Origin of the sequence: Pseudonocardia sp. (assembly GCF_025465255.1) — a bacterium.
In the GTDB taxonomy this organism is placed as follows: domain Bacteria; phylum Actinomycetota; class Actinomycetes; order Mycobacteriales; family Pseudonocardiaceae; genus Pseudonocardia.
Genome location: NZ_JAODNI010000206.1, coordinates 56,065 through 110,030, shown reverse-complemented (window position 1 = coordinate 110,030; position 53,966 = coordinate 56,065). Strand labels below are relative to the sequence as shown.

The 53,966-nt window shown below is 73.5% G+C and carries 46 protein-coding genes (1 of these 46 running past the window's edge); 24 read left to right on the top strand and 22 right to left on the bottom strand.

The window, feature by feature from the left end; genetic code table 11:
• Together JWP64_RS25540 and JWP64_RS25535 are read left to right on the top strand one after the other, a co-directional pair.
• Nucleotides 1-912 (top strand): nicotinate-nucleotide--dimethylbenzimidazole phosphoribosyltransferase (locus JWP64_RS25540; protein ID WP_297502164.1); only part of this gene is annotated, 912 nt, incomplete at its 5' end.
• 4 nt (nt 913-916) lie between these two features.
• Nucleotides 917-1,669 (top strand): adenosylcobinamide-GDP ribazoletransferase, encoded by a 753-nt coding sequence (locus tag JWP64_RS25535; protein ID WP_297502162.1) that lies wholly within the window; start codon nt 917-919, stop codon nt 1,667-1,669.
• Nucleotides 1,670-1,708: 39 nt separating this feature from the next.
• Here the strand turns inward: JWP64_RS25535 and JWP64_RS25530 are convergent, their stop codons facing one another.
• Both JWP64_RS25530 and JWP64_RS25525 read right to left on the bottom strand, forming a co-directional pair.
• Complete coding sequence (locus tag JWP64_RS25530) at nt 1,709-2,803, bottom strand: branched-chain amino acid aminotransferase (RefSeq protein WP_297502160.1); 1,095 nt, start codon at nt 2,801-2,803, stop codon at nt 1,709-1,711.
• A 55-nt stretch (nt 2,804-2,858) separates the two neighbouring features.
• Complete coding sequence (locus JWP64_RS25525) at nt 2,859-4,196, bottom strand: hypothetical protein (RefSeq protein ID WP_297502158.1); 1,338 nt, start codon at nt 4,194-4,196, stop codon at nt 2,859-2,861.
• Between the two features lie 163 nt (nt 4,197-4,359).
• On the opposite strand from JWP64_RS25525, the gene JWP64_RS25520 reads away from it, so the two are divergent.
• Nucleotides 4,360-5,838: a leucyl aminopeptidase gene (locus tag JWP64_RS25520; RefSeq protein WP_297502170.1), complete on the top strand. Its 1,479-nt coding sequence runs from the start codon at nt 4,360-4,362 to the stop codon at nt 5,836-5,838.
• A gap of 95 nt (nt 5,839-5,933) precedes the next feature.
• Nucleotides 5,934-6,770, top strand: coding sequence for an SDR family oxidoreductase (locus tag JWP64_RS25515; RefSeq protein WP_297502156.1), 837 nt, complete (start codon nt 5,934-5,936; stop codon nt 6,768-6,770).
• A 280-nt stretch (nt 6,771-7,050) separates the two neighbouring features.
• On the opposite strand, the gene JWP64_RS25510 is transcribed toward JWP64_RS25515, so the two are convergent.
• Complete coding sequence (locus JWP64_RS25510) at nt 7,051-7,392, bottom strand: oxidoreductase (protein ID WP_297502168.1); 342 nt, start codon at nt 7,390-7,392, stop codon at nt 7,051-7,053.
• Nucleotides 7,393-7,603: 211 nt separating this feature from the next.
• Between JWP64_RS25510 and lpdA the strand changes: the two genes are divergently transcribed.
• The 4 genes from lpdA (at nt 7,604) to lipB (ending at nt 12,843) form a co-directional block, all read left to right on the top strand.
• Entirely contained in the window at nt 7,604-8,986 is a 1,383-nt protein-coding gene (gene lpdA / locus JWP64_RS25505; protein ID WP_297502154.1) for a dihydrolipoyl dehydrogenase, read from the top strand.
• A gap of 50 nt (nt 8,987-9,036) precedes the next feature.
• Nucleotides 9,037-10,833: a 2-oxoglutarate dehydrogenase, E2 component, dihydrolipoamide succinyltransferase gene (sucB, locus tag JWP64_RS25500; RefSeq protein WP_297502152.1), complete on the top strand. Its 1,797-nt coding sequence runs from the start codon at nt 9,037-9,039 to the stop codon at nt 10,831-10,833.
• 164 nt (nt 10,834-10,997) lie between these two features.
• A complete protein-coding gene (locus tag JWP64_RS25495; protein ID WP_297502150.1) occupies nt 10,998-11,888 on the top strand; it encodes a TIGR01777 family oxidoreductase in 891 nt (296 codons plus the stop codon).
• 217 nt (nt 11,889-12,105) lie between these two features.
• Nucleotides 12,106-12,843, top strand: a complete 738-nt coding sequence (lipB, locus tag JWP64_RS25490; RefSeq protein ID WP_297502148.1) for a lipoyl(octanoyl) transferase LipB — start codon at nt 12,106-12,108, stop codon at nt 12,841-12,843.
• A gap of 414 nt (nt 12,844-13,257) precedes the next feature.
• On the opposite strand, the gene JWP64_RS25485 is transcribed toward lipB, so the two are convergent.
• The gene (locus tag JWP64_RS25485) at nt 13,258-14,190 is read right to left on the bottom strand and encodes an LLM class F420-dependent oxidoreductase (RefSeq protein ID WP_297502146.1); all 933 of its coding nucleotides are present in this window, start codon (nt 14,188-14,190) and stop codon (nt 13,258-13,260) included.
• Nucleotides 14,191-14,214: 24 nt separating this feature from the next.
• Between JWP64_RS25485 and JWP64_RS25480 the strand changes: the two genes are divergently transcribed.
• From JWP64_RS25480 to JWP64_RS25465, 4 genes are all read left to right on the top strand, one after another.
• Entirely contained in the window at nt 14,215-15,138 is a 924-nt protein-coding gene (locus JWP64_RS25480; protein ID WP_297502144.1) for an oxidoreductase, read from the top strand.
• A gap of 10 nt (nt 15,139-15,148) precedes the next feature.
• Nucleotides 15,149-16,153 carry a lipoyl synthase gene (gene lipA, locus JWP64_RS25475; protein WP_297502141.1) on the top strand — a complete coding sequence of 335 codons (1,005 nt, stop codon included), beginning with the start codon at nt 15,149-15,151 and terminating at the stop codon, nt 16,151-16,153.
• Between the two features lie 17 nt (nt 16,154-16,170).
• The gene (locus JWP64_RS25470; protein ID WP_297502138.1) at nt 16,171-16,899 is read left to right on the top strand and encodes a DUF4191 domain-containing protein; all 729 of its coding nucleotides are present in this window, start codon (nt 16,171-16,173) and stop codon (nt 16,897-16,899) included.
• Nucleotides 16,900-17,179: 280 nt separating this feature from the next.
• The gene (locus JWP64_RS25465) at nt 17,180-18,172 is read left to right on the top strand and encodes a hypothetical protein (RefSeq protein WP_297502135.1); all 993 of its coding nucleotides are present in this window, start codon (nt 17,180-17,182) and stop codon (nt 18,170-18,172) included.
• A gap of 56 nt (nt 18,173-18,228) precedes the next feature.
• Here the strand turns inward: JWP64_RS25465 and JWP64_RS25460 are convergent, their stop codons facing one another.
• A complete protein-coding gene (locus JWP64_RS25460; RefSeq protein WP_297502132.1) occupies nt 18,229-18,699 on the bottom strand; it encodes an RDD family protein in 471 nt (156 codons plus the stop codon).
• A 142-nt stretch (nt 18,700-18,841) separates the two neighbouring features.
• Between JWP64_RS25460 and glnA (JWP64_RS25455) the strand changes: the two genes are divergently transcribed.
• Together glnA (JWP64_RS25455) and JWP64_RS25450 are read left to right on the top strand one after the other, a co-directional pair.
• Nucleotides 18,842-20,266, top strand: coding sequence for a type I glutamate--ammonia ligase (gene glnA / locus JWP64_RS25455; RefSeq protein WP_297502129.1), 1,425 nt, complete (start codon nt 18,842-18,844; stop codon nt 20,264-20,266).
• A 169-nt stretch (nt 20,267-20,435) separates the two neighbouring features.
• Nucleotides 20,436-21,455 carry a 2-oxoglutarate and iron-dependent oxygenase domain-containing protein gene (locus JWP64_RS25450; protein WP_297502127.1) on the top strand — a complete coding sequence of 340 codons (1,020 nt, stop codon included), beginning with the start codon at nt 20,436-20,438 and terminating at the stop codon, nt 21,453-21,455.
• Here the strand turns inward: JWP64_RS25450 and JWP64_RS25445 are convergent.
• The 5 genes from JWP64_RS25445 to JWP64_RS25425 form a co-directional block, all read right to left on the bottom strand.
• Nucleotides 21,391-22,353: an EamA family transporter gene (locus JWP64_RS25445; protein ID WP_297502167.1), complete on the bottom strand. Its 963-nt coding sequence runs from the start codon at nt 22,351-22,353 to the stop codon at nt 21,391-21,393. The genes JWP64_RS25450 and JWP64_RS25445 overlap by 65 nt on opposite strands.
• 38 nt (nt 22,354-22,391) lie before the next feature.
• Complete coding sequence (locus JWP64_RS25440) at nt 22,392-22,829, bottom strand: heme-binding protein (protein WP_297502125.1); 438 nt, start codon at nt 22,827-22,829, stop codon at nt 22,392-22,394.
• Between the two features lie 92 nt (nt 22,830-22,921).
• The gene (locus JWP64_RS25435) at nt 22,922-26,812 is read right to left on the bottom strand and encodes an efflux RND transporter permease subunit (RefSeq protein WP_297502122.1); all 3,891 of its coding nucleotides are present in this window, start codon (nt 26,810-26,812) and stop codon (nt 22,922-22,924) included.
• A 148-nt stretch (nt 26,813-26,960) separates the two neighbouring features.
• Nucleotides 26,961-27,389, bottom strand: coding sequence for a nitroreductase/quinone reductase family protein (locus JWP64_RS25430; protein WP_297502119.1), 429 nt, complete (start codon nt 27,387-27,389; stop codon nt 26,961-26,963).
• Nucleotides 27,390-27,420: 31 nt separating this feature from the next.
• A complete protein-coding gene (locus tag JWP64_RS25425; RefSeq protein ID WP_297502116.1) occupies nt 27,421-28,227 on the bottom strand; it encodes a M50 family metallopeptidase in 807 nt (268 codons plus the stop codon).
• Between JWP64_RS25425 and JWP64_RS25420 the strand changes: the two genes are divergently transcribed.
• Nucleotides 28,226-28,621 carry a MerR family transcriptional regulator gene (locus JWP64_RS25420; protein WP_297502113.1) on the top strand — a complete coding sequence of 132 codons (396 nt, stop codon included), beginning with the start codon at nt 28,226-28,228 and terminating at the stop codon, nt 28,619-28,621. The genes JWP64_RS25425 and JWP64_RS25420 overlap by 2 nt on opposite strands.
• Nucleotides 28,618-29,118: a hypothetical protein gene (locus tag JWP64_RS25415; protein WP_297502110.1), complete on the top strand. Its 501-nt coding sequence runs from the start codon at nt 28,618-28,620 to the stop codon at nt 29,116-29,118. Before JWP64_RS25420 ends, JWP64_RS25415 begins: the two co-directional genes overlap by 4 nt.
• A gap of 39 nt (nt 29,119-29,157) precedes the next feature.
• Here the strand turns inward: JWP64_RS25415 and JWP64_RS25410 are convergent, their stop codons facing one another.
• A complete protein-coding gene (locus JWP64_RS25410; protein ID WP_297502107.1) occupies nt 29,158-29,445 on the bottom strand; it encodes a hypothetical protein in 288 nt (95 codons plus the stop codon).
• A gap of 115 nt (nt 29,446-29,560) precedes the next feature.
• Between JWP64_RS25410 and JWP64_RS25405 the strand changes: the two genes are divergently transcribed.
• Complete coding sequence (locus tag JWP64_RS25405; RefSeq protein WP_297502104.1) at nt 29,561-30,655, top strand: DUF5685 family protein; 1,095 nt, start codon at nt 29,561-29,563, stop codon at nt 30,653-30,655.
• A 72-nt stretch (nt 30,656-30,727) separates the two neighbouring features.
• On the opposite strand, the gene JWP64_RS25400 is transcribed toward JWP64_RS25405, so the two are convergent.
• Together JWP64_RS25400 and JWP64_RS25395 are read right to left on the bottom strand one after the other, a co-directional pair.
• Nucleotides 30,728-33,772 carry a bifunctional [glutamine synthetase] adenylyltransferase/[glutamine synthetase]-adenylyl-L-tyrosine phosphorylase gene (locus JWP64_RS25400; protein ID WP_297502101.1) on the bottom strand — a complete coding sequence of 1,015 codons (3,045 nt, stop codon included), beginning with the start codon at nt 33,770-33,772 and terminating at the stop codon, nt 30,728-30,730.
• Nucleotides 33,773-33,804: 32 nt separating this feature from the next.
• Nucleotides 33,805-34,182 carry a DUF6027 family protein gene (locus tag JWP64_RS25395; protein ID WP_297502098.1) on the bottom strand — a complete coding sequence of 126 codons (378 nt, stop codon included), beginning with the start codon at nt 34,180-34,182 and terminating at the stop codon, nt 33,805-33,807.
• A 138-nt stretch (nt 34,183-34,320) separates the two neighbouring features.
• On the opposite strand from JWP64_RS25395, the gene JWP64_RS25390 reads away from it, so the two are divergent.
• Nucleotides 34,321-34,923, top strand: a complete 603-nt coding sequence (locus JWP64_RS25390; RefSeq protein ID WP_297502095.1) for a hypothetical protein — start codon at nt 34,321-34,323, stop codon at nt 34,921-34,923.
• Nucleotides 34,924-34,974: 51 nt separating this feature from the next.
• On the opposite strand, the gene glnA (JWP64_RS25385) is transcribed toward JWP64_RS25390, so the two are convergent.
• Together glnA (JWP64_RS25385) and JWP64_RS25380 are read right to left on the bottom strand one after the other, a co-directional pair.
• Entirely contained in the window at nt 34,975-36,318 is a 1,344-nt protein-coding gene (gene glnA, locus JWP64_RS25385) for a type I glutamate--ammonia ligase (protein WP_297502092.1), read from the bottom strand.
• A 90-nt stretch (nt 36,319-36,408) separates the two neighbouring features.
• Entirely contained in the window at nt 36,409-38,010 is a 1,602-nt protein-coding gene (locus tag JWP64_RS25380; RefSeq protein WP_297502089.1) for an alpha/beta hydrolase, read from the bottom strand.
• Between the two features lie 213 nt (nt 38,011-38,223).
• Here JWP64_RS25380 and panB point away from each other — a divergent pair, with 213 nt between their 5' ends.
• Nucleotides 38,224-39,084, top strand: a complete 861-nt coding sequence (gene panB / locus JWP64_RS25375; RefSeq protein ID WP_297502086.1) for a 3-methyl-2-oxobutanoate hydroxymethyltransferase — start codon at nt 38,224-38,226, stop codon at nt 39,082-39,084.
• A gap of 154 nt (nt 39,085-39,238) precedes the next feature.
• Here the strand turns inward: panB and JWP64_RS25370 are convergent, their stop codons facing one another.
• Nucleotides 39,239-40,354: a glutamate-cysteine ligase family protein gene (locus tag JWP64_RS25370; protein WP_297502083.1), complete on the bottom strand. Its 1,116-nt coding sequence runs from the start codon at nt 40,352-40,354 to the stop codon at nt 39,239-39,241.
• A gap of 156 nt (nt 40,355-40,510) precedes the next feature.
• Between JWP64_RS25370 and JWP64_RS25365 the strand changes: the two genes are divergently transcribed.
• Nucleotides 40,511-41,074, top strand: coding sequence for a nitroreductase (locus JWP64_RS25365; protein WP_297502079.1), 564 nt, complete (start codon nt 40,511-40,513; stop codon nt 41,072-41,074).
• Here the strand turns inward: JWP64_RS25365 and JWP64_RS25360 are convergent.
• Nucleotides 41,058-42,473, bottom strand: coding sequence for an RNB domain-containing ribonuclease (locus JWP64_RS25360; RefSeq protein ID WP_297502076.1), 1,416 nt, complete (start codon nt 42,471-42,473; stop codon nt 41,058-41,060). The genes JWP64_RS25365 and JWP64_RS25360 overlap by 17 nt on opposite strands.
• Nucleotides 42,474-42,578: 105 nt before the next feature.
• Between JWP64_RS25360 and JWP64_RS25355 the strand changes: the two genes are divergently transcribed.
• The 3 genes from JWP64_RS25355 (at nt 42,579) to JWP64_RS25345 (ending at nt 44,650) form a co-directional block, all read left to right on the top strand.
• Nucleotides 42,579-43,655 (top strand): lipase, encoded by a 1,077-nt coding sequence (locus tag JWP64_RS25355; RefSeq protein ID WP_297502074.1) that lies wholly within the window; start codon nt 42,579-42,581, stop codon nt 43,653-43,655.
• A 97-nt stretch (nt 43,656-43,752) separates the two neighbouring features.
• Entirely contained in the window at nt 43,753-43,908 is a 156-nt protein-coding gene (locus JWP64_RS25350) for a hypothetical protein (protein WP_297502072.1), read from the top strand.
• A 13-nt stretch (nt 43,909-43,921) separates the two neighbouring features.
• Complete coding sequence (locus JWP64_RS25345; protein WP_297502069.1) at nt 43,922-44,650, top strand: hypothetical protein; 729 nt, start codon at nt 43,922-43,924, stop codon at nt 44,648-44,650.
• 14 nt (nt 44,651-44,664) lie between these two features.
• On the opposite strand, the gene JWP64_RS25340 is transcribed toward JWP64_RS25345, so the two are convergent.
• From JWP64_RS25340 to JWP64_RS25325, 4 genes are all read right to left on the bottom strand, one after another.
• Nucleotides 44,665-45,384 carry a maleylpyruvate isomerase family mycothiol-dependent enzyme gene (locus JWP64_RS25340; protein ID WP_297502066.1) on the bottom strand — a complete coding sequence of 240 codons (720 nt, stop codon included), beginning with the start codon at nt 45,382-45,384 and terminating at the stop codon, nt 44,665-44,667.
• On the bottom strand, nt 45,381-46,223 hold the full coding sequence (locus tag JWP64_RS25335; RefSeq protein ID WP_297502063.1) for a fumarylacetoacetate hydrolase family protein: 843 nt from the start codon (nt 46,221-46,223) through the stop codon (nt 45,381-45,383). The genes JWP64_RS25340 and JWP64_RS25335 overlap by 4 nt, the downstream gene beginning before the upstream one ends.
• Before the next feature lie 127 nt (nt 46,224-46,350).
• Nucleotides 46,351-47,505 carry a serine hydrolase domain-containing protein gene (locus JWP64_RS25330; RefSeq protein WP_297502060.1) on the bottom strand — a complete coding sequence of 385 codons (1,155 nt, stop codon included), beginning with the start codon at nt 47,503-47,505 and terminating at the stop codon, nt 46,351-46,353.
• A gap of 175 nt (nt 47,506-47,680) precedes the next feature.
• Nucleotides 47,681-50,050 (bottom strand): xanthine dehydrogenase family protein molybdopterin-binding subunit, encoded by a 2,370-nt coding sequence (locus JWP64_RS25325; RefSeq protein WP_297502057.1) that lies wholly within the window; start codon nt 50,048-50,050, stop codon nt 47,681-47,683.
• A 262-nt stretch (nt 50,051-50,312) separates the two neighbouring features.
• On the opposite strand from JWP64_RS25325, the gene JWP64_RS25320 reads away from it, so the two are divergent.
• On the top strand, nt 50,313-51,971 hold the full coding sequence (locus tag JWP64_RS25320) for a fumarate hydratase (protein ID WP_297502054.1): 1,659 nt from the start codon (nt 50,313-50,315) through the stop codon (nt 51,969-51,971).
• 45 nt (nt 51,972-52,016) lie between these two features.
• On the opposite strand, the gene JWP64_RS25315 is transcribed toward JWP64_RS25320, so the two are convergent.
• A protein-coding gene (locus JWP64_RS25315; protein ID WP_297502051.1) for a bifunctional GNAT family N-acetyltransferase/acetate--CoA ligase family protein crosses the window boundary here: on the bottom strand, nt 52,017-53,966 show its 3' portion. Its footprint extends 774 nt past the window's final position; only the last 1,950 of its 2,724 coding nucleotides appear in the window; its start codon lies beyond the right edge, outside the window; its stop codon occupies nt 52,017-52,019.

Below are 53,966 nucleotides of genomic sequence, written 5' to 3'. Positions count from 1 at the left end.
GCGTGCCCGCCGCGGCCGCCCGCGCGGGCCCGGGCCGTCGTCGTCGCGGCGGACCACGGGATCGCCGCCGCCGGGGTGTCCGCGTACGCGCCGGACGTCACGGTCAAGCAGGTCGCCGCGACCCTCGAGCAGGGCACGCCGGTCTCGGTGACGGCGACCGTCGCCGGGGTGTCCGTCCGGGTCGTCGACGCGGGGCTGGACGCCGAGCTCCTCCCCGGCCAGGGCCGGCACCGGGTGCGCCGGGGCAGCGGCCGGATCGACCGCGAGGACGCGCTGACAACCGAGGAGACCGACAAGGCGTTCCGGATCGGCCGCGGGCTCGCGGACGAGGAGGTCGACGCCGGTGCGGACCTGCTGATCCCGGCCTCGCTCGGGGTCGGCGCGACGACCGCGGCGTCGACGCTGGTCTCGGCCGTGACCGGGGCCGAACCCGTCGCCGTCGTGGGGCGGGGCAGCGGGATCGGCGACGGGGCGTGGATGCGCAAGTGCGCCGCGATCCGGGACGCGCTGCGCCGGGCCCGGCCGGTGTCGAAGGAGCCGCTGGGGCTGCTGCGGACGGCCGGCGGCGCGGACCTCGCGGTGCTGACCGGGTTCCTCGTGCAGGCCGCGCTGCGCCGCACCCCCGTGCTGCTCGACGGCCTCGTGGTCGGCGCCGCCGCGCTGCTGGCGGACGAGCTGGCCCCCGGCGCCCGTGCCTGGTGGCTGGCCGCGCAGATCTCCCCCGAGCCCGCGATGACGTTCGTGCTGCAGCACCTGCAGCTCGTCCCGGTGCTGGACCTGCAGGTCAGGTTGGGCGACGGGACGGGCGCGGTCGCCGTCGTCCCCCTGTTGCAGATGGCGGCGCGGCTGCTCGGCGACACCGTCACCGCGGAGGCGGCCGGGATCGTGCCGGTGCGCGCCGTCTCGGGCTGAGCCGGTGCGCGGGCTCGCGCTGGCGCTGAGCTGGCTGACCGTGCTGCCCGTCCGCGCCGGGGAGCCGTTGGCGGGCACGGCGGCGGCCGCGCTGCGCTGGGCCCCGCTCGTGGGCGGGGCGCTCGGCGCGGCTGCGGGCGCGCTGCTGCTCGGACTGACCGTGCTGGGTGTCCCGCCGCTGGTCGGCGGGCTGCTCGCCGTCGGGTTCCTGGGTCTGGCGACCCGGGGAATGCACCTCGACGGCCTGGCGGACACCGCGGACGGGCTCGGCTGCTACGGCCCGCCGGAGCGGGCGCTGGCGGTCATGAAGGACGGCGGGGCGGGGCCGTTCGCGGTGGTGACGCTGATCGTCGTGATCGGGTCCCAGGCGGCCGCGCTCGCCTCCCTGCCGCCCGGCCTGCTCGTCGGCGGCACCGCGCTCGCCGGGGCCGTCGGGCGGTCCGGGTTCGCATGGGTCGCCCGGCGCGGGATCCCGGCGGCGCGTCCGGGCGGGCTGGGAGCGACGGTCGCGGGGTCGCAGCCGGCCTGGGTCGCGCCTCTCTGGTGGCTGGTCCTGGCCGGCCTCGGCACGCTGCTCGTCCCGGCCCGGTGGCCGGGGGTGATCGCCGTCGGCCTCGCCGCGGCCGTCGTGATCGGGCTGTCCCGGCACACGGCGCGCCGCTTCGGCGGGATGTCCGGCGACGTCCTCGGCGCGGCGTCCGAGCTGGCCGTCACCGTGGTACTGGTGACCGTTTCCGCAGCTCAACCGGGGTTGTGAGCGAGAAACCTCGTTCTGGCGAGGTTTCCCGCGCACAGGTCAGAGGGCGGTCATCCAGCCGTGGGTGTCCGTGCCCTTGCCGCGCTGGATGTCGGTGAGCAGGGCGCGCAGCCGAGTGGTGACCGGGCCGGGCTCGCCGTTCCCGACCCGGACCTGGCCGTCGTTGTGCTTGACGTTCCCGATCGGCGTGATGACCGCCGCCGTGCCGCAGGCGAACACCTCGGTGATCCGGCCGTCGGCGCAGCCCTCCAGCCACTCCGCCGCCGAGATCTTGCGCTCGGACACCTGGCAGCCGATCTCCTTGGCCAGCACCAGCAGCGACGCCCGGGTGACGCCCTCGAGGATGCTTCCGGACAGCTCCGGCGTCACCAGCTCGGTGTCCTCCCCGGAACCGAGGACGAAGAACAGGTTCATCCCGCCCATCTCCTCGACCCACTTCTTCTCCGCGGCGTCGAGGTAGGCGACCTGGGCGCAGCCGTGCGCGGCGGCCTGAGCCTGCGGGAGCAACGAGGCGGCGTAGTTCCCGCCGCACTTCGCCGTGCCCGTCCCACCGACGGCGGCGCGGGTGAAGTCCGTGCACAGCCACACGTCGACGGGCTTGACACCGCCGGGGAAGTACGCGCCGGCGGGCGAGGCGATCAGGACGTAGAGGTATTCGTCGGCGGGCTTCACGCCCAGCCCGACCTCGGTCGCGATCATGAAGGGCCGCAGGTAGAGCGACTCCTCACCGCCCGCCGGCGGCACCCACGCGCGGTCGACGTCCAGCAGCTCGGTCAGCGACGCCATGAACAGCTCGTCCGGCAGCTCGGCCATGCCCAGGCGCGCCGCGGACTGCCGGAAGCGGGCCGCGTTCGCCTCGGGGCGGAACGAGGAGATCGTCCCGTCCGGCTGGGTGTAGGCCTTGAGTCCCTCGAAGATCTCCTGGCCGTAGTGCAGGACCATCGTCGCGGGGTCCAGCGCGATCGGGCCGTAGGGGACCACCTGCGCGTCGTGCCAGCCCTGCGCGGCCGTCCACCTGATCGTCACCATGTGGTCGGTGAAGTACCGACCGAAACCCGGCTCGGCCAGGATCTCCGCGCGACGGGAGTCCGAGACCGGGGCGGGATTGGCGGTGTGGGTGAAGGACACGCTCATGACCGAGACGGTACAACCCGGATGGCGGCGGGCGCGCCACCCCTGACGGAGCAACTCAGGCGGCCCGTTCGTCCGGCGCCGCCGCCTGCCCGTCCTGCGATTCGGCGCGCCGCGAGCGCAGCGAGACCGCGGTCGTCAGCAGCCAGCCGCCGCCGATCGCGCACGCCGTGATCAGCACCGTCCGCGGAGGCATGCTCAGCGCCAGGAACCCACAGAGCACCACCCCGACGCCGGCGAGCCACATCCGCCAGGTCCGGCCCGCCCGAGGCAGCCGCAGCGCGGCCAGGTGCACCACGACGAAGTCGACGAGCAGGGCGCACGCCGCGAGCGCGATCGCGCCCCAGGTGCCGGCGAGCACCACGACCAGGATCGCCAGGACCATGCCGGCGATGTCCGCCCGCCAGGCCGCGCCGCTGCCGCAGCGGCGCGCGACGATCCGCGGGAGGTCCCCGCGCACGGCCATGGCGGCGGTCGTCGCGGCGACGGCGGCGAGCACCGCGAGCAGCGTCGACCCGGCGGCGACGGCCGCGCCGATCCGCACGAGCACGCCCAGCGCGGGGGCCCGCCCCGTGTCGACGAGCGCGACGAGCGGGGAGCGCTCGACGGCGAGCCGGTCCGTCCCGAGCCCGACGAGCAGCGCCCCGCACACCGCTAGGTACGCGGCCGTCGCGATGCCGATGACGATCGCGATGGCGCGGCCACGGGTCCGCGTCGGGGCGCGCAGCTCCTCCCCCAGCCCGACGACCCGGCTGAAGCCCGCGAACCCGAAGAAGATCAGTCCCGCCCCCGTGAACACGCCCAGCTCACGGGTGATCGGCAGCAGCCCCGGGGACATCGAGACCGGCTGGTCCGTCGCGGCGGACACCGACGGCGTCCCGGCACCCCCCGGGCCGAGCAGTCCGACGACGACCACGACCAGCAGCACCGCACCGATGCCGCCGACCAACGACCACGCCGCCCGCGGGGTCGGCCGCACGCTGAACAGATTCAACGCGGTCATCACGACGATCACGACGATGGCGACCACGAGCGGCCGCGTGGGCAGGACGTAGGTCCCGAAGATCCCGGCGGCGGCCGCGGCGACCGCGATCTCGCCGGTCAGGTGGGCGACGCCGCAGAGCCGGCCGACGGCGGGATGCAAGCGCTCCCGAGCGGCGTCGTAGCCGACGTCGTGGTCCCGGGTCTCGCCCTCGCGGGACGCCGCCAGGTCCGCCGCGGACGCCGCGCAGCATCCGGCGACGGCCGCCGCCAGCACCACCGACAGCATCAGCCACGGACCGGCGACCGCGGCCGCCGGCGCGAACACGGCGAAGATCCCGGCCCCCAGCACGGCGGACAGCCCGAGGACGACCGCGTCCGCGGTGCCCAGCCGTCGGCCCAGGGTCGTTGCCACGGACACCACTGTCGCATCCGACCCTGTCGGAAACGGCCCCGTGACGGTGTCATTAGCATTTCGAAGAGGTCTCGCCGCGACGTTGCGTGCGACATACCGTCCCGCCCGAGCAGAGGAGTTCCCCGTGACCACGTCCGTCTCCGCGTCCGCGACCGAGGTCGGTCTGGTCGTCGGTTCCCCCGCTGCGGCCGAGGCCGACGCCGTGATCGTCGGGCTGCTGCCCGGCGAGGACGACGGGCACCCGGTTCTCGTGGCCGGTGCCGAGGAGGTCGACGCGGCCTTCGACGGAGAGCTCGCCGCCCTGCTGGACCTCGCCGGCGCGTCCGGCAAGGCCGAGGAGGTCGTCAAGGTCCCGTCCCGCGGGGCGGTCGCCGCGAAGCTCGTCGTGGCGGTCGGGCTCGGTCCGGCGGAGAACGGGACCCCCGACGGTGACCAGGTCCGTCGCGCCTCGGGTGCGGTGGCCCGCGCGCTCGCCGGGTCCGGACGCGTGGTCAGCACCCTCGGCGCCGTCGACCTCACGGCCGCGGCCGAGGGCACGCTGCTCGGCGCCTACCGCTTCACCGCGTTCAAGGGTGACCCGGAGGCGGGGAAGAAGCCGGTCGCGCAGGTCGAGTTCAGCTCCGCCGGCGGTGACGACGGCCTCGAGGTCCTGCGGCACGCCGCCGCCGTGGCGCACGCCGTCCGGACGGCCCGGGACCTGATCAACACCCCGCCCAACGCGCTCTACCCCGAGACGTTCGCCGCGCGGGCGAAGGAGCTGGGCGAGGCCGCGGGCCTGGACGTCGAGGTGCTGGACGACGACGCACTCGCCGAGGCCGGGTTCGGCGGCGTGCTCGGGGTGGGCCAGGGATCGTCGCGCAAGCCCCGGCTGGTCCGGCTGAGCTGGTCCGGCGGGGCGACGCCGGCGAAGAAGGTCGCGCTCGTCGGCAAGGGGATCACGTTCGACACGGGCGGCATCTCGATCAAGCCCGCGGCCGGGATGGACCACATGACGTCGGACATGTCCGGCGCCGCGGCCGTCATCGCGACGACCGTGCTGGCCGCGACGCTGGAGTTGCCGGTCGCCGTCACGGCGACCGTGCCGATGGCCGAGAACATGCCGTCGGACACCGCCTACCGGCCCGGCGACGTGCTGACGATGTACGGCGGCAAGACCGTCGAGGTGCTGAACACCGACGCCGAGGGCCGGCTGATCCTGGCGGACGCGATCGTGCGCGCCGCCGAGGACGAGCCGGACTACCTGGTCGAGACGTCCACGCTGACCGGCGCGCAGATGGTCGCGCTGGGCACCCGGACCGCCGGGATCATGGGCAGCGACGAGCTGCGGGACCGGGTCGCCGCGCTCGGCCGTTCGGTCGGCGAGGACGCCTGGGCGATGCCGCTGCCGGAGCACCTGCGGGGCGAGCTGGACTCGCGCGTCGCGGACCTGGCCAACGTCACGGGCAACCGGTTCGGCGGGATGCTCGCGGCGGGGGTCTTCCTGCGGGAGTTCGTGGCCGAGGACCTGCCGTGGGCGCACATCGACATCGCGGGTCCGTCCTTCAACACCGGCGGCCCGTGGGGCTACACGCCAAAGGGCGGCACCGGCACCCCCGTCCGCACGCTGCTGGCGCTCCTCGAGGACATCGCCGCCAACGGCTGACGCCGCCTGTGCGCGGATGACGTTGTTCCGGCGACGCCTTCCGCGCACGACCTCGGTGCGCACAACCCGGTCTACCGATCGGTAACCTGAGCCGCATGACCCGACGTCGTGTCCTGCACCAGGTCCCTGCCGACTCCCGCTCCGCCGTGGTCACCGGCGCGGCGCGCGGGATCGGCGAGTCGATCGCCCGCGAGCTGGTGGGTCGGGGGTACCGGGTGCTGGTCACCGACGTCGACGGCGAGGCCGCGGCGGCCACCGCGGAGCGGATCGGGGCGGCGGCGGGCATCGCCTACGACGTCACCGATCCCGACGGCGCACACGCCGTCGCCACCCGGGCCCGGGAGCTCGCGCCCCTGGGGGCGTGGGTGAGCAACGCGGGCGTCGGGTTCGACGGGGCGCTGGCCGAGCTGGACGAGAAGCACGTCCGGGCGCTCGTCGACGTCAACCTGATGGGGCCGGTCTGGGGCTCCCGCGCGGCGATCGCGGCGTTCCGGGAGCAGGCCGTCGAGGGCATCCCGGGCGGCGAGCTGGCGATCACGGCGTCGCTCTCCGGGCTCGGCCCGGTGCCGGGGCTGTCCCTCTACGCGGCGACGAAGGCGGGCGTCCTGTCCCTCGCGACGTCCCTGAGCTCCGAGCTGCGCGGCGACGGGATCAGGGTCCACGCGATCTGCCCCGACGGCGTCGGCACGGCCCTGCTCGACGGCATGGCGCCGGACGGGCAGGCGAAAGCGCTGGTCCGCAGCGGCGTGCTGCTGACCCCGGACCAGGTCGCGACGGCACTGGTCGGGATGTTCGGGACGAGCCGGGTGTACCGCACGGTGCCCGCCTGGCGCGGGGTGATGATGCGTCTCTCCGCCCTGGCCCCGGGCCCGCTGATGCGCCTGGAGCCCGCCATCCGGGCGGTGGGATCGCGCCGGCTCCGGCGGGGCTGACGGGGGGTCGAGCAGGCGCGGGGCGGCGTTCGTGCCGACGCTCGCCGTCCTGCTCGACGCCCGCGATCGGCCGCACGCGTCGCATCACTTCGCGCGCGTAGCTGTCGGAGGCCGGAACGGCGCCCGTCCTCGCGCAGCCTCCAGCCCCACGCGCACGGTCGGCCGCGCGCGTCGCACCACTTCCCTCGCATAGGGCGGCGGCCGCCCACCCGGCGCCCAGCCCACGCGCCGTCCAACCTCGCGCGCGTGACCCCGGCGCGCTGCGGGCCGGGATGCGGGCTCAGGCTCCGAGGTCCCGGCGGCGCTCCCGGTCCCGCAGGATCCGCTGTCGCGCGTCGTGGTCCCGCATGCGCTTCGGGTAGCCGACGATCTCCGCGTCGTAGACCGGGATCTTCAGCGACCGGGCCAGCTTGCGGGCACCGTCGGGGCCGGAGACCCGCCGTCGCGTCCACTCGCCGTCCTTGGCGACGAGGATCATGGTCGTCTCCGTCACAGCCGTCCGGGGCTCGACGAACGCCTCGACACCCTCGTGCGTCGCCGCCCACGCGCGGAGGTGCTCCGCGTCGTCGCCGCGTGTCCGGCCCGTGCCGCGACCGCCGCGCATCCTGCTGAACAGGCCCATCATGGTTCCCATCCCCGTCCGGAGCGGACGCTCCTCGAAGGACCCAACGTGCGGGCCGCCGGAATTTCTCCCGGACTCGGCGACGGGCCTCGCCCCCCACGAGAGATCCCGTGATGACAAGATGGGGCCGCCCCGCCCGCCGTACCCGGTGTTCGGGGCGCCGGTGGCGTGATCACGCCGTACCGGAAGTGATCGTCCGGAGGAGAACGACGTGCCCGAGCAGAACGCCGACCTGGTGATCCTCGGCGGTGGATCGGGCGGCTACGCGTGCGCGCTGCGCGCAGCAGAGCTCGGGATGTCCGTGGTCCTGGTCGAGAAGGACAAGCTCGGCGGCACGTGCCTGCATCGCGGCTGCATCCCGACCAAGGCCCTGCTGCACGCCGCCGAGGTCGCGGACGCGTCCCGGGACGGCGCCAGGGTCGGTGTGCTGTCCCAGCTGATCGGCATCGACATGGCCGGGGTCAACGCCTACAAGGACGGCGTCGTCGGCCGGCTCTACAAGGGTCTGCAGGGGCTCGTGTCCTCGCGCAAGATCGACCTCGTCGAGGGGGCCGGGACGTTCGTCGGCCCGAACGCCGTCGAGGTCGACGGCACCCGGTACGTCGGCAAGAAGGTCGTCCTGGCCACCGGCTCGTATGCGCGGAGCCTGCCGGGCCTGGACATCGGCGGCCGGGTCATCACCTCGGACCAGGCGCTGACGCTCGAGGACGTGCCGCAGAAGGTCGTCATCCTCGGCGGCGGCGTGATCGGCGTCGAGTTCGCGTCCGTCTGGCGGTCCTTCGGGGCCGAGGTCACGGTCGTCGAGGCGCTCCCCCGGCTCGTCCCGAACGAGGACGAGTTCTGTTCCAAGCAGCTCGAACGCGCCTTCCGCAAGCGCAAGATCACCCCCAAGACCGGGGTGAAGTTCACCGGCGCCAAGCAGACGGACCACGGCGTCACCGTCTCGCTCGAGTCCGGTGAGGAGCTCGAGGCGGACCTGCTGCTCGTCGCCGTCGGCCGCGGTCCGAACACGACCGGCCACGGGTACGAGGAGGCCGGCGTCGCCATGGAGCGCGGCTTCGTCCTCACCGACGAGCGGCTGCGCACCAACCTGCCGGACGTCTACGCCGTCGGGGACATCGTGCCCGGGCTGCAGCTCGCGCACCGCGGCTTCGGCCAGGGCATCTTCGTCGCCGAGGACATCGCCGGGCTGGAGCCGCGGCCGATCGACGAGGCCGGCATCCCGCGCGTCACCTACTGCGAGCCCGAGGTCGCGTCCGTCGGCCTGACCGAGGCGCAGGCCAAGGAGCGCTACGGCGAGATCCAGACCCTGACCTACGACCTCGGCGGCAACGGCAAGTCGCAGATCCTGCAGACCTCCGGCGCCATCAAGCTGGTCAAGGCCGGCAGCAAGGACACCCCGGGACCGGTCGTCGGCCTGCACCTGGTCGGCGCGCGCGTCGGGGAACTGATCGGCGAGGCCCAGCTCGTCTACAACTGGGAAGCCCAGGCCGACGACGTCGCGCCGCTGATCCACGCCCACCCCACCCAGAACGAGGCGCTCGGCGAGGCACATCTCGCGCTGGCGGGCAAACCCCTCCACTCGCACGGCTGACGCCGCGAAGACCGCACACCCGCACGTCGAACTAGGAGCTCCGACCCGACATGGCCTTCTCCGTCCAGATGCCCGCTCTCGGTGAGAGCGTCACCGAGGGCACCGTCACCCGCTGGCTCAAGCAGGAGGGCGACGCCGTCGAGGTCGACGAGCCGTTGCTCGAGGTCTCGACGGACAAGGTCGACACCGAGATCCCGTCCCCGGCCGCCGGCGTCCTGCAGAAGATCGTCGCGGCCGAGGACGAGACGGTCGAGGTCGGCGCCGAGCTCGCCGTCATCGGCGACGGGTCCGGGTCGGGCGACTCCTCGGGCTCCTCCTCGGAGGCCGCGGAGGAGCCGGCTCCCGAGCCCGAGCCCGAGCCGGTCGCGGAGACCGAGCCGGAGCCCTCCGCGGACGCGGACCGGCCCGCCGAGAAGCCGAAGGCCGGGACGGGGTCCGATGGCGGCGACGCCACCCCGGTCACCATGCCCGAGCTGGGCGAGAGCGTCACCGAGGGCACGGTCACCCGCTGGCTCAAGGCCGTCGGGGACACCGTCGCGGTCGACGAGCCGCTGCTCGAGGTGTCCACGGACAAGGTCGACACCGAGATCCCGTCGCCGGTCGCCGGCACCGTCCTCGAGCTCTCGGTCGCCGAGGACGAGACCGTCGAGGTCGGCGGCCGGCTCGCCCTCGTCGGCGACGCGGACGCCGCTCCCGCCGAGTCCGCGCCCGAGCCCGAGCCCGCTCCGAAGGCGGAGGAGAAGGCGCCCGAGCCCGAGGCGCCGAAGGAGCCCGTCAAGGAGGAGCAGGCCGCTCCCGAGCCGGCGAAGCCCGCGGTCGAGGACTCCGCCCGGGCCGAGGAGGCCCCCGCCCCCAGCAGCGACGGCAACGGTTCCGGTGGCGCCCCGTACGTCACCCCGCTGGTCCGCAAGCTGGCCGCCGAGCACGGCGTCGACCTGGACTCGATGACCGGCAGCGGGGTCGGTGGCCGCATCCGCAAGCAGGACGTGCTCGCGGCCGCCGAGTCCGCCAAGGCCCCCGAGCCCGAGGCTCCCGCCGCCGCTCCGGAGCCGGCCGCGGCCGCGGCGCCGAGCAGCGCGCCGAAGCAGCCGACCACCGTCCCGGCGCGCGCGGACAACGCGCCGCAGCCGGGCACGACGGTGAAGATGCCGCGCCTGCGGCAGATCATCGCCCAGCGGATGGTCGAGTCGCTCAAGGTCTCGGCGCAGCTGACCACCGTCCAGGAGGTCGACGTCACCCGGATCGCGAAGCTGCGCGCCCGGGCCAAGGCGGAATTCGAGCGCCGCGAGGGCGTCAAGCTCACCTACCTGCCGTTCTTCGCGAAGGCGACCGTCGAGGCGCTCAAGGCGTTCCCGGCCGTCAACTCCTCGATCACCGAGGACGGCAAGCAGGTCGAGTACCACGGCGCCGTGCACCTGGCGATCGCCGTGGACACCCCGCGCGGCCTGCTCGTCCCGGTCATCAAGAACGCGGACGACCTGAGCCTCGCCGGGCTGGCCAAGAAGATCGCGGACGTCGCGGCGCGCACCCGGGCCAACAAGATCGGCCCGGACGAGCTCTCCGGCGGCACCTTCACGATCACCAACATCGGCAGCGCCGGCGCGCTGTTCGACACGCCGATCATCAACCAGCCGCAGGTCGGCATCCTGGGCACCGGCGCGATCGTCAAGGAGCCCAAGGTCGTGGCCGGCCCGGACGGCGAGGACGTCATCGCCGTGCGCTCGGTCTGCTTCCTCCCGCTGACCTACGACCACCGCATCGTCGACGGCGCGGACGCCGGCCGTTTCGTCAGCGCGATCAAGGCCCGCCTCGAGGAGGGTGCGTTCGAGGCCGAGCTGGGCCTGTAGGCCCGTGCGCGGAACTCGTTGCCAGGGCGACGATTTCCGCGCACGACCGGTTCCGCCACGGCGGGCAGGGGTTCGCCCCTGCCCGCCGCTGTGCCTCCCGGGAACCGTCGTGCATTCCGGGGCCCGAGTCGCGGCGACCGGCCCGTTCGGCAAGGATCGGACGGGTGCGAGTCGTGGTGGCCGGTTCGTCCGGTCTCATCGGAACAGCCCTGGTCGCCCAGCTCCGGGAGGCGGGGCACGAGGTCCTGCGCCTGGTGCGGCGCGCACCCGCCGCGCCGGACGAACGCGGCTGGGACCCGCCGTCGGGGACGATCGACGAGGGCACGCTCGACGGCGTCGACGCGGTCGTGAACCTCGGTGGGGTCGGCATCGCGGACCGGCCGTGGAGCGGCGCGCGGAAGCAGGCGATCCGGGACAGCCGGGTCGTCCCCACGGACGTCCTCGCCACCGCCGTCGCCCGGGCGGGAGTGCCGGCGCTGGTCAGCGGGTCCGCGGTCGGGTACTACGGGGACACCGGCGACGAGAAGATCGACGAGTCCGCGCCCGCCGGGCGGGGGTTCCTCGCGGACCTCTGCCGGGACTGGGAGGCGGCCACCACACCGGCCGTCGACGCCGGCGCGCGGGTCGTCACGCTGCGCACGGGGCTGGTCCTGTCCCCCTCCGGCGGCCTGCTGCAGATCATGAAGCCCGTCTGGAAGACCTTCCTCGGCGCCCGGATCGGCGACGGCACGCAGTACATGCCCTGGGTCTCCCTCGACGACGAGGTCGGCGCCATCCGCTTCGCCGTCGAGAACGACGCGGTCCGCGGCCCGGTGAACGTCACCGGCCCCGCACCCGTCACCAACGCCACCTTCACCGCGCAGCTGGCCGAGGCCGTCGGCCGGCCGGCACCGCTGGTCATCCCGGCCTTCGTGGTCAGCACAGTGCTCGGCGACATGGGTCGGGAGATGTTGCTCTCGGGCCAGCGCGCGGTGCCGAAGGCCCTGCTCGACGCGGGTTTCCAGTTCCGCCACCACAGCCTGCCGGACGCGCTCGCCGCGGCGGTGGGGAGCTGAGTCCGGTGTCGTCCGTCGACGTCACGGCCGTCGGGGCCGGGATCGCGGGAGGTCCGGGCCGGGACGATCGCGTCCACCGTGACACGGTCGTGCGCGAGCGCAGCGGTGGGGCGCTCGGAACGGTCGCGAACCGGCGTGCGGCGCCGAGCACAGCCCCTGGATCCGCGTGACGTCCATGACGAGGCGATGCCCGGGAGCGCGGGCGTAATCTGGGCCGATGCCCAACCCCGGTACGTCGTGTCGCCGCTCGGTGAACCCGGTGCGCGTCGACACCCTCGGCACCGTCGGCTACGTCACCGCCTGGGACGTCCAGCGCAGCAACGCCGAAGCCCGCCGCGACGGGTCCGGTCCGGACGTCCTGATGCTGCTCGAGCACCCGTCGGTCTACACCGCGGGCAAGCGCACCCGGCCCGAGGACCGGCCGACCGACGGCACCCCCGTCGTCGACGTGGATCGCGGTGGCCGCATCACCTGGCACGGCCCGGGCCAGCTCGTCGGCTACCCGATCGTCGCGCTCACCGAGCCGATGGACGTCGTGGACTACGTCCGACGCCTCGAGGAAGCCCTGATCAGCGTCTGTCACGCCCTCGGTCTGCGGGCTGCCGGGCGGGTCGACGGCCGCACCGGCGTCTGGCTCCCCGGCGACGCCACCCGCCTCGAGCGCAAGATCGCCGCGATCGGCGTCCGGATCCAGGGCGGCGTGACGCTGCACGGCTTCTCGCTGAACTGCAACCCGGACCTGACCGCGTTCGGCCGGATCGTCCCCTGCGGCATCGCCGATGCGGGTGTGACGTCGCTGTCCGACGAGCTGGGCCGGGACGTCACGACCGACGACGTCCTCGCCCCCGTCACCGAGGCCGTCCTCGCCGCGATCGAGGGCACCCTGCCGGTGCGCGAGCACGTCGTTGCGAAGTGGACCGACTCCGTCCCCGGCCTGGACCTGCAGCTCCGCTGAGGCCTGTGCGCGGAAACGTCGCCCGGGCGAGGTTTTCCGCGCACGACCGGGCTTCCCGCACGATCCGCGGATCCACGTCGGAGGAGCGGCCCAGCTCCGCGCGTCCGGCGTTCACCGGACGCGACCAACTTCACGGGGTCACGGATCTCCGGGTCGTACTCGTTCGCGGGGGCGCCGGAGGCCAGGAGCCCGATCGGGTCCTCCGCGTCCACGACCGCCTTGACCGCGGTTCACGCGCGGACGACGAGCCGCGCACGGCTGTGCTCGCCCACCGGGTCGACGGCAAGGCGGTGGTCCCGGCGCTGGTCCTGCTGACGGCCGCGGCGGACGTGCCGGGCCAGTTCCGCGCGTGACCGTTTCCGCAGCTCACCTCGGGTTGTGCGCGTGGAACCTCGTTCTAGCGAGGTTTCCTGCTCACAGGTTCGGGAGGACCTCCGATGCGACGAGCTCGACCTGGTCGATGTCCGCCAGGTCCAGGAGCTGCAGGTAGACGCGGGTGGCACCGGTCCGGTCCCGCCAGGTGCCCAGCTTGTCGACGACCTCTGCAGGGGTCCCGGCCAGGCCGTTCTCCCGCAGCTCGTCGACCTCGCGGCCCAGGACCAGCGCCCGCCGCGCGACCTCCGCGTCGTCGCGACCCACGCAGATCACCTGCGCGACCGAGCGGACGATCTCCTGCGGGTCCCGGCCGATCTCGGCGCATGCCGCGTCGACCCGCCCGAACTGCGCGGCCGCCTCGTCCACCGACGAGAACGCGACATTGAACTCGTCCGCGAACCGGGCCGCGAGGGCGGGCGTCTTCTTCTTGCCGTGTCCGCCGACGATCACGGGCGGTGCGGGCTGCTGCACCGGCTTGGGCAGCGCCGGGGAGTCCGTGACGGTGTAGTGCTTCCCGGCGAAGTTGAACCGATCGCCCGGCAGCGTACGCCACAGCCCGGTGATCACCTCGAGCTGCTCGGCGAGGATCTCGAACCGCTCAGCCAGCGGCGGGAACGGCAGGCCGTAGGCCTTGTGCTCGGCCTCGAACCACCCCCCGCCCAGGCCGAGCTCGACGCGCCCGCCCGACATCTGGTCCACCTGCGCGACGGCGATGGCGAGCGGTCCGGGATTCCGGAACGTCGCCGAGGTGACGAGCGTGCCGAGCCTGATCCGGGACGTCTCCCGGGCCAGGCCGGCGAGGGTGATCCAGGCGTCCGTCGGACCGGGCTCGCCGCTGGCGTCGCCCATCGCGAGGAAATGGTCCGAGCGGAAGAACGCGTCGTAGCCGCTGTCCTCGGCCGCCCGCGCCACCCGGAGGAGATCGTCGTAGTAGGCGCCCTGCTGAGGTTCTGTGAAGATCCGGAGGTCCACGTGGCCACGCTAGCCTGGGTGGCCATGAACCGTTGGACGACCGCAGACCTGCCCGATCTCACCGGACGGACGGTGCTCGTCACGGGCGCGACGTCCGGGCTCGGCGAGGCGTCGGTCCGCGCGCTGGCCCGGACCGGCGCGCGGGTGCTGATGACCGCGCGGGACACCGCCCGCGGGCGCGCGGTGGCACCCGACGGCGTCGAGGTCGTCGAGCTGGATCTGGCCGATCTGTCGTCGGTCCGTAAGGCGGCCGCCGAGGTCCGCGAGCGCACCGGCGACAGGCTGGACGTGCTGATGAACAACGCGGGCGTGATGGGGACGCCGTACCTGAGGACGGTCGACGGGTTCGAGCTGCAGATCGGCACGAACCATCTCGGACACGCCGCGCTGACCTGGCTGCTCATGCCGGCACTGCGGGCCGCGGGGACCGCCGACCGGCCGTCGCGGGTGGTGGTGCTGGCCAGCCTCGCGCACCAGGGCGGGTCGCTCGACCTCGACGACCTGAACTGGGAGCGCCGCGCGTACCGCCCGGACCGGGCCTACAGCGCGTCGAAGCTCGCGGACCTGCTCTTCGCCGCCGAGCTGGACCGGCGGTTGCGGGCCGCGGGTGATCCGGTGATCTCCGTCGCCGCGCATCCCGGGCTCACGAACACCCAGCTGCTCGGCAACTCGCTGCGCCGGCGTGGCCGGCTCGCCGGGATGCTCGCCGGGCCGTTCAACGCGCTGACGACCCAGAGCGTCGAGCGCGGGGTACTTCCCCAGCTCAACGCCGGGTTCGCCGACGGCGTGAGGGGAGGGGACTACATCGGCCCCGGCGGTCCGGCCGAGACCCGGGGCTTCCCCGCGCCCGCCCGGCGGAGTGCCGCCGCGCAGGACCCGGGAACCGCGCGGTCCCTCTGGGCGGTAACGGCCGATCTCACGTCGGTCCGGCCCGATCCCGCCGCGTAGCCTGTACGGCGTGACGGTCGCACCCGAAGGTCGCAAGATGCTCCGCCTCGAGGTCCGCAACAGCGAGACCCCGATCGAGCGGAAGCCGGCGTGGATCCGGACGAAGGCGAAGACCGGCCCGCAGTACACCGAGCTCAAGGGACTGGTCCGCTCCGGCGGCCTGCACACGGTGTGCGAGGAGGCGGGCTGCCCCAACATCTACGAATGCTGGGAGGACCGCGAGGCCACCTTCCTCATCGGCGGTGAGCAGTGCACGCGGCGGTGCGACTTCTGCCAGATCGACACCGGCAAGCCCGCCGACCTGGACCGCGACGAGCCGCGGCGGGTCGCGGAGTCCGTGCAGACGATGGGCCTGCGGTACTCGACCGTCACCGGCGTGGCCCGGGACGACCTGCCCGACGGCGGCGCCTGGCTCTACGCCGAGACGGTCCGCCAGATCCACACGCTGAACCCGGGCACGGGCGTCGAGCTGCTGATCCCGGACTTCAACTCGATCGACGTGCAGCTCGACGAGGTGTTCGGCTCCCGCCCCGAGGTGCTCGCGCACAACCTGGAGACGGTCCCGCGGATCTTCAAGCGGATCCGCCCGGCGTTCCGTTACGGGCGTTCCCTCGACGTGATCACCAAGGCTCGGGCGGCGGGGCTCGTCACCAAGTCGAACCTGATCCTCGGCATGGGCGAGACCCCCGAGGAGGTCACCGCCGCGCTGCAGGACCTCCACGACGCCGGCTGCGAGATCATCACCATCACGCAGTACCTGCGGCCGTCGAAGCGCCACCACCCCGTCGAGCGCTGGGTGAAGCCGGAGGAGTTCGTCGAACACTCCGACGCGGCCGAGAAGATGGGCTTCGCAGGCGTCATGGCCGGGCCGCTGGTGCGGTCGTCGTACCGGGCCGGGCGGCTGTACGCGCAGACCGTCGCGCACCGCGGCGAGGAGCTCTCGCCGAACCTGGCGCACCTGGCGTCGGAGGGTGCGGCGGCCCAGGAGGCGCGCTCGTTGCTCGCGCACGGTTAGGCCGTATCCTGGCCCACATGGCCGGCAAGCCCGACAAGGAAACACAGAAGCGCCTGAAGGCGGAGAAGCGAGCGGCCTCCAAGGAGCGCCGCTCGCAGATCTGGCAGGCCTTCCAGATGCAGCGCAAGGACGACAAGGCGCTGCTCCCGCTGATGATCGGCGTGCTGGTGCTCGCCGTCGTCGTGGCCTTCGGCATCGGCCTGATCTTCGACCTCGAATGGATCTTCCTTCCGTTCGGCGTCGTCATCGGCGCGCTGGCGGCGTTCAGTATCTTCGGGCGGCGGGTGCAGTCGTCGGTCTACAAGAAGGCGGACGGGCAGCCGGGTGCGGCGGGCTGGGCGCTGGACAACCTGCGCGGGCAGTGGCGGGTCACCCAGGGCGTCGCGGGCACCACGCACCTCGACGCCGTGCACCGCGTGATCGGCCGGCCGGGCATCATCCTGGTCGCCGAGGGCGCCCCGCACCGGGTGAAGAGCCTGATCGCGCAGGAGAAGAAGCGCACCGCGCGGGTCGCCGGCAAGACCCCGATCTACGACATCAGCGTCGGCAACGAGGAGGGCCAGATCCCCCTCAAGGCGCTGCAGCGCCACCTGATGAAGCTCCCGCGCAACATCAACGCGAACGAGATGGACAGCCTCGAGGCGAGGCTCAACTCCCTGGGCTCGCGAGCGGCGGCGATGCCGAAGGGCCCGCTGCCCCCGGGGGCGAAGATGCGAAGCGTCCAGAGGACGGTCCGCCGCCGCTGACCGCGTCGGGCGGCCGCGGGGCCGGTGGTGCTCGAGTGGCTCAAGCGTCAACGAGCGCTGCTTGAGCCACTCGAGCGGCGGAGGCCGGTCTCCGATCCGCCGCTCGAGTGGCTCAAGCGCCACTCTGCGCTGCCTGAGCCTCTCGAGCGCCGCCGTCTCCACCGGCCCGGTGCAGCCGAGTTGTCCACATGAGGCCTTCTCCGGGCGTTCGGAACGAAGTTGTCCACAGGCCTCGGGGAGATCGTCACGGCTTCCGCCCGGAATGCCCGACGCTGGGCTCATGCGTCTCTCCCGAGCCGACCGTGACCGTCTCCGCGCGCTCTTCCCCGCCGGCGTCGCGACCCGGAAGGATCTCCTCGACGTCGGTCTGTCCGCGTCCGCAATCACTCGCGCCTGCCAGGCCGGCGGGCCGTGGCGATCCCCGGTCCGCGGCATCATCGTCCTCTCCGACGGCCAGATCACCCCTCGGCAACGAGCCCGCGCCGCGCTCCTCCGCTGCGGGGACCCATGCGTGATCACCGGGGTCGCGGCGGCGCGGTTGTACGGCATCCGGGGCCTGCCACCGGACGACCGGCTGCATCTCCTGGTTCCGAACGAGCGCCAGGTCAGCGGCACCACCCTCTTCATCGTGATCCGGACCCGCCGGATGCCCGTCCCGGTCGTGCGGGACGGCCTGCCGCTCGCTCCGGTCGCACGCGCACTCGTCGACGCCACAGTGCCGTTGTGTGAGGCTGACGCGGTGCGGGCGTTGTTCGCCGGCGCGATCCAGCGCGGCCTCTGCACGCCGGCGGAGCTCGCGATCGAACTGGCCCAGGTCCAGCGGCCCTACACCGCGCTCGCCCGCAGTGTGCTCGAGGAGGTCACGGACGGCGTCCGCTCGACAGCCGAGGCGTGGGCCCGCCGCCTCGTCCTCCGTAGCGGGCTGCCCGCGCCGCAGTGGAACGTCGGGGTCCGACGTGCCGACGGGCGGCTGATCGGGGTCGCCGACGCCTGGTGGGACGACATCGGCCTCGTCTGGGAGATCGACTCCCGGGAATGGCACCTCGACCCCGAGGCCCACGACCGGGACACCCGCCGGCAGTCCGGCTTCGCCGCGGAAGGCATACCGGTGATCCACACGAGACCGTCGCGGCTGCGGACCGAGCGGGCCGAGGTACTCGACGAGCTGATGCGCGCCCACGCGAACGCGGCCCGCAGCCCACGGCCTCGGGTACGGACGGAGCTGTGGCGCCCCGATGCCCGCCGCTCGAGTGGCTCGAGCAGCGTTGCCTGACGCTTGAGCCACTCAAGCACCGGGAAGCCGCCGGCCGACCCAAGCGCCGCAGAGGCTCAGCGGGTGCGGATCACGATCGTCCTGGTGGCGCGGTCGTGCCAGCCCCGCCCGTCGTCGTCCCGGACGATCGGGGGCACCACGATCCCCAGCAGCAATGTCCGCAGCAGCGCCCGCGGCAGTCCCACCAGCGGGGCCATGTCCACCCGGGCGACCCGCATCCCCAGCGCGACCATCCCGGGCGTCATGCCGAAGATCGCCGTGGGCAGGGCGGTGAGCGCGAACCAGACCAGCCAGACGGTCCAGCCGAGGCTCGAGGAGCCGAGCGCGTCGAGGCCCGAGAAGAAGAGGGCGAGGGCGTAGGCGATCATCCAGTCGATCGCGACCCCGCCGAGCCGGCGGCCGAAGCCGACGGTCGCCCCCACGCCTTCCCGAGGCAGGCCGAACTTCGCCCCGGGGTGGCCGTCCGCAGCGGGTGTGTCCGGATCGACGGGTGATCCGGGGAGCCAGGACTCGTGCCAGCGGGCCATGGGCTCTAGCCTATGCGGCCTGAGTGACAAGCACCTCTGCACCGGCCCGTTAACGCCTGTGAAACACACAAGTGACCGACGGGCAACAGCACGGTCATAGCGTCGCCACGATCGTGAAGACCGAACGAAGGAGCCAGTGAGCGTGTTCAGCAACTCCGAAGAGGTACTCAAGTACATCTCGGACGAGAAGGTCGAGTACGTCGACATCAGGTTCTGCGACCTGCCCGGCGTCATGCAGCACCTCACCGTCCCCGCCACGGCGTTCGATCAGGACTTCATCGACAGTGGCATCGCGTTCGACGGTTCGTCCGTCCGCGGTTTCCAGGCGATCAACGAGTCGGACATGGCGCTGTTCCCGGACCCCGCCACGGCCCGCCTGGACCCGTTTCGCAAGCACAAGACGCTCAACATGAACTTCTTCGTGCACGACCCGATCACCGGCGAGCCCTACAGCCGTGACCCACGGAACGTCGCCCGCAAGGCCGAGGAGTACCTCGCCGCCTCCGGCATCGCGGACACCTGCTACTTCGGTGCCGAGGCCGAGTTCTACATCTTCGACTCGGTTCGGTTCGGGTCGGACCCGCACCAGCAGTACAGCCACATCGACTCCGTCGAGGGCTGGTGGAACACCGGCCGCGAGGAGGCCGGCGGCAACCTGGGCTACAAGGTCCCCTTCAAGGGTGGCTACTTCCCGGTCCCGCCGGTCGACCACTACGCGGACCTGCGTGACGACATGGCCACGAACCTGATCAACAGTGGGTTCGAGCTGGAGCGCGGCCACCACGAGGTGGGCACCGCCGGCCAGGCCGAGATCAACTACAAGTTCAACACGCTGCTGCACTCCGCAGACGACGTGATGCTCTTCAAGTACATCATCAAGAACACCGCCTGGCACGCCGGCAAGACCGTCACCTTCATGCCGAAGCCCCTCTTCGGTGACAACGGCTCGGGCATGCACGCCCACCAGTCGCTGTGGAAGGACGGCGTGCCGCTGTTCCACGACGAGGCCGGCTACGGCGGCCTGTCGGACCTGGCGCGCTACTACATCGGCGGCATCCTGCACCACGCGCCGTCGCTGCTGGCGTTCACCAACCCGACGGTGAACTCCTACCACCGCCTGGTCCCCGGCTTCGAGGCCCCGGTCAACCTGGTCTACTCGGCCCGGAACCGCTCCGCCTGCATCCGGATCCCGCTGACGGGCAACAACCCGAAGGCCAAGCGCCTCGAGTTCCGCTGCCCGGACTCGTCCGGCAACCCGTACCTGGCGTTCGCCGCGATGATGATGGCCGGCCTGGACGGGATCAAGAACAAGACGGAGCCCGCGGCCCCGATCGACAAGGACCTCTACGAGCTCCCGCCGGAGGAGCTCAAGGACATCGCGCAGGTCCCGGCCAGCCTCGACGCGGTCATCGACCGGCTCGAGGAGGACCACGACTACCTGCTCGACGGCGGCGTGTTCACCCCGGACCTCATCGAGACCTGGATCGCCCACAAGCGGGAGAACGAGATCGACCCGCTGCGTCTTCGCCCGCACCCCTACGAGTTCGCCCTGTACTACGACGTCTGATCGTGGGCGTCGGCGTACTTCGACGTCCGATCGGCGAAGAGCGATCCGACCTGCTGTGAGCGGTCGGATCGCGCGATCGGACGGTCTCGCCCGGTGACGGCCCGGCATCCCCCTCAGGGGGATGCCGGGCCGTCACCCTTTCCGGGCTTCGACGGGCAGGATGGACGCCATGGCCGACATCGCGATCCCGGTCCTGCGCCTCACCGACGCCCGCACCCCGGACGGCCGGTTCGTCCCGGAGTTCCTGGACGAGCTGAGGCGAGCGCTGCACGAGGTCGGGTTCCTGCAGCTCACGGACTTCGGCGCCGACGCCGGCCAGGTCGACGAGCTCGCGGACGTCACCCGCCGCTTCTTCGCCCTCCCGCTGGCCGATCGCCTGGCTCTGGACAACCGGGCGTCGCCGCACTTCCGCGGGTACACCCGGTTGGGCCACGAGATCACCGCCGGCCGCCCGGACGCCCGCGAGCAGCTGGACTTCGCCCCGGAGCAGGCACCGCTCCCCCGCGACGAGTGGGACGCGACCTACCGCCTGCTGGAGGGTCCCAACCAGTGGCCCGAAGCGTCGTTGCCGGAGTTGCGCGAGAAGGTCCTGGCCTGGGCGGAGCTGCTGTCCGGCGTCGGCACCGAGCTGACCCGGGCGCTCGCCGCGGCCCTCGGCCTCCCCGAGACCCACTTCGACGCCGTGTTCGCCGGCGCCCCGCACTGGTTCGGCAAGCTGATCCGCTACGTCGGCGTCCAGGACCAGGATCTGCAGGCCCAGGGCGTCGGGCCGCACGCTGACTGGGGTTTCCTCACGCTGCTCCTGCAGGACTCGACCGGCGGGCTGCAGGCGCGGCCGTCGCGCTCCGGCGAGTGGGTCGACGTGCCGCCGCTCGACGGGGCGCTCGTGGTCAACGTCGGGGAGATGCTGGAGGTCGCCACCCACGGTTACCTGGTGGCGACGGTCCACCGGGTGCTGCCGTGCGCGCCGGCGACGACGCGGCAGTCGATCGGCTTCTTCTGGTCGCCGCGCCTGGACGCGACCCTGGACCCGGTCCCGCTGACCCCCGAGCTCGCGGCGCACGCCCCCGGCGTCACCGAGACCGAGCACAACGCGCTGCTCCCCCGCTTCGGGGACAACGCGCTCAAGGGCTGGCTTCGCTCACATCCCGAGGTGGCGGCGCGTCATCACGCGGATCTGCTGGGCTGATCCGTCGAGTTGAGCGGGGCGCGGCGGGACGGCCACGGGTCAGGGCGACGCCCGTCAGGATCAGCACGCCGCCGAACAGCTGGACCATGCCGGGCACCTCGCCGAGCAGCAGCCAGGACCCGATCGCGGACGCCACCACCTCCAGCAGCGCCACGAGCGAGCCGCGGGCCGCGCCGATCCTGGCGATCGCGGCGATCCCGGTGAGGTAGGCGACGACCGTCGAGACCAGGACGAGCAGGGTGGCGGCGAGCGGCCAGCCGAAGTCGGCACCGGCCAGGACGACCGGGCCCGCAGCCGGGTCGACGACCAGCGGCAACAGCCCCACGGTGCCGAGCACCGCGACGACGACGGTTCCGACGGTCATCCCGACACCGGCCAGCACCAGCGGTGGCGTCGACGAGCCCGCACGGTCCGCGAGCAGGAAGTACGACGCCTGGCAGACGGCCGCGACGAGCCCCCAGGCGACGCCGACCGGGTCCAGCCCGCCCCCCGTCCAGATCTCGACGACGAACGACAGCCCGACGAGCGCGATCACCCCGCCCGCCAGCGTCCGCGTCCCGGGCGGCTGCCGCCGGACCACCCACACCCAGGCGACCACGAGCACCGGGCCGAGGTACTCCAGCAGCAGCGCGATGCTGACCGGCATGTAGCGGACGGCGTTGAAGAACGCGACCTGCACCCCGGCCATGGCCAGCACGCCGTAGAGCAGCAACGCGGGCGCGTCGGCCCGCAGCGCCGCGAGGACGCCGGGCCGCAGCACCACCAGCATGATCAGCAGCACGAACGCCGAGCCGCCGACCCGCACCAGGACCGCCCCGGCCGACGACCAGCCGGCGTCGATCAGGGCCTTGGCGAGCGGGCCCGACGTGCCGAACGAGACCGCCGAGACGACGGCCAGGACGAGCCCCGCCGACGACGAGGCCCGGACCGCTGTGCTCAGTCCTCGGCTCCGGTGACGGGGACCAGACCGGCCGCCTCGATCCCCGCGACGGCCGCGGCCTCGTCGTTCAGGGACAGGTCCCCGGTGACGCCGACGGCGCCGAGCAGCGTGCCCCCGGTGTCCTGGACGAACACGCCGCCCGGCACGGAGAGGATCTTGCCGCCGGCGAGGGTGGCGACGGAGGTGAAGAACTCCGGGGAGTCCGCGGCACGCGCGGCGATCGCCCGGTTGGTCATGCCGAGGGCCAGGACGCCATTCGCCTTGGCGACGGCGAGATCGGGGCGCATGTAGCCGGACCCGTCCTGACGGGCGAGGGCGACGATCGCGCCGCCCGGGTCGAGGACGGCGACGGTCAGCGGCTTGAGCCCCTGCTCCGTGCCGTGCGACAACGCTGCCGCGACGACGGTCTGGGCCTGCTCCAAGGAGATGGTCACGGCCGCGAGCCTCTCACGGCGGGCCCTCCGACGCGATCAGTGGGAGGCGGTCCGCCGGCGCCGGTCCGAGGGCGTGGGACACCGTGACCGCCTCAGCGGCGGCCGGGCTGCGGGACCCCGACGGACAGCTCCACCGACACCGGACGGTGCTCGCCGACCCGCACCGACCGGACGCCGGGCTGCTCGGCGTGCGCGGTGACCGTGTAGTCCCCCGGCGCGATCCCGGTGAAGCGGAACGTGCCGTCCTGACCGGTCCGGGCGGTGCCGACGACCGTGCCGCGCCCGTCCAGCAGCGTGGTGACGATGTCCGGCGCCGGGTGCGGACCGGCGTGCACGACGCCGTCGACGGTCCCGCCCTGCTGGGCCGTCCGGGCGGGGCGGATGTCGTGACGCTGCGGCAGGCCACCGATCCGCACGCGCTCCGCGACCGGGTTGCCGGCCTCGCCGTAGCCGACGACGAGGTGCTCGCCCGGCCCCGGGACGGTGATCCGGTAGCGGCCGTCCGGGCCGGACACGGTGGAGGCGACCTGGTTGCCGGCCCCGTCGAACACGACGACCGAGGCACCCGGCACGGGCTGTCCGGTGCCGCCGAGGACGCTCCCGACGAGGCCGGGCCGGGTCGGGGGGAGCTCGGCCGGCGCCTGGCCCGGTGCGAGCCGGCTCGGTGCGACCTGGCCCGGTGCGGGCTCGCTCGATGCGGGCTGAGCGGCCCCGCCCCAGCCCGGTGCGGCCTGAGGCTGAGGTTCCGTGGCCCGCTCGTGTGCCGCGGCGTGGCGGGGCGTGCGGTCGTGCCCGTTCCCTGCGACCCCAACGCCCACGGCGCCCGCCGCCGGCGCGATCCACCCTGCAGTAGTGGCGTCGATCGGCGTTCCGGCCGCGGACGGCGCCAGGTTGTCGGACTCGTCCTCGGCAGCGAGCGGCGCCTCCGGATCCCGCCTCCCCAGGCGCGCCCGCAGCCGCTCCACCAGCGTGTAGAGCACCGGGACGAGCACGAGCGTCAGCAGGGTCGAGCTGATCAGACCGCCGATCACGACGATCGCGAGCGGCTGGGAGATGAACACCCCGCCGCCGGTGAGCCCGAGGGACATCGGCAGCAGCGCGAAGATCGTCGCGACCGCCGTCATCAGGATGGGCCGCAGGCGTTGCGCGGACCCTTCCAGGACCGCCTCCCGCAGTCCGCGCCCGTCCCGGCGGAACTGGTTGACCAGGTCGATCAGCACGATCGCGTTCGTCACCACGATGCCGACCAGCATCAGCATGCCGATCAGCGCCGGCACCCCCAGCGGCGTGCCCGTGGCCAGGAGCAGCACGATCGCGCCGGTCGCCGCGAACGGGATCGAGACGAGCAGGATCAGCGGCTGCACGAGGCTGCGGAAGGTCAGCACCATCACCAGGTAGACGACCGCGATCGCGACGAGCAGCGCGATCCCGAGCTGGGCGAACGCGTCGTCCTGCTGGGTGCTGACGCCCCCGATCTCCGCCGTCGCCCCGGCCGGGAGGGTGAGCCCGTCCAGCGTGGTGCGCAGGGTGGTGGTGGCGGCGCCGACGTCGTCCCCGGTGGGTCGCGCGGTGATCTGCGCGCTCCGGGCGCCGTCCGTGTGCCCGATGCTCGGGGCGGTGCTGGTCTCGGTGACCGTGGCGACGTCCGCGAGGGTGCCGCGGCCGAGCGGCAGCGCGCTCAGGGCCGCGACGTCCGCGGGTGCGTCCCCGGTGCGGACGACGACGTTCTGGGTGACCCCGTCGACGCTCAGCGTGCCGACCGGGCTGCCGCGCAGCGCGGCCGCCACGAGCTGCCCGACCTGGGCCTCGGTGAGCCCGGCGGCGGCCGCCTTCGCGCGGTCCACGCTCACCTCGACGGTCGGCTGGGCAGCGGCGAGGTCGTTGCGGACGTCCCTGACCCCCGCGATCCCGGCGACCGCCTGCTGCACCTGGTCCGCGGCCTGCGCGAGGACCTGGGGGTCGTCCGCGCGGACCGCGACCGAGAGGTTGTTGCTGCCGAAGCCGCCCTGGCCGCCGGACACGGTGAGCTGCCCGACCTGGTCCTCCCCGCCGAGCGCGGCGAACCGGGCGCGCAGGTTGTCCTGGACGGCGGTGGCGTCCGCGCCGTCCCGCAGGGTGATCGAGAACCGGGTGGCGCTGAGCGAGCGGCCGGGCGGGCCGAACGTGCCGCCGCTGGACCCGACGGTCACCTGGTAGCTCGCCACGTCCTCGTCCCCGGTCAGGACCGTCTCGACACGCTTCGCCGCGGCGTCCGCCTGCGGCAGCGCCGTGCCGGGCGGCATCTCCTGGCTGACCGAGACGGTGTCCCCGCCCGCGTCGCCGATGAAGTTCGTGGTGAGCTGCGGGGCGAGGGCGAGCGTGCCGCCGAGGATCAGCACGGAGACGACCAGCGAGATCACCGGATGCCCGATCGAGCCGCGGAGGACCGGCAGGTAGCCGCGCTGCAGCCAGGTGCGCTTCTCGTGCTCCTCGGCCGCGGGGACGGGGGCGCCCTTCTTCTGCTTCCGCCGCAGCACGGCGGACGCGAGCACCGGCACCACGGTCAGCGAGACGACCAGCGACGCGAGCAGCGCCGCCGCGACCGTCACCGCGAAGGGCCGGAAGAGCTCCCCGACCTGGCCGCCGACCAGGCCGATCGGGGCGAAGACCGCCACCGTGGTGACCGTGGACGCGGTGATCGCGCCGGCGACCTCCCGGACGGCCCTGATCACCGTGCGCACGACGGCGGCCTTCGGCAGTCCGGGCCTCAGGTGCCGCGAGATGTTCTCGATGACGACGATCGAGTCGTCCACCACGCGGCCGATCGCCACGGTGAGCGCGCCGAGGGTGAGGATGTTGAGCGTCTCGCCCGTCAGGTCCAGCACGATCATCGCGATCAGCACGGACAGCGGGATGGACACCGCCGTCACCAGCGTCGCGCGCACGGACAGCAGGAACAGCAGGATCACGATGATGGCGAACGCGAGCCCCAGCAGGCCCTCGGTGGTGAGGTCCTCGACGGACTGCTCGATGAACGGCGCCTGGTCGAACACCACCGTGACCTGCGCGTTCTGCCCCGATCCGCCGAGGGCGTCCACGATGCGGGGCAGCAGGTCCTGCACGTCGTGGGAGACGGCGACGGTGTTGGCGTTCTCGGCCTTGACGACGCCGACGCCGACGCTGGGCACGCCGTTGGTGCGGGTGTAGCCGGTGGCGGGCGCGGGCGCCTCGGTGACCGTGGCGACGTCACCGAGCCGGACCGGGCCGCCGGGCGAGCTCAGGTAGAGGTCCGCGAGCGCCTCGACCGAGGTGATCGGGGTGCCGACCTCGACGGTCAGCGGGTTCGTGTCCGGGGAGAGCTGGCCTGCGGGCACCCGCACGCCGTTGGCCTGCAGCAACGTGGAGATCCCCTGCACGGAGACGCCCCGGGCGGCCGCCTCGGCGGGGTCGAGCGCGAGGGTGACCTGGGACGTCGTGATCCCGGTGAGCGTCACGTCCGAGACCCCGTCGACGCCGGCCAGCAGTGGCTGCACGTCCGTCCGGAGGATGTCCGCCACGCGCTCCTGCGGGAGGTTCGACGACACCGCGAGCTGGACGACCGGGATGTTCCCGATCCCGCCGGTGACGACCTGCGGGGTGACCCCGGCGGGCAGCGCCAGCCCCTGCACGGCGCGCTGGAGCTGGGAGGTCAGGTCGTCGGTGTTCGTGCCGTACTCGAGGTTCAGCGTGACCACCGACGAGCCGTTCGTGCTGGTCGACGTGGTGCCGGTGACCCCGGTGATCCGCCCGACCGCCTGCTCGATCGGCGTGGTGACCTGCTCCTCGACCGCTTCCGGTGAGGCGCCCTGGTACGTGGTGGCGACGGTGGCCACCGGCACGTCCAGCGACGGGAAGAGCTCCTGGCGCAACGAGGTGGTGCTGAGCACGCCGAACACGACGAGCAGGACGGTGGCCAGCCCGACGACGGCGCGGTTGCGCAGGCTGAGCCGGGCGAGCCAGGTCATGTGGCGGGCCTTCCGGAACGGGAACGGGAGCCCGATTCAACAGTGCTCGTCCGAGACTTCCGTGAACACCGCTGAGAATCTCCTGAGCCCTCCCGCCCGGAAGGCGGCGAGACGGGCACGGTGTGACACACACCATGCCCGAGGCCCGTCAGGCGGCGCGGGTCAGTGCGACGAGCGGGATCGTGCGGATGCCCTCGGTCTTCCTCGCGTAGTCGCCGAAGCCCGGGTTACGGCCGACGATCTTGTCCCACTGCGCGTCCCGCTCGTCGCCGGTGATCTCCTCGGCGTGCGCGGTGAAGGTGTCCACCCCGGAGTCCGTGGCGAGCTCGACGGTGACGTCCGGCGTGGTCTTGAGGTTGTGGTACCAGGCCGGGTGCGACGGCGCGCCCGCCGCGGACGCGACGATGACGTAGTGGTCCGGCTCGGGGAAGTAGATGAGCGGGGTCACGCGTTCGGCGCCGGACTTGGCGCCGACGTGGTGCAGCAGGATCATCGGCGCGCCCTCGAAGGGCGGGCCGACCTTGCCGTCGTTCTCGCGGAACTCGCGGATGACGCGGGCGTTGAAGTCCTCGGGCATGGATGTCCTCCGTCGTGGTCGAGGGCCCCGTTCAGAACAGCAGGACCCAGGCGGCGGTGACCGTCGCCGCCGTCCCGACGAACCAGAAGAGCGCCGCCCACATTCCCCCCGGGATCCCCGTCAGGCCCGCCAGCTGGTCCGCGTCCGAGCTGCCCCTGCGGCCGTGCCGACGGGTGCGGCGTCGGGAGCGCTGCAGCTCCCGGACCGCCCGGACACCACCGAACAGCAGGAACCAGCAGAGCGCGGCGGCGAACCCGGCGCGGACGTCCGGCGGCGCCCAGACCGCGGCGAGTCCCAGGACTCCCCCGGTGACCAGCACGGCGAGCGCGCCGAACGCGTTGCGGATCTGGATCAGGGTCGCGACGAGCAGCGCGAGTGCGACCCACAGCAGAGCCCGGGTGTTGCCGGTGGCGACGAGCGCGGCGCCGCCGAGCCCGAGCAGCGGCGGCGCGACGTAGCCCGCGAGGAACATCAGGACGACACCCGGGCCGCGTCCCGCGCCCGTCGAATGGGTGACCCCGGAGGTGTCCGCGTGCAGCCGGATCCCGGTGAGCCCCCGCCCGACCAGGACCGCGACCAGCGCGTGCCCGCCCTCGTGCGCGATCGTCACGACGGTGCGGGTCATCCGCCAGCTCAGCGGCAGCAGCACGACTGCCAGCGCGATCGCCGCGGCCGCCAGCTCCGCAGGGCGCGCGGACAGCTGGTCGAACGCGCCCGTGAACGCGTCCGGCAGGTTCTCGATCAGCGGTGGCACGTCGTCCAGTGTGCCCAATCCCGGTTCCCACGGTCTGCGGGGCTTGACCTTCCAGCTGCTGGAGGGGTTCAGGGTCCCCCTCATGGCCGCACTGCTCACCATCGGACAGCTCGCCCGCCGCTCCGGCGTCCCCGCCCGGACCATCAGGTTCTGGTCGGACACGGGCGTGCTGCCCGAGATCGACAGGAGTCCTTCCGGCTACCGCCGGTACGACGCGGCCGCCGTGGCCCGGCTCGATCTCGTCCGCACCCTGCGCGAGCTCGGGATGGGCCTCGAGGACGTGCGGGAGGTGCTGCTCCGCCGACGGACCGTCGACGAGGTGGCGACCGCGCACGTCCGCGCGATCGACGACCACATCCGCTCGCCCCGGGTGCAGCGCGCCGTCTGCACGCTGCTCGCCCGGGGCGGGCACACCGAGAAGGAGACCGCCCTGATGAACGACCTGCCCGGCTGTCCGCCGCCGAGCGGCAGCGCATGATCGACGACTTCGTCGCCGACGCGTTCGCCGGTACCGACCCGGACGCCCCCGGCGCCGGGATCGCCACAGCGATGCGCAGCATGCCCACCGAGCTGCCCGAGGATCCGACGACCGAGCAGGTCGAGGCCTGGGTGGAGCTCGCCGAGCTGGTCTCGGACCCGGCGTTCAGGGCGCGGGTCCGGCAGATGGCGGTGGCCGGTGCCTCGGGGCAGCAGCCACCGGCCTTCGACGCCGCACCGGTCCAGGAGCATGCGAGCACCGCCGTTGCGACCGGGATCGACCCCGCCGCACCGGAGGCGGCCGACATCCTGGCCCGCATCGGCGTCCGGGACCTCGACGAGGGCGCCCGCCGGGAGCTCGCGGACACGATCGACACGTTCACGGACCGCCGGGTGGAGCGCTACTGGACGCTGCTCGGGACGCTCAACGGCTGGCCCGCGCACCCGTCGAGCGTCCCGGCGTTCGCGTGGTTCGCGGCAGCCCTGCGTGCGCGGTGAGTGGGGTCGGCCATCACTTCCCGCACACCGGCGCCCTAGTCACGACGGCCGGTGAACGACGGGCCGACGCCCATCGCGATGATCATCGGCCCACCGGCGCCCCGCACCCGGCGCAGGCGGTCCGGTGACGTGGCCCCGGCGCGGTGTCCCGAGCGCGGTGCTCAGGTCACCCCGGTGCCGGAAGGTCTGGACGCCGAGCCACACGAGATGGGCCGCGCCGGCCAGCTTGATCCCCGTGAAGACCTCGGCGGAGCACGCTCGGCCCGGGGACAGCACGAGCACCATCGACGCGAGCAGGAAGATCACGACGCCGGCGGTGGAGGGCATGCCGGGGACGCCAGCGCCTGCACCGGCGCAGAGCACGAGAGTTGCGGTGCCACCGATACGGTCCGGGCCCCTCGTACGAGTAGCGGTTCATGGAACGACGCCAGGGGCTCCCCGCATGTTCGGCATGATCCGGCCGTGCCGGCACAGCCTGTCCGAGCGGTTGCGCACCGAGTGGATCGGCCACCTCTGCGGCCTCTGCCGCGCGCTGCGCGACGGCCACGGCCAGCTGGCCCGCACCGCCACGAACTACGACGGCCTGCTCATCTCCGTCCTCGTCGACGCGCAGAGCACCGCGGCCCCGAACCGGCGCAGGGCCGGCCCGTGTCCCCTGCGCGGGATGCGCACCGCGATCGTCGCGACCGGCGAGGGTGCCCGACTCGCCGCCGTCGTCTCGCTGGTCCTGGCCTCGGCGACGATCGCGGACCACGCGGCCGACGGCGACGGCGTGCTGGCCCGGCGCCCACTCGCCAAGGCTGCGGAGCGCCTGGCCGGACGCTGGTCCCGGAACGCGACCGTCGACGGCGCGGCGCTCGGCCTGGGCACCGGGGTTTTGCTCGACGCCGTCGGACGGCAGGCCGCGGCGAAGCGCTCCCCGTCGTCGCTGCTGGCGGTGACCGAGCCGACGGAGAGCGCGACGGCCGCGGCGTTCGCGCACACCGCCGTCCTCGCCGGGCGGCCGGACAACGCCGTTCCGCTGGCCGAGGTCGGCCGGCTGTTCGGGCGGCTCGCGCACCTGCTCGACGCCGTCGAGGACCTGCCCGCCGACCACGCGGCCGGAGCGTGGAACCCCCTCGCCGAGACCGGCACCGACCTCGCCACCGCGCGCCGGCTGGCGGACGACGCGACCCTCGGGGTGAAGCTCGCCCTGCGTGAGGTCGAGTGGGCGAACGGGACCCTGGCGCACCGGCTGCTGGTGCACGAGCTGGACCGGGCCGTGGGCCACGCGTTCGCGCATGCGGAGCCGGACACCGGGACACAGCGGGGGAAGCAGCGCGGCCTCGTCACCGGCTGCGGCGTCGCCGTCGGCCTCTTCTGCACCTGCCAGATCTGCTGCAGCGACACCTACCCGGACCCGTGGACCGGCGAGCGCCGGCAGGGCTGGTGCCGTGGGAGCGGTGACAGCGGGGGCGGCGACGGCTGCGACGGGTGCTGCAGCTGCACCGACGGCTGCTCGGGCTGCGACGGCGACTGCTGCGACTGCGACTGCTGACCGCGTCTCCGCAGCTCACCCGGGGTCGTGTGCGCGGATCCTCGTTCTAGCGAGGCTCCGCGCGCACAGGGGTCACCAGCCGTAGAAGACCCGTTCGACGACGCTGCGGGCGCGCCGGGTGGCCCGGCGGTAGTCGTCGAGGAAGACGCCCGGGTCCCCGTCCGCGGGGTAGCCCATGGACGCGGCGATCGCGGCGAGCTCCCGGCCGGAGCGGGGCAGCTGGTCCCCCGGCTTGCCGCGGACGAGCATGATCGCGTTCCGCGCCCGGGTCGCCATCTCCCAGCCCGCCCGCAGCTCCGCGGCGTCGTCCTTACCGATCAGGCCGGCCTCGACGGCCTCCCGCAGCCCCTCGAGCGTGGAGGTCGTGCGCAGCTCGGGGACGTCCCCCGCGTGCTGCAGCTGGAGGAGCTGCACGGTCCACTCGACGTCCGCGAGCCCGCCGTACCCGAGCTTGGTGTGGGTGCCGCGGTCCGCGCCGCGGGGCAGCCGCTCGGCGTCGACCCGGGACTTGATCCGGCGGATCTCCAGCACGGACTTCTCGGCGAGCCCGTCGGCGGGATACCGGATCGGGTCGACGAGCTCCATGAACCGCCGGCCCAGGTCCGCGGCTCCGGCGACGGGGTCGGCGCGCAGCAGCGCCTGCGCCTCCCAGAGCTCGCTCCAGCGCGCGTAGTACTCGCGGTAGGACGCCAGGGTCCGCACCAGCGGCCCCGACCGGCCCTCGGGCCGGAGGTTCGCGTCGACGACCAGCGCGGGGTCCGGGCTCGGCGACCCGAGCCCGCGGCGCACGGTCTCGACGACGGTCGTCGCGAACTTCACCGCGTCCCGGTCCGCCTCGTGCGGGTCGACGTCGGGATCGGCCGGGTCCGCCTCGCACACGAACAGGACGTCCGCATCGGAGCCGTACGCCAGCTCCGCCCCGCCGAGCCGGCCCATCCCGATCACCGCGATCCGTGCCGGGACGTGCCCGCCCGCCGCAACGGACTTGATCGCGCTGTCCAGCGTCGCCTGCAGCACGGCGACCCAGACCGAGCTGAGCGACGCGCACACCTGCTCCACCGACAGCAGCCCGAGCAGGTCCGCACACGCGACGCGCAGCATCTCGTGCCGGCGCAGCGAGCGCGCGCTGGCGACCGCCGCGGTGAAGTCGGGCTGGCGGGCGACGGTCGTGCGCAGGGACGCGGCAACCTCCGCCGGGTCCCGCTGCAGCTCGTCCGCCTGCCCGGCGTTCGGGCTGGCGAGCATCCGCAGCACCTCGGGTGCACGCGTCAGCAGGTCCGGGACCAGCGACGACGTCCCGAGGAGCTGCATCAGACGCTGCGCCACCGCGCCCTCGTCGCGCAGCAGCCGCAGGTACCAGGGCGTGCTGGCGAGCGCCTCGGAGACCCGGCGGTAGGCCAGCAGCCCGCGGTCGGGGTCCGGGCTGACGGCCAGCTCGTCGAGGAGCACCGGGAGCAGCGTCTGCTGGATCGACGCGGCCCGCGAGACCCCGCTCGTCAGCGCCCGCAGGTGCCCGAGCGCGCCCTCCGGGGAGGCCCAGCCGAGTGCCCCCAGCCGCGCGACCGCGGCCTTCTCGGACAGCCGGACGGCGGATGCGGGCAGCCGGGAGACGGCCGCGAGCAGCGGCCGGTAGAACAGCTTCTCGTGCAGCCGGCGGACCCGGCGCGCGTTGCGCGTCCACTCCGCCACCAGCACGCCGACGACGTCGTGCCGCCCGTCCGGACGCAGCCGCGCGGCGCGGGCGAGCCAGCGCAGCCCGTCCGTGTCGTCGGGGGCGGGCAGGAGGTGGGTGCGGCGCATGCGCTGCAGCTGCAGCCGGTGTTCGAGCAGCCGCAGGAAGCGATAGGAGGCGGCGAGGTTGGCGCCGTCGTCCCGCCCGACGTAGCCGCCCTCCGCGAGCGCCGCCAACGCGTCCAGCGTCGACGGCGAGCGCAACGTCTCGTCCGTGCGGCCGTGCACCAGCTGCAGCAGCTGGACGGCGAACTCGACGTCCCGCAACCCGCCCCGGCCGAGCTTCAGCTCGCGTTCCGCGAGGTCCGGCCGCACGTGCTCCTCGACCCGGCGGCGCATCGCCTGCACGTCCACGACGAAGTCCGCGCGGTCCGCGGCGCTCCAGACCATCGGCGCCACGGCCTCGGCGTACTGCCGGCCGAGGTCCGGGTCCCCGGCGATCGGCCGCGCCTTGAGCAGGGCCTGGAACTCCCAGGTCTTGGCCCACCGCTTGTAGTAGCCCACGTGCCCGTCCAGCGTGCGGACCAGCGCGCCCTGCCGGCCCTCGGGGCGCAGGTTGGCGTCGACCTCGAAGCAGGCCTCTCCCGCGATCCGCATGACCCGGCTCGCGATCTTCGTCGCGGTCTGCAGATCGCCCTCGCCGACGAAGATCACGTCGACGTCGCTGACGTAGTTCAGCTCGTGCCCGCCGCACTTGCCCATGCCGATGACCGCCAGCCGGACGTCGTCGTCGGGCTGGGTCTCCTCGACGGCGACGGCGAGCGCGGCGCGCATCGCGGCCGACGCCAGGTCCGCAAGCTGCGAGGCGACCTCCTCGACCTCCATGACCGGCAGGGACGGCTCGCCGACCGCGGCCAGGTCCGCGCCGGCGAGGCCGAGCAGCTCGTCGCGGTAGGCGGTCCGCAGGGCGACGACGGCGGCGGCCCCGGTGAGCTGGGCCCGCGCCCCTCCCGGGGAACCGGCGGGCGGGAGCGACGGATCGGCGCCGACGGCGCGCAGCAGGTTCGCGGTGCGCCGTTCGAGGTCCGGGGGCGGGTCCTGGCGGGTGGGGCCGTCGGCGAGCAGGGACCAGCGGCCCGGGTTGGCGATCAGATGGTCGCCGAGCGCGGTCGACGCGCCGAGCAGCCCGAACAGCCGCCCACGCAGGCCGACGTCCGTGCGCAGCTCCCGGTCGATCGCCTTCCAGTCCGGGGCGGCCTTCGCGAGCCGCTCGACCTGGCGCAGGGCCAGGTCCGGGTCGGGGCTGCGGGCCAGGGCCCACATGATGTCCGCCGCGCCGGTGACCGGCCGGTCCGTCGCCCACCAGCCGAGATCCTGCACCGTGGCTTCGGCCCACGGTTCGGTGAGTCCGAGCCGGGCCAGAGACGTTCCGGTGCGTTCCGCCACGATGGTGAAGATACTGCCGGATGACGGCGGCGTTACGGAGCGTTCGGGTAGGTGTCGGGTTCGAGGAGCGGGAATCGCAGCCAGCTCAGCTGCGCGGACAGCGCCCGGTAGGCGGCGAGGCGGGCGTCGTCCGTGCCCGTCTCCTCGGCCTCGGCGATCGGCGCCCAGAGGCGGTGGACCATCGCGGGCCCGAGCTCGAGCAGGCCGCCTGAGCCGGTCGTCGCGAAGCGGGCCAGGACGTAGCGGACGAGCGCGCCGACCGGGATGCCGGTGTGCGCGCTGAGCCCCCGCAGCGTCTCGAGGGGGTCCAGGCGGGTGTAGTCCGCGACCTCGGCCTTGAAGTTGGCGTCCGGGTCGTCGTCGGGCCAGGGGCCGGTCCAGCGTTCGAGGGTGACCGTCGGTTGCTCCACGTGCCCGAGACTAGGGTCTGTCCTAGGAGAGCAGGCCCCCGGCGAACCGGGGCTCGCGGCCAGCCGGCGAGCCACCGGATTCGCGTCGATCGGTGCGATTTCACGGCGAGTGTCCGGTAGGTCCGTATCCTGGGCGACGTGGACGGTGACCTGCCCGGGGGGGACATCCTCTTCCAGCTGCTGCTGAGCCCGACCGCGCTCGCGGTCCTCGGCGGCGTGCTGCTGGTGTTCGCGCTGGTCCTGGCGTTCGTGCTGCGCCGGATCTGGCGGCGCGCGCGGTCCTTCGCGGGCGCGCAGTCCCACCGCCTCGACCGGGCCCGCACCGAGTTCGCGGCGCTGCGCCTGCCCGAGGGTCCGCAGCGCCGGGCCGTCGATCTGCGGCGCAGGCTCGATGCCGCCGTCACCGCGACGGAACGCCAGTTCGCCCCGGCCGAGGAGCACGCGCTCGTCTCCGCGACCGTTCAGGACCAGTACCTGGAGCTCCGGCGGCTCGCCGCGGGCCTGGACACGTACCTGCGGAGTCTGCAGGACGACCCCGACCCCGCCCGCGTCGAGACCGCCCTGCCGGAGGCCGCGACGTGGACCGATCAGCTCTGCGACGTCGCCGCCGAGCTGCGCGCGGCCGTCCGGGAGACGACGGCGGGGACGACGGACGCGGACGTGCGCACCCTCGGCACGTCGACGATCGACGGGGTCGCCGCCCTGCGGGCCGGGATGGACTTCCTCCGCGGCCCGCGCTGACCCACTCGTGCGTGGAAGTCGTCGCCGGGGCGACGACTTCCACGCACAGGTTCACAGCACCGGGAGGTACGTCGAGAGCTCGTAGGGCGTGACGTTGCGGCGGTAGGCGTCCCACTCCGCACGCTTGTTGCGCAGGAAGAAGTCGAAGACGTGCTCGCCGAGGATCTCGGCGACCAGCTCCGAGTGCTCCATCGCCGAGAGCGCCTCGGTGAGGTTCTGCGGCAGCGCCTCGTAGCCCAGCGCGCGCCGCTCGGTCTCGGTGAGCGACCAGACGTCGTCCTCCGTGGCGGCGGGCAGCTCGTAACCCTTCTGCACGCCGGTGAGGCCGGCGCCCAGGATCACCGCGAAGGCGAGATAGGGATTGCAGGCGCTGTCCAGCGTCCGCACCTCCACCCGCCGCGTCGACGACTTCCCGGGCGAGTACATCGGTACCCGGACCAGCGCGGACCGGTTCGCGTGCCCCCAGGAGACGGCCGTCGGGGCCTCGCCCCCGGTGATCAGCCGCTTGTAGGAGTTCACCCACTGGTTCGTGACCGCGCTCATCTCGCGCGCGTGCCGCAGCACGCCGGCGACGAACGCCTTGCCGGTCTCGGACAGCTCGTAGGGGTCGGTCGGGTCGTGGAAGGCGTTGCGGTCGCCCTCGAAGAGCGAGAAGTGCGTGTGCATGGCCGAGCCCGCGTGCTCGGTGAACGGCTTCGGCATGAAGGAGGCCTTCACGCCCTGGGTGAGCGCGACCTCCTTCACGACGTAGCGGAAGGTCATGATGTTGTCCGCCATGGTGAGCGCGTCCGCGTAGCGCAGGTCGATCTCCTGCTGGCCGGGGCCGCCCTCGTGGTGGCTGAACTCCACCGAGATGCCCATCGACTCCAGCGTCTCGATCGCGTTGCGCCGGAAGTGCGGGGCGACGTCGTGGCTGGCCTGGTCGAAGTAGCCGCCACGGTCCGCCGGCAGCGGCGGCGTGCCGTCCGCGGGCAGGTCCCGGAGCAGGTAGAACTCGATCTCGGGGTGGACATAGCAGGTGAAGCCCGCCTCGCCGGCCTTGCTCAGCGCGCGGCGCAGCACGTGCCGCGGGTCCGCCCAGGACGGCGATCCGTCCGGCATGGCGATGTCGCAGAACATGCGCGCCGAGTAGTGCTCACCGCTGGCGGTCTCCCAGGGCAGCACCTGGAACGTCGACGGGTCGGGGCGCGCCACCATGTCCGACTCGAACACGCGCGCGAAGCCCTCGATCGCGGAACCGTCGAAGCCGATGCCCTCGGCGAACGCCCCCTCTAGCTCCGCGGGGGCAACCGCCACCGACTTGAGGTAGCCGAGCACGTCGGTGAACCACAGCCGAACGAATCGGATGTCGCGTTCCTCGAGCGTGCGCAGCACGAATTCCTGCTGGCGGTCCATGGGCAGGGAGCCTAGGAACGCCGTGTTACAGCGATGTTTCGTCGCTGCTCGACGTGCGCCGAACCACTCACCCGGCGGGTGATCCGGGGGTCAGGTTCTGACGGTGCAGGTCGCCGGCTGCTGCTTCGTCGCCGGATCCACCAGGTAGGCGGTCAGCTTGTCGTCGATGCACTTGTTGCCCTGCAGACCCGCGGTGTGCTGCGTCCCGTTCACCGTGATCAGCGTGCTGCCGAGGTCCTTCGCGACGTCGACACCCGCCCGGTACGGCGTCGCCGGGTCGCCGGTGACGGACACGACCATCGTCTGCGGGATGCCCGGCGCGTGCGGCGTGTGCGGCGTCGACGTCGGCGGGACGGGCCAGAACGCGCACGTCTCCCGCGCCTCGACGGGGCCCTTGCCGGTGGAGCGGTACGGGGCGGCCGCGTAGACGCCGTCGGTGAGCTCCTTGACCCGGGCCGGGTCGCTCACCCCGCCGTTGTCCACGCAGCTGATCGCGGTGAAGGCCTCGATCGAGTTCGAGTACTTGCCGTCCCCGCCGCGCGAGTAGTAGATGTCCGCGAGCGTCATCAGCAGGGCGCCGTCGTTCGTGGCCATGCCGGAGATCCCCTGGGCGAGTGCGGGCCACAGCTGGCGCACGTACAACGCCTGCGTCACGCCGAGGACGGCGTCGTTGAAGCTGAGCGGGCGCGCCGGGTCCCCGGACGGGATCGGCGTGGTGATGAGCCGCTGGGCCAGCGCGTTGAACGTCTGCGTGGTGCGGGCCGGGTCCGTGCCGAGCGGGCAGTTGGCCTGGGTCGTGCACCACGTCGCGAACGCGTCGAACGCCTGCTGGAACCCGGCCGCCTGCTTGATCGAGGACTCGACGTAGTCCTGCCGCGGGTCCACGACGCCGTCGAGCACCAGCGCGCGGACGTTCTGCGGGAAGGCCTCCGCGTAGGCCGAGGCGATCTGGGTGCCGTACGAGTAGCCGTAGAAGCTGAGCTTCTCGTCGCCCAGGACGGCCCGCAGGACGTCGAGGTCCTTGACGACGTCCCGGGTGCCCACGTTGCCGAGCACCTGGTTCCCCATCCGCGCGGAGCAGCGGTCCGCCTGGGACTTCGCGTCCGCCTCGGCCGCCGCGACGCCGGCGGGCGACGGGTCCGCGAAGACCTTGGCCCGCTCCTCGTCCTGCTCCTTGTCGGTGAGGCAGTCGAGCTGCGGGGTGCTGGCGCTGACTCCGCGCGGGTCGAACCCGACCAGGTCGAAGCGCTGCGCGAGCGTCCCCGTGCCGACCTGCTTGCTGACCGCCGGCAGGTACTCGGTGCCCGAGCCGCCCGGCCCGCCCGGGTTGAACAGCAGCGAACCGATCTTGGGCCCGGTGGTGGCCTTCTGCCGGATGACCGCGAGCTTCGCGGTGTCCCCGTCCGGCTTCGCGTAGTCGAGCGGGACCTCGAGGTTCGCGCAGTCGTACTTCGGGTCCGCGAACGCCTGCGCGCTGTCCGCGGTCTTCGAGAAGGGACCGCACGGACCCCAGGACAGCTGCTGACCGTAGTAGCGGGCCAGGTCCGGGGTCGGCGCATCGGAGGCGGCGACCTCGTTGACCGGGGTGCTCCGGGTGGTGGTGCCGGAGCCGCACGCGGCGGCGAGCACTGCGGCGACCGCTCCGAGCGAGACGGCGAACATCCAGGGCGAGGAGCGACGGCGAGACAACACCCCGTCAGCATGCCAGCGTGGTCGCGGAGCGCACCTCGGGCGCGCCGGATCGTGCGGCCGCAGGGTCACCCGCCTCTGTGAAGTACGTCGCCGACGCTGGGATCGCGCCGCCGCGGGTGTCAGGCTTCCTTCGCCTGCTCCGCGAGGAGCCGGCACTACCCGCAACGACCCGGGGACCCGCCGAGCGGGCCTCGAGGCAGGGAAGGACGGACGATGACGTCTGCGAACGACAAGGCTGCCCCCGTGGAGGAAGCCCCCTACCGGACGGCCGCGCGGCCCAAGCGCGTCCGGATCCACCATCTGCTGGAGATGAAGCAGCGCGGCGAGCGCTGGCCGATGCTCACCGCCTACGACCGCTACTCCGCGGAGATCTTCGACGAGGCCGGGATCCCGGTCCTGCTCGTCGGGGACTCGGCCGGCAACAACGTGTTCGGCTACGACAACACCCTCCCGGTGACCGTCGACGAGCTGATGCCGCTGGTCCGGGCCGTGGCCTGGAACGCCCGGAGCGCCCTCGTCGTCGCGGACCTGCCGTTCGGCAGCTACCAGATCTCCCCCGGCCAGGCCCTGGAGACCGGGTTCCGGTTCCTGAAGGAGGGCGGCGCGCACGCCGTCAAGCTCGAGGGCGGGGCGCGGTTCGTCCCGCAGGTCGAGGCCCTGACCGGCTCCGGGATCCCGGTCATGGCGCACCTCGGCTTCACCCCGCAGAGCGAGCACGCGCTCGGCGGGTTCCGGATCCAGGGCCGCGGCGAGGCCGGGGACCGGCTCGTCGAGGACGCCCTCGCGCTGCAGGAGGCGGGTGCGTTCGCGGTCGTCCTGGAGATGGTGCCGGCGGACGTCGCGAAGCGGGTCACCGCCGAGCTGCACGTCCCGACGATCGGCATCGGCGCCGGCCCGGACTGCGACGCGCAGGTTCTGGTCTGGTCGGACATGGCCGGGATGAACCGGGGCCGCAAGCCGAGGTTCGTGAAGCCCTACGCGGACGTCGGCGGGATCCTCCTCGACGCCGCCCGCCGCTTCGGCGCCGAGGTGCGAGGCGGCGAGTACCCGGACTCGGACCACTCGTACTCCTGAGCCGAACCCGGACCCCGACTCGCGCGGCTCCACAGCGCGACTCGCCCGGCCCCACAGCGCGACTCGCGCGGCTCGAGATGCCGACTCGCGGGCACAGGTCCAGACCTCCGCGAGTCGGGGTCTCGGACCGTGCGGGGCGCGGGCTCCGCGGGCTTCAGGCGATGTGGGCTCCCAGGCGCACTCCCGGGTCCCCGGACTCGTACCGCGCGAGCATCGCCGTGGCCGGGCACTCCCGGGCCGCCCACCGCTTCCGCAGCCCGACGAGCCGGTCCAGGTCCTCCGGCCGCTCCGCGAGCGCCCGCTCGGCGGCGTCGATCAGCTCGCCGGTGCGGGCGTGCACCTCCGGGTCCCGGAGCCCGGCGATCGCGACCTGCCGGTGCACGGCCGCGTCCGGGGTGATCCGGCGGCCGAGCAGCGTGTCGTCCAGGAGCAGGCCGGTGAGCAGGCTGAGCAGCTCGCCGTAGAGCGCGGGGTCGGCGCACGCGTCGAAGGCCTTGAACTCGATGCGGCCGATCTCCGCGGGCAGCCGCGCGACCTGCGTCAATGACGGGTCCGACCCGACCTGCCCCTCGGCGCCGGCGAGGAACGCCATCGCGGCGGGCCGGGCTCCGGTACGGATCGCCGTCCGCGCGGACAGCCCGCCCCACGGCCGCCCGTCCCGGAACGGCGAGGAGAACGACAGCGGCACGAGGAACGGGCTGTAGAAGGTGAGCTTCGCGGCGGCGTCGACCAGCCCGGCCGCGTCCATGTCCGGGAAGGAGAGGTTCAGGTCCGGCCCGTGGGTCACCATGTGCAGGTGCGCCGTGCGCTCCTCCGGCGAGCCGGTCCGGTGCACGCGTTCCCACTCGTTGAGCTCCGGGACGATCGGGTAGGCCGACCGGACGGGGTTGAAGCCGATCGCGAACGGCACCAGCCCGCGGGCCAGCGCCTCGACCTCCAGAGCGGCGACGTCCCGCTCGAGCGCGGCCACCGCGTCGTCGATCGAGGAGTGGATGCGGGTCCGCACCTCGATGCCCTTGGGGTCGCACCGGAGCAGCCGGCCGGCGTCGTCGAACCGCTCGAACCCCTCGACGTACCAGCGCTTGAGCTTGATCCCCTGGTCCCCGACGCGCAGGTCCGGGTAGTCCGCCGGGTCCTCGGGCAACGCGTCGACGATGTCCTGCAGCTCGGTGAACGTGGTGTTCGTGAAGTCCGCGAACGCCCCGTCCCCCCGCAGGAAGGCGAGCTCGTGCTCGATGCCGAACCGCACGCCGTCGGGATCTCCCGCCACGGCTCCTCCGCTCGGTGAAGTGCTGGATCACTCGGAAACTGGGCCTCGCCGCCGACGCCACCGGAGCGGGACGGCGGCGTCGCCGGAGAAAAGGCTAGCCTCACCGGAACCACGACGGGCCGTGTCCGAGGGAACAGGGTGAAAGGGGTTGACGCCGTGACGGATCGCGATCTCCTGCATGCGCTGCGTGAGCGCCGCTCGCGTCCCCGGCTGGTCGCGCCCGCCCCGGGACCCGGCGAGCTCACCGAGCTCCTCGCCGTCGCCGCCGGCGCACCCGACCACGGACGGCTGCGGCCCTGGCGGTTCGTCGTCGTCGACGAGTCCGCGCGCGGCCCGCTCGGCGAGGCGTTCGCCGCGGCCCACGCCGAGCGGGCGCCGGAGGCCACCCCGGAGCAGCTGGAGCACAGCCGGACCAAGCCGCTGCGGGCGCCGCTGGTCGTGGTGGTCGTGGCGTCGCCGGTGGCGCACGCGAAGGTCCCCCAGTGGGAGCAGCACGCGTCCGCCGCGGCCGTCGCGTACGGGCTCGTCCTGGCCGCGGACCTGGCCGGGTTCGGCGCGATCTGGCGGACGGGCTGGTACGGCGACGCCCCGAAGGTCCGCGCGCACCTGGGCCTGACCGCGGAGGAGACCGTCACGGGCTGGGTCTACCTCGGCACGCCGGCCGGTTCGGCCCCCGCCCCTCGCCCGAACCTCCCGCTCCCCGTCACGTACCTGCGCTGAACCGGACGCGACCGGTCGGCGGGTCGGCCTCGACGAGCCGGACCCCGACCGTCTCGCCCGCCTTCAGCGTGCCGTCGCAGCGGGCCATGACCGGCGGCTCAGGCAGGTAGACCTCGCCCGGCTCTGCCCGCAGCACGATCACCTCGACCTCCTCGCCAACCCGGTCCGCGAGCAGGCCGGCCTCGGTGCGGTCCATACAGGCGCGCTCGACCTGGCCCGCCCGTGCCTCCGAGGCCGAGAGGAGACCCGGCAACGTCGGGAGGGCGTCGAGCAGCCAGGGCGCCGGGTCCTCACCTGCCGCGATCGCCAGGCAGAGCTCGCTGCCGAACCGGTCGCCGAGCCGCCGCAACGGAGCCGTGACGTGCGCGTACGGCGCCCCGATGCCGCCGTGGCCGGAGTCCTCCGGCGGAGCCTGACCGGGCCCGAACCAGCTGTACCCCGCACCCCGTAGCAGCGACGTGGCTGCGCGGCGGAGGGCGAGCGCGAGGGCCGAGCCGTCCCCGAGCGCCGTCGAACGCAGTCCTGCCAAGACCTCCGCGGGAGCCGCACCCTCCGGCCACGCGACCCCGAGCCCCAGCGCGGTCCGGCGCAGCGCGGCGACGTCGGCGGGGTCCGGCACCGGCAACGTCCGCAGCAGGCCCACCCCCGCGTCGAGCATCATCCTGGCCGCACACATGCCGGTGAGCAGCGAGATCTCGGCGTTCCAGTCCTCTACGGCGCTCCGCCGCCGCACCTCGACGGTCCACCCGTCGCCGCTGCGGACGACCTCCTGCTCCGGCAGCTCCAGCTCGACCGCGCCGCGGCGGACGGCCAGCGCGCGCCGCAGCGGGCCCAGCTCCGGCAGGGCGGCCAAGGCGGCGGGCAGCGGGCAGCCGGCGTCGACGTCGGCCTGGACGCCCGCGTAGTCCAGCTGCACGCGGGAGCGGATCATCGCGCGTCGGACCTGCACGTCCCGGGCCTCGCCGGCCTCGTCGAGGGTGATCCGCCAGAGGACGGCCGGGCGGTCGCCGTCCGGCAGCAGGCTCGCCGCCCCCTCGGACAGCACCGGCGGGTGCAGCGGGACCGAGCCGTCCGGGAGGTAGAGCGTCTGCCCGCGGCGGCGGACCTCGGCGTCGAGCGCGCCCCCGGGTTCGACGACCGCACCCAGGTCCGCGATCGCGTAGTGCACGACGAAACCCCGCTCCGTGCGCGCGATCCCGACCGCCTGGTCCAGGTCCTTCGAGCCCGGCGGGTCGATCGTCACCAGCTCGACGTCCGTGGCGTCGACCCGGTCCGGACCCGCCGTGACCGGCTCGACGGCCGCCGCCTCGGCGAGGACGTCGGGTGGGAAGGCCGCGGGGAGGTCGAACTCGGCCCGGACGGCGGCGAAGTCGGGGCGGGCTGTTCGCGGGGTCACCACGGGCGAAGGATAGGAGCGCGGCCGGGCAACGGCACGGGCCGGAGATCACGCGCGCTACCGTGGGCCCGCCCCGGCCGCCCAACTCCGACCCCACGGAGCCCCCCGATGTCCGCCCAGCCCGTCGTCCGGCTCGTCTCGGCGGTCGTCGTCGCGCTCGCGCTCCTGCTCGGCCTCTACGTCGCGACGACCGGCACCACCGTCGCCGCTGCACCGGCGCGCCCGCCCACGGCCACCGCGGCCACCGCGGAGCCGCAGCCCGCCCGGTGGGCGCCGGTCGACCGGGCGGGTCCCGCGTTCTCCGTCCCGCAGGAACTGCTCGACGCGAGCCTGACCTGCACCCCGGCGGTCGACGGCGCGTCCGTCGACCCGGTCCTGCTGCTGTCCGGCACCGGCGCGGACCCGGACGAGGCCTTCGACTGGGGCGTCGAGCCCGTGCTCGCCACCGAGGACCTTCCGACCTGCGTGTCCGTTGCCCCCGACCACAACAACGCCGACATCGCGGTGCGCGGCGAGTACGTCGCGCACGCCGTGCGGGCGATCGCCGAGCGTTCCGGGCGGAAGGTCGCCGTCGTCGGGCACAGCCAGGGCGGCGTCGTGATCCGCTGGGCGCTGCGGTTCTGGCCGGACCTGCGCCCGCTGGTGTCCGACGTCGTCGCGCTCGGCCCGCCGACCGAGGGCGCGGCCCCCCTGGCGGCCGGCTGCACCGGCATCTGCAGCGCCGCGCAGTGGCAGCAGCGCGCGGGCTCGGAGTTCCTCGCGGCGCTCAACTCTGGACTGCGGACGTTCCCCGGGATCGACTACACGGTCGTCACCTCGGCCACGGACGACGTCGTCACCCCCACCCCGGCGGCCTCGGCGCTGCCGGTCGGCGAGCCCGGCGGCGGCGCGGTCGTCAACGTCGCGGTCCAGGAGCTCTGCCCCGGCCGCCCGGTGGACCACGTCGCCCTCGGCACGTCGGACGCGGTCGCGCTCGCCCTCGTCGTGGATGCGCTGCAGAATCCGGGACCGGCGGACGTCGCGCGCGCCGGGGCGCAGGGCTGCGGGCGGATCAGCGCCCGCGGGATCACCCGGGCCGAGCTGGCGGACGGGACGCAGCGCCTGGACGTGGCCGGCAGCCGGCCGACGACAGCGCTCCCGGCCGAACCCGGCCTCCCCTGCTACACCCACGCGACGGGCTGCTGATCGACCTCGGAAACAGAGTCGTCACCCTGCCCTCTGGACAACTGCCGCTCCGCGGGTCAGCCTTGACACACCGGTTCGCCGAACCAAGGGAGGCGTCATGAGGTTGGGCAGGAAGCTGGCGGAGGGTTTCGCCGTCGACCGGGAGGCCGAGCAGGCCGACCAGCCGCGCGTCCCCGAGGAGAAGGTCACCGTCCCGGTCGAGGTGACGGTCCTCGAAGAGGCCCCCGAGCCCGTTCGCCCCGCCCGGGTCTGACCCGGACCGCGCGATGGGCGGACTCTTCGCCCGCACGCCGCACGAGCATTCCGAGGAGCCGCTCCCGGGATTCAAGCTCGCGTATCCCATGCTGTCCGCGGACGGCACGGTGGCGGGCTACAGCGGGGTGACGCTCGGCCGGGCGCACGTCTACCGCACGGTGGACGACGCGGTGTGCGCGCACGGGTCCCGGCACGCGTGCCCGTCCCGGTGGTGCGACTGCGGGTTCTACTGCTTCCACGAGCTGTCCTCGGCCCGGGACCTGGCCTGCGAGCCGGACCACCGGGGCGCGGTGCTGCTCGAGGTCGCGGTGTCCGGACGCTACCGGCGCTACGAACGGGGGCTGCGCTACGCCCGGCAGCGGGTGCGCACGGTCCGGATCGGCCGCTGCGAGTGCGGCCGGGCCGCGGAGCTGCTCGCGGACTCCGGGGTGGGCAGCGTCGGCTGGCGCCGGCTCGTCCCGGTGTGCCCGGGCTGCGCGGCGCTGCGCCCGGTGATCACCCCCGAGGACTTCTCCCGGTTGGCCGGGGGCATCGACGTGCGGCTCGACGGCCCCATCCCCGGAATGCCCGTTCCCGGGGTCGCGGTCCGCCCCGACCCGGCGGCCGAACCGGCCCCCACGACCCGGGACGACGAGCCGGGGACGGTCGCGCTGCTCGCCGCCGAGGTCGCGCTGCTACAGGCCAGGCTGGACGAGGTCCAGTCCCGGCTGGACCGGCTCACCCGCGGCCCGGAGCACTGAGTCCGGGCCGGCTCCTAGAGCCAGGCGGGCATGACCGGGGGCTTGCTGCCGTCGTCCGTCTTCAGCGCGCGCGAACGACCGCGGCCGGAGACCCACGTCGCGAGGTCCGCCGTCGGGCCGGACACGGACACGAGGCCGTGCGCCTCCCCGGTGAACCACACCTGGTCGTGGTCCGTCGCGATCAGCCGCACCGCGGGCGTCTCGGGGCGCTCGGACAGCGACCGGGTGACGTCGGTGAGCAGCTCGCGCAGCATCGGCGCGGGGAAGTCCTCGAACGACGCGCCGACGTCCAGGTCCACCGAGTGGATCCACATCTCCCGCGCCCGCAGCCAGCCGATGCCCTGGACCGGCATCGGGTTGCCCCGCCCGTCGCGGACGGTGGCCCTCCACGCGTCCTTGGGCATGGCCTTCACCGCGACGGCGAGCCTGTCCGAGGTCGCCACGACGTCCTCGCGGATGACCGCGGCGTCACGCAGCGCACCGCTCTCGATGTCCGCGTCCCGCTGCTCGCGGGAGGCGTACATCGGCGTCTCCTTGCCGGTCTTCGCCCAGGTGAGGAGGTTGATCAGCGCATCGGCGTTGCGGGCGACGTGGGTCAGGACGTGCGCACGGCTCCACCCGGGCAGCGCCGACGGCTTGCGGAACGCCTCGTCGCCCATGCGCGTCATGAGCCCACGCAGGTGCGCCGCGCCGTCGCCGGCCCAGTCCAGGGTCTCCTTCAGCGTGCGGCTCACGTCGCCGAGCCCGCCCGCGCCTTCAGTCGGCAGGTGTTGCGGCACTCGCCGATCCCCGTGATCGATGTGACCAGCTCGGTTCCGTCGGTGAGGTAGCGCGGGGGCTTGCGGGCGTGCCCCACGCCGCCGGGCGTGCCGGTGGCGATGACGTCGCCGGGGTTGAGCGTGAGGATCGCGGAGAGGTACTTGACGAGCTCGACCGCGCCGAAGACCAGCTGGTCCGTGGTGGAGTCCTGCATGACCTCCCCGTCGAGGCTGCTGGAGATGGCCCAGCCGCCCTCGGGCAGTTCGTCCGGCGTCACCAGGACCGGGCCGAGCGGCGTCGAGTGCTCGAACGTCTTGCCCTGCAGGAACTGCTTGGTGCGGTTCTGGAAGTCCCGCATGCTCACGTCGTTGAGGATCGTGTAGCCGGCGATGGCGGCGGCCGCCGCCGCGTCGTCGGCGTCCCGGACCGGACGCCCGATGACGAGCGTGAGCTCGGCCTCGTAGTCCACCGCGGTCGAGATGGTGGGCAGCTCGATGTCGTCGTACGCGCCGACCAGCGCGGGGGCGAACTTCGCGAAGACCGTCGGGTACTCGGGGAGCTGATTGCCCATCTCGAGGACGTGGTCCCGGTAGTTCAGCCCGACGCAGATGATCTTCTCGGGCGAGGGCACCAGCGGGGCGTAGTCCAGGCCCTCGACCGGGTGCGTCGGGCCCGCCGCCGCGGCGGCGTGGGCGGCCCAGTCCCCGCGGGACAGCAGGGCACGCAGGTCCGCCTCGCCGGTCTCGACCGCCGCGTCCGCGTCCACGCGGACCGCCCGGGTCCCCACGGCCGTCCGGATCGTCGCCAGCCTCATCGCGTCCGCTCCACGCTCGTCCTCACCGTCACGGTAGGAGTCTGCGATATGCCCCGTCCGCCCCGATACCCGCCCCTCACGAGCGGCGACGGCGCTCCGGCGCCCGCCGCCACCCGCCGGGACGACCTCAGAGGCGGTAGACCTCCCGCTCGAAGTCCTGGTACAGCTGCATGGCCTCGGCCGGGATGAACGGCAGGAACTGGCTGTAGATCGCGCCGGTCACCCCGGAGGTCGGGTCGACCCAGTAGTGGCTGTTGAACACCCCGGCCCACGCCCCGCTGTAGGCGGCACGCAGGCCCGGCTCCTGGACGGTGTTGAGCAGCAGGCCGTGGCCCCACTTCATCCCGGGCGGCCCGTTCCACGGCCCGGAGACGGCGGGGTCGCCGGTCGGGATGTGGGTCGGGAAGTCCAGCGAGCCGATCTGGTTGGTGAACGCCTGCTCGACCGTCGACGCCTGCAGGATCTGTTCGCCGTCGAGCGTCCCGTTGTTGAGCAGCATCAGCTGGAAACGCAGGTAGTCCCGCGGGGTGGAGTAGAGGCCGTGGCCGCCGGCCCACCACTGCGGTGCCGTCGACCAGTCGACGTCCGTGGCGACCCAGTCGCCGTCCTCGCCCTTGATGTGGATCGCGGCGAGGTTGGCGCGGTCCGCCTCGCTCGGCGTGAACGACGTCCGGTTCATCCCGAGCGGGCCCAGGACGTGTTCGGCCAGGTAGTCCTTCAGGTTCTGCCCGCTGACCTCGCGGACGACCTCACCGAGCCAGTCCGTGTTGATCCCGTACTCGAACTTCGTCCCCGGGTCCGCGATCAGCGGGGCGGTGAAGATCGCCTTGTCCCCGGTGAGCACGTTCGGGGTCCCGGTGACCCGCTCCCACTCCACGATCTCCGGGTTCCAGAACCAGTAGCTCAGGCCGGTCGTGTGGGTGATCAGCTGCTTGACCGTGGCGCGGGCGCCGGCGGGGCGGTACTTGGGGGTGTCGCCGTCGAAACCCTCGAGGACCTGCAGGTCCGCGAACTGCGGGAGGATCGTGTCGATCGGCGCCTCGAGCTCGAGGTTCCCCTGCTCGACCTGCTGCAGGGCGGCCGTCGTGGCGACCATCTTGGTCATGGACGCGATCCGGAAGTGCGTGTCGACGCCCGCCGGCTCGTCCGAGCCGGCCGAGCGCGGCCCGGCGCCGCCCTCGTAGAGGATGTTTCCGTCCCGGTCCGCCGCGATCGCGACGGCCTGGGGAACCGATCCGGCCGCGACCGCGTCCTGGAGTGCCTGGTCGATGGCTGAGCTCATGGGGGCTGCTCCTTCTGGCAACGCTGCCAGTCCGATGTGATTCGACGCACAGCCTTCCGACAGGGGGCGGCCACGGCAACCGGTCCCCTCCGAACGGGCAGGGTGCGGCTTCGCCGCCCGTGCGCGGATAACGTTGTTCCGACGACGTTTTCCGCGCACGAGCGCCGAGACCGGATCAGATCGCCCCGGCCTCCTCGGTGCTGTCGCCACCCCGCCGCGGCAGGTCGTCGAAGATCGCTGGCGGCTCGCGCCACGGGTCCTCACCCCCCGCCCGGATCGCCCGCCAGATCCGCTCCGGCGTACACGGCAGGTCGATGTGCCGCACCCCGAACGGCCGCAGCGCGTCGACGATCGCGTTCTGCACCGCGGGCGTCGACCCGATGGTCGCGGACTCACCGATCCCCTTCGCGCCCAGCGGGTTCATGTGGGTCGGGGTCTCGGTGGTCGCGGCCTCGAACGGGAACAGGTCCGCGGCGGTCGGGACGTGGTAGTCCGCGAGCGTCGAGGTCAGGGGCTGCCCGTCCGCGTCGTAGACGACCTCCTCGTAGAGCGCCTGCGCGATGCCCTGGGCCAGCCCGCCGTGCTGCTGGCCCTCGACGAGCAGCGGGTTGAGGATCCGCCCGCAGTCGTCGACGGCGAGGTGTCGGCGCGGGCTGACCCGCCCGGTCTCGGTGTCGACCTCTACGACGGACACGTGCGCGCCGAACGGGAACGTCGCGCCGTCCTGGGTGGCGTCGAGGCCCGCGAAGAGCGTCTGCCCGGCCGCCTCGGCCCCGCTCGCGATCTGCTGCCAGGTGACCGTGGGCGTCGGCACCCCGGTGACGCCGAACTCGCCGCCGTCGGTGAGCTCGACGTCGTCGACGCTCGCCTCGAGCATCGCCGCCGCCCGGTTCCGGGCCTGGTCCAGCACGTCGGTCGCGGCCTTGTCGACGGCCGAGCCGCCCATCTGCAGCGACCGCGAACCGCCTGTGCCGCCGCCGCGCGGGACCGTCGCGGTGTCGGACTGCGCGTAGCTGATCCTGTCCATGGGGATGCCGAGGCGGTCCGACACGAGCATCGCGAACGACGTCGCGTGGCCCTGGCCGTGCGCGGACGTCCCGGCCGAGACGGTCGCGGTGCCGTCGGCGTGCACGTGCACCGAGCCGTACTCGCTGCCGCCGCCACCGGCGGTGATCTCCACGTAGACGGCGATCCCGATGCCGAGCTGCACCGGGTCCTGCGCCTCGCGCCGGGACTGCTGCTCCTCCCGGAGCTTCTCGTAGTCCGCGAGGCGCAGCGCCTCGCGCAGCGGCAGGTCGTAGTCCCCGACGTCGTAGGCCGCGCCGACCGGCGTGGTCAGCGGGAACGCGGACGGGTCCAGGAAGTTCCGCCGGCGAAGCTCCACCGGGTCCATGTTCAGCTCGACGGCCGCGATGTCCACCAGCCGCTCGAGGTGCGCCGCCGCCTCCGGGCGTCCGGCGCCGCGGAACGCGCCGACGGGCGTGGTGTTGGTCAGGGCCGACGCCGCGTCGTAGCCGACCTTCGGGATGGCGTAGACGCCCGGCGCCATCACGTACGTCATGTGCAGCGGCAGCGCGCCGCCGAACCCGGCGTAGGCGCCGGCGTCCCCGACGACGCGGCAGCGCAGCCCGGTCATCATCCCGTCCCGGGTCAGCCCGAGCTCGTAGTACCCGACCTGCGAGCGGCCGTGCGGCATCGAGACGAGGTTCTCCGAGCGGGTCTCCACCCAGGCCAGCGGGCGGCCCAGTCGGCGCGACGCCCCGACGACGGCGGTGTGCTCGGCGAGCACCCCGGCCTTGCCGCCGAAGGCGCCGCCGACGTGCGGGGCGATCACCCGGACCGTCGCGGCGTCGAGGCCGAGGATGCCGGCGAGCTGCGCCCGGAAGCCGTGCGGCATCTGCGTCGAGACGTGGATGAGCAGGTCGTGATTCGCATCGCCCCGCGGGTCGACGACGATCGCGTTGCCCTCCATCGGGACCACGGCGAGGCGCTGGTTCACCATCCGCGCGCGGACGACGACCTCCGCCCCGTCGAGTGCGGCGGCGCTGTTGCCGTCGCGGAGCCCGGCGGCGAGGTTGGACCCCTGCTCCGGGAACTGCAGCTCGGCGTCGGGCGCGAAGGCCTCCTCCGGGTCGACGACGGCGGGCAGCGGGTCGTAGTCCACCTCCACCAGCTCGGCGGCGTCGACGGCCGCGGCCTTGCTCTCCGCGACGACCATCGCCACCGCCTCACCGACGAAACGGACGCGGTCCGTCGCGAGCGGGGGACGGGGCAGGTCCGGGTTGAGGACCATCAGGCCGTGGTGCGCCGGCAGGCCCAGGTCTGCGGCGGTGTAGACCGCGACGACACCGTCGGCCGCAGCGGCGTCCGCCGTCTCGATGCCCGTCACCAGGCCGTGCGCCAGCGGGGAGCGCACGAAGGCCACGTGCAGCAGGCCGTCGATGCTGCCGTTCGCCGAGAGGTTGCCCACGTAGGTGGTGTTGCCGGTGATCAGGTCGGGGTCCTCGACGCGGCGCACCGCGGTTCCGAGAATGGATCCACGCATGTGACTCACACTACTTCTGTACGCTCGTTCAGTCCCGCTGCTCGACACCAAGATTTCACCTCGGGACGAGTTGACCGGGCCAGGTACGTACGACAGGGTCGCTTCACCCCTTCCTCGCACCGGCGGGTCCTGCCCGCGCGGTGCGTTCCCCGGGAGGTCGGACCGGACGGGGGTCGGTCCGGCCTCCCGACCACATCGCGCCTCCCGTGCCCGCCGCACACATCACGTCCGGGCCGCCCCGGGCCCGGGGTAGTTTCCTCCCATGCCCGAGTTCCACCACACCGACGTGCTGCCGCTCGGCCCCGACGCCACCGAGTACCGCGAGCTCGACCTGCCCGCGGGAAAGGTCGTGGAAGCGGCCGGCCGGACGTTCCTCGAGATCGACCCCGCCACCATCACCGGCCTGGTCCGCGAGGCCGTCAAGGACATCCAGCACCACCTCCGCCCGTCCCACCTCGCCCAGCTCCGCGCGATCATCGACGATCCCGAGGCCTCGGGGAACGACCGTTTCGTCGCCACGGACCTGCTGCGCAACGCCTGTGTCTCGGCCGGCGGCGTGCTGCCGATGTGCCAGGACACCGGCACCGCGATCGTCGTCGGCAAGCGCACCGAGACCGTCCTGACCGGCGGGAACGACGAGGAGGCCGTGTCCCGCGGCATCTTCGAGGCCTACGACCAGCTGAACCTGCGGTACTCCCAGATGGCGCCGCTCTCGTTCTGGGACGAGAAGAACACCGGCACCAACCTGCCGGCGCAGGTGGAGCTGTACTCCGTGCCCGGGCAGAAGCCCAGGTACGAGTTCCTGGTGATGGCCAAGGGCGGCGGCTCGGCCAACAAGACCTTCCTCTACCAGGAGACGAAGGCGCTGCTGAACCCGAAGAAGCTCGCCGCGTTCCTGGACGAGAAGCTCCGCTCGCTCGGCACCGCCGCGTGCCCGCCGTACCACCTGGCCGTCGTCGTCGGGGGGATGTCCGCGGAGTACACGCTCAAGGTCGCGAAGCTCGCGTCCGCGCGGTACCTGGACACCCTGCCGACCGAGGGCTCCGAGCTCGGGCACGCGGTCCGGGACACCGACCTGGAGCAGCAGGTCCTCGAGTTGACCCGCAACTTCGGCATCGGCGCCCAGTTCGGCGGCAAGTACTTCTGCCACGACGTGCGGGTCATCCGGCTGCCTCGGCACGGGGCGTCGCTGCCGGTGGGGATCGCGGTGTCCTGCTCGGCGGACCGCCAGGCGAAGGCGAAGATCACCGCCGAGGGCGTGTTCGTGGAGCAGCTCGAGCGGGACCCGGCACGGTTCCTGCCGGACGTCACCGAGGAGCACCTGGACTCGGCCGACGCCGAGGTCGTGCGGATCGACCTGAACCGGCCGATGTCGGAGATCCGCGCCCAGCTCTCGCAGCTGCCGGTCAAGACCCGGGTGTCGCTGTCCGGGCCGCTCGTCGTCGCCCGGGACATCGCACACGCGAAGATCGCCGAGCGACTGGACGCGGGCGAGCCGATGCCGCAGTACCTCCGCGACCACCCGGTCTACTACGCCGGTCCCGCGAAGACCCCCGACGGCTACGCCTCCGGCTCCTTCGGTCCGACGACCGCGGGCCGGATGGACTCCTACGTCGCGCAGTTCCAGGCGGCGGGCGGCTCGCTCGTGATGCTGGCGAAGGGGAACCGCTCGAAGCAGGTCACCGAGTCCTGCGCGGCGCACGGGGGCTTCTACCTGGGCTCCATCGGCGGCCCGGCCGCCCGGCTGGCGCAGGACTGCATCCGCAAGGTCGATGTGCTCGAGTACGCGGAGCTCGGCATGGAGGCGGTCTGGAAGATCGAGGTCGAGGACTTCCCGGCGTTCGTCGTCGTCGACGACAAGGGCAACGACTTCTTCGCGAACACCAGCCAGCCCACCCTCCAGGTCGGCTTCCGCCGCTGACGCCCCGGACCGCGTCGTGGCTCCACGACGCGGTCCGGCGGGGGTTCAGCTCAGGCGCCGCGGGCCCGCGTCGTCCCGGGTCGGGGGCGGTCCCAGGACGACCCGGGCGCCGGTCACGAAGGCGCCCTCCGGGCTGGCCAGGACGGGGTCCAGGGCCAGCGAGCGGACCTCCGGGAGCTCCTCGGCGATCTTCCCGACCCGCAGCGCCAGATCCTCCAGCGCGTCGAGGCGGACGGGCTCGCTGCCCCGGTAGCCGGTGAGCAGCGGGGCCGCCCGCGGCGCCCGGACCAGGCTGGCGGCGTCCTCGGTCGACAGCGGAACGACCCGGAACGCCCGGTCCTCCAGCAGCTGCGTCGCCATCCCGGAGAGCCCGAACGACACGAGCGAGCCGAACGACGGGTCCTCCACCACCTCGAGCACGCACGACGGCCCCTTGGGCGCCATCCGCTGCACGTAGACCTCGTCCCCGCCGGTGAGCCGGGACAGGTCGTCGAACGCGCGGCGCACCCCGGCCGCGGAGCCCAGGTCCAGCCGGACCCCGACGAGGTCCGTCCGGTGCCGCCACCGGTCCCCCACCGCCTTGAGCGCGATCGGGTAGCCGAGCTCGTCCGCCGCGGCGACCGCGGCGTCCGCGCCCCGCACCTTGCGGAAGGCGGTGACCTGGATGCCGAAGCACGCCAGCAGCTCGACCGCCTCCTCGTCGGTGAGCGCGCGGGTCTCGTCCGACCCCAGCCGGATGACGAGCTCCCGGGCCCGGTCGGTGTCGATGCCGTCGGGCGTCACGAACTCCCCGACCGGCATCGAGCGCCACTCGGCGTAGCGCGCCACCCGGGCCAGGGCCACGACGGCGCGCTCGGGGCTGGCGTAACTGGGCACCGACCCAGGCCCGGGCGAACCGTCCGGGAGCGGTGCGGCCAGCTCGTCCGGGACGCCCTCGACCGCGAGGAACACCGCGGCGACCGGCTTTCCCGTGTCCGCGACGGCCTCGCGCAGCGCGCGGGCGTAGGCGGCCCCGGGCGTCGCGATCGGCGGGACGAACACGACGACGAGGGAGTCCGCCTCGTCCGCGCCCTCGGCCCCCATCGCCTTGGTCACCGCAGCGGCCAGCTCGCCCGGGGTGGCTGCGGCACCGACGTCGACGGGATCCCCCGCGACCGTCATGTCCTCGTCCAGCAGGCCGTCGGTGACCAGCACGTTCAGCGCCGTCGAGTTCCCGACGACCGCGACCCGCCGGCCCCGCGGCAGCGGCTGGTAGGACAGCAGCAGCGCGGTGTCGAAGAGCTCGGACAGGGTGTCGACCCGGATCACGCCGGACTGCTCGAACAGGGCACGCACGCTGGCGTCGTCGATCGGGACGGAGCGGGCCCGCAGCCGCGTCGGCGACGAGTACCGCCCGCTCTTCACCGCGACCACCGGTTTGGTCCGCGCGAGCCGCCGGGCGAGCCGGCCGAACTTGCGCGGGTTGCCGAAGGTCTCCAGGTAGAGCAGCACGACGTCCGTCGCCGAGTCCGTCTGCCAGTACTGCAGCAGGTCGTTGCCGGAGACGTCCGCCCGGTTGCCGGCGGAGACGAACGTCGAGAGCCCCAGCCCGCGGTCCTTCGCGCTCGCGAGGATGGCCGTGCCGAGCGCGCCGGACTGGCAGAAGAACCCCACCCGGCCGCGCCCGGGCAGGTCCGGGGCCAGGGTGGCGTTGAGCCGCACGTCGTCGGAGAGGTTCGCGACGCCGAGGGCGTTCGGGCCGATCACCCGCATGCCGTGCGCCCGGGCCTCCGCGACGAGCTTGCGCTCGGCGTCCGTACCGCTGTCCCCGGCGTCCGCGAACCCCGAGCTGACCACGAGGAGCGCCTTGACGCCCTTCTCCAGGCAGGAGTCCATGACCTCGTCGATCCCCGAGGCCGGGACCGCGACCACCGCGAGGTCGACGTGGTCCGGGATGTCGGTGACCGAGCCGTAGGCCCGGACCCCGCGGACGGAGCGCGCCTCCGGGTTCACCGG

What these genes read in the sequence shown, in the direction of transcription:
- JWP64_RS25355 (WP_297502074.1), top strand. Translation starts at nt 42,579, where the DNA reads ATGTCCGCCCAGCCCGTCGTCCGGCTCGTCTCGGCGGTCGTCGTCGCG.
- panB (WP_297502086.1), top strand. Translation starts at nt 38,224, where the DNA reads ATGACGTCTGCGAACGACAAGGCTGCCCCCGTGGAGGAAGCCCCCTAC.
- JWP64_RS25470 (WP_297502138.1), top strand. Translation starts at nt 16,171, where the DNA reads ATGGCCGGCAAGCCCGACAAGGAAACACAGAAGCGCCTGAAGGCGGAG.
- glnA (WP_297502092.1), bottom strand. Translation starts at nt 36,318, where the DNA reads ATGGACCGCCAGCAGGAATTCGTGCTGCGCACGCTCGAGGAACGCGAC.
- JWP64_RS25405 (WP_297502104.1), top strand. Translation starts at nt 29,561, where the DNA reads ATGTTCGGCATGATCCGGCCGTGCCGGCACAGCCTGTCCGAGCGGTTG.
- JWP64_RS25510 (WP_297502168.1), bottom strand. Translation starts at nt 7,392, where the DNA reads ATGGGCCTGTTCAGCAGGATGCGCGGCGGTCGCGGCACGGGCCGGACA.
- JWP64_RS25350 (WP_297502072.1), top strand. Translation starts at nt 43,753, where the DNA reads ATGAGGTTGGGCAGGAAGCTGGCGGAGGGTTTCGCCGTCGACCGGGAG.
- sucB (WP_297502152.1), top strand. Translation starts at nt 9,037, where the DNA reads ATGGCCTTCTCCGTCCAGATGCCCGCTCTCGGTGAGAGCGTCACCGAG.
- lipB (WP_297502148.1), top strand. Translation starts at nt 12,106, where the DNA reads ATGCCCAACCCCGGTACGTCGTGTCGCCGCTCGGTGAACCCGGTGCGC.
- JWP64_RS25345 (WP_297502069.1), top strand. Translation starts at nt 43,922, where the DNA reads ATGGGCGGACTCTTCGCCCGCACGCCGCACGAGCATTCCGAGGAGCCG.
- JWP64_RS25480 (WP_297502144.1), top strand. Translation starts at nt 14,215, where the DNA reads ATGAACCGTTGGACGACCGCAGACCTGCCCGATCTCACCGGACGGACG.
- JWP64_RS25330 (WP_297502060.1), bottom strand. Translation starts at nt 47,505, where the DNA reads ATGAGCTCAGCCATCGACCAGGCACTCCAGGACGCGGTCGCGGCCGGA.
- JWP64_RS25410 (WP_297502107.1), bottom strand. Translation starts at nt 29,445, where the DNA reads ATGCCCTCCACCGCCGGCGTCGTGATCTTCCTGCTCGCGTCGATGGTG.
- JWP64_RS25515 (WP_297502156.1), top strand. Translation starts at nt 5,934, where the DNA reads ATGACCCGACGTCGTGTCCTGCACCAGGTCCCTGCCGACTCCCGCTCC.
- JWP64_RS25465 (WP_297502135.1), top strand. Translation starts at nt 17,180, where the DNA reads ATGCGTCTCTCCCGAGCCGACCGTGACCGTCTCCGCGCGCTCTTCCCC.
- JWP64_RS25325 (WP_297502057.1), bottom strand. Translation starts at nt 50,050, where the DNA reads ATGCGTGGATCCATTCTCGGAACCGCGGTGCGCCGCGTCGAGGACCCC.
- JWP64_RS25320 (WP_297502054.1), top strand. Translation starts at nt 50,313, where the DNA reads ATGCCCGAGTTCCACCACACCGACGTGCTGCCGCTCGGCCCCGACGCC.
- JWP64_RS25450 (WP_297502127.1), top strand. Translation starts at nt 20,436, where the DNA reads ATGGCCGACATCGCGATCCCGGTCCTGCGCCTCACCGACGCCCGCACC.
- JWP64_RS25460 (WP_297502132.1), bottom strand. Translation starts at nt 18,699, where the DNA reads ATGGCCCGCTGGCACGAGTCCTGGCTCCCCGGATCACCCGTCGATCCG.
- JWP64_RS25420 (WP_297502113.1), top strand. Translation starts at nt 28,226, where the DNA reads ATGGCCGCACTGCTCACCATCGGACAGCTCGCCCGCCGCTCCGGCGTC.
- JWP64_RS25530 (WP_297502160.1), bottom strand. Translation starts at nt 2,803, where the DNA reads ATGAGCGTGTCCTTCACCCACACCGCCAATCCCGCCCCGGTCTCGGAC.
- JWP64_RS25335 (WP_297502063.1), bottom strand. Translation starts at nt 46,223, where the DNA reads ATGAGGCTGGCGACGATCCGGACGGCCGTGGGGACCCGGGCGGTCCGC.
- JWP64_RS25435 (WP_297502122.1), bottom strand. Translation starts at nt 26,812, where the DNA reads ATGACCTGGCTCGCCCGGCTCAGCCTGCGCAACCGCGCCGTCGTCGGG.
- JWP64_RS25415 (WP_297502110.1), top strand. Translation starts at nt 28,618, where the DNA reads ATGATCGACGACTTCGTCGCCGACGCGTTCGCCGGTACCGACCCGGAC.
- JWP64_RS25430 (WP_297502119.1), bottom strand. Translation starts at nt 27,389, where the DNA reads ATGCCCGAGGACTTCAACGCCCGCGTCATCCGCGAGTTCCGCGAGAAC.
- JWP64_RS25425 (WP_297502116.1), bottom strand. Translation starts at nt 28,227, where the DNA reads ATGAGGGGGACCCTGAACCCCTCCAGCAGCTGGAAGGTCAAGCCCCGC.